The organism is Erythrobacter litoralis, assembly GCF_001719165.1.
GTDB classification, from domain to species: Bacteria; Pseudomonadota; Alphaproteobacteria; order Sphingomonadales; family Sphingomonadaceae; genus Erythrobacter; species Erythrobacter litoralis.
The window spans coordinates 561704-616272 of the sequence record NZ_CP017057.1 but is presented as its reverse complement, the minus strand read 5'-3'; the positions used below and the strand labels follow the sequence as shown (position 1 = coordinate 616272).

Sequence of the window (54569 nt, the reverse complement as noted above, 5' to 3'; positions counted from 1 at the left end):
GGCGGCCGGCACCCATTTCGTGCGCGGCGGACATCGTCACCGGGTCGTGATCGGCAAGGATACCCGCCTGTCGGGCTACATGATGGAAAGCGCGCTGGTGGCCGGTTTCACCAGCGTCGGCATGGACGTGATCATGACCGGTCCGCTGCCCACTCCCGCGATCGCCCTGCTCACCCGCGACATGCGCGCCGATCTTGGCGTGATGATCTCGGCCAGCCACAATCTCTTTCCCGATAACGGGATCAAGCTGTTCGGCCCAGACGGGTTCAAGCTGTCGGACGAGACCGAGGCCGAGATCGAACGGCTGATGGATGCCGAACCGCAGCTCGCGCCAGCCGAGAAGATCGGGCGCGCGCGCCGGATCGAGGATGCGCGCGGGCGCTATATCCACGCGGTCAAACGTTCGATCGGAAGCGACATCAGCTTCGACGGGCTCAAGGTCGTGGTCGATTGCGCCCATGGCGCGGGATACCAGGTGGCGCCTTCGGCGATCTGGGAATTGGGCGCCGAAGTGGTCGCCCTGGGCGTCTCTCCCGATGGGACCAACATCAATGATCGCGTCGGATCGACCGCGATAGAGGCGCTCCAGGCGAAAGTGGTCGAGGAAAGGGCCGATATCGGCATCGCATTGGACGGAGATGCCGACCGGCTGATCGTGGTCGATGAGAAAGGCCGCGCGGTCGATGGCGACCAGATCATGGCCCTGATCGCGACCCGGATGCAGGAAAAGGGCGCGCTTGCCGGAGGCGGCGTGGTCGCAACGGTAATGAGCAATCTCGGGCTCGAACGTTATCTCGCGGGGATCGGCCTCACCCTCGAACGCACCAAGGTTGGCGACCGCTATGTGCTCGAAAGGATGCGCGAAGGCGGCTTCAATGTCGGGGGCGAACAATCGGGCCACATGATCCTGCTCGACCATGCGACCACCGGCGATGGAACGGTCGCGGCGCTGCGCGTGCTCGCCAGCCTCGTGCGCGAGAACAAGCCGGCGAGCGAGATCCTGCACCTGTTCGATCCTGTCCCCCAGCTGCTCAGGAATGTCCGTTATGAGGGCGGCGCGCCGCTCGACGATGCGGGCGTCAAGGCCGCGATCGCGGACGCGGAACGGGTGCTAGAGGGTCATGGCCGCATCGTCATCCGCCCGTCCGGCACGGAACCGGTGATCCGGGTCATGGCCGAAGGCGACGATGCGGGCGAGGTCGAACAGGTCGTCGATTCGATCTGCGAAGCGGTCCGGCAGGCGGCCTGAGCCATGCTCGAGATGCGCCCCGATTGCGAACGCTGCGGGACCGAACTGCCCGCAGAGGCACCGGGCGCATTCATCTGTTCGTTCGAATGCACCTTTTGTGCTTCCTGTGCCGAGGAGCTCGACGACCTGTGCCCCAATTGCCGGGGAGAGCTGATGGACCGGCCGACCCGGGCAAAGGCGCTGCACGAAAAGCACACGCCCTCGACGCGGCCAACGTTCAGGAGCGATCGCTGAAGGCCCTCCCGAACCCCACTCGGACGTAAGACCCCGTAACGATGTCGAATGACGGAAGCTAAAGACGCTTTCATCGACACTGGCGAAATGTTCGTACTCGCCGCGTCCCTGATGCTGCTGCCCGCTGCCCTCGCTCCCATGCAGGAGCGGGAAGGCCATGCGCTCGCGCGGGGCGCGAACCCGATCGCGGTGGCGCAGGGCAGGCTCGCCGATCCGGTCGCCGGCGACGAGAACAAGGGGGGGCGCAGCCAGGATGGCGTCGTCCGAGGGTTCTTCACAACGGCGCGTTCAGCCGCGAGTCTCGAAGACCCGCTGCGCCTTCGTCACCTGCGGTGCCCGGTGCGAGATCAAGGGGTCGAGAGACGAACAGGGCGCACTGATCTACCGCATGCCCGGCAGCCCCGCCTACCGCCAGGCGCGCGCCGATAGGGTGTTCTGCAACACGGCCGAGGCAAAGGCGGCGGGATATCGCGAGGCCGAGCGGAGCTGAACGCGGCCCCCGCGCCGCCGCTTCAATCCGCCTTGCACGAATAGGGTCCCGGCCCGCACCCGGCCTTGCTATGGCACCGGGTCATGAGCGCCAACAGCACACCCCCCGCCCCTCCCCGCATCCTTTCCATCGCCGGTTCCGACAGTTCGGGCGGGGCCGGGATACAGGCCGATCTCAAGACCATTGCGATGCTCGGCGGTTACGGCATGACCGCGATCACCGCCGCGACCGCACAGAACAGCACCGGGGTGCAGGCGATCACGCCGCTCTCCGGCCCCTTCGTCGCGGAACAGATCCGCTCGTGCATCCGCGATATCGGGGTCGATGCGATCAAGATCGGGATGCTTCACGATGCCGACATCATCGCCCATGTCGCCGAGGCTCTGGAGGAGGTCGACAGCAACGTTCCGCTGGTGCTCGATCCGGTGATGATCGCGACTTCGGGCGCGGCGCTGATCGCGGAGGACGCGGTCGAGGCGATGAAGGAGCGCCTGTTCGCGCGCGCCATGCTGGTGACGCCGAACCTGCCGGAGCTGGAGCATCTCGCCGGCCGCAATCTCAGGACGACCGAGCTCGTCGAAGGCGCCGCGCGCGAGCTTGTCGCAGGGTTCGGCTGCGCAGTGCTGGCGAAGGGAGGCCACACCGATGATGCGCGGATCATCGACATCCTGATCCCGACCGAGGGACGATCGGTCCAGTTCGACCATGCGAGGATAGAGACGCGGCACACCCACGGAACGGGCTGCACCCTTTCCTCCGCCATCGCCACCCTGCTTGGTCACGGACAGAGCCTCGAACATGCGGTCCGGCTTGCGCGGCGTTTCGTGATCGAGGCGATAAGGCAGGCGCCGGGTTATGGCGCGGGAAGTGGGCCGCTCGGCCACCAGGCGGTGCGCAAGCTGGATTAGGCCAAGTGGTGTCGGCGCTGCCGAGGCGCCCGCGTCCTTGGTGCGTGCGGCTCCGGCGTCAGCCGGTCAAGGATCAGCGCCCCAATTCGTAGAATTCCGCGATGTGTTCCCACGCGTCCTCGGCCGTCTCGCACCAGTGAAACAGGTCGAGGTCGCGCTTCGAGATCGTGCCTTCCTCGGCCAGCGCTTCGAAGTCGATCACCCGGGTCCAGAAATCGTGCCCGAACAGAAGGATCGGGATCGGCTTCATCTTGCCGGTCTGGACCAGAGTAAGAAGCTCGAAGAATTCATCGAACGTCCCGAAGCCGCCCGGGAACACCGCGACCGCGCGGGCGCGCAGGAGGAAGTGCATCTTGCGAAGCGCGAAGTAGTGGAACTGGAAGCTGAGATAGGGCGTCACGAAGCTGTTGGGTGCCTGTTCGTGCGGCAGGACGATGTTGAGCCCGATCGATTCGCTGCCCGCATCCGACGCCCCGCGATTGCCCGCTTCCATGATCGACGGCCCCCCGCCCGTCGTCACCACGAATTGCCGCTGGCCGTCCTCGATGATCGCCTTTTCCGAAACCAGCCGGGCGAGGCGGTAGGCCTCGTCGTAATATTTCGCCTTTTCCGCGAGGCGCTGGGCGACCGTCTGCTCGAATTCGTCGCCTTCCTTCGCCGCTTCGAGCCGCGCTTCGACCTGCGAGGGCGAAGGGATGCGCGCCGAGCCGTACATCACCAGCGTCGAGCCTACACGCGCTTCGTCGAGCAGCATTTCCGGCTTCAGCAATTCGAGCTGGAATCGCACCGGGCGCAGTTCGTCGCGCAGCAGGAAATCGGTGTCGCGAAAGGCGAGCTTGTAGGCCGGGTGTTCGGTCTGCGGGGTGCGGTCCGGGTTCTCGTCGGCGAAGCGGCTTTCCTCGCCAGCGCGATAGAATCGGCGATCCTTGAGGTCGCGTTCGTGGGGCTTGTCGGTCATCGCCAAGCCCCTAGGGCGAAGCCCGCGCCCCGGCAAGCCGCCCTGCCTCCATCGCGCCGCGCAAGTTGATGAAAGTCATACGGGGTCGTCTTCGCGGGAAATTTTGCGTTGGAAACCCCCTTCGCCGATCCAACAACGCGAAACCCCTCCAACAAGAAAGGGGCCCCGCACGGACATGCGGAGCCCCAGTTTCATCCGTGGCAGAGAGATCATCGCGTCACGGGTTGGGATGACAGCAGGCCTCCGGTCAGAAACCGAAACCGAATTCGACGCCGTAGAGGCGGGGCGGCGACAGCGTCCCGAAATCCACGATCGAATTGGTAAGGCCGAAATTGATCTGTTCGTCGAACAGGTTCTCGACGAAGGCGGTGACGCGGAACAGGTCCCTGTCCGGCCCGCCGAAACTGATCGTCGCCGAGCTGTCCACCCGCCACAGCCCCTCGACGAGGCCGCGCGGCGAGTTGAAGAATTCCTGGAACCGCTCGCCGACATAGCGGGCATTGCCGTTCAATTGCAGTTCGCCAAAGCCGAGATCGGCGGTGTAGGTCGCAGCGAAGCTGCCCGTGATCTCGGGCGCGTTGCGCAGTTCCAGCGTCGACAGGTCGGCAAGGATCAGCGTGCCGGGCGGCTGCGGCGGGACCGAGATATAGGTCGAGGACGCGATGAATGCCTCGTAATCGGTGTATTCCGCATCGAGATAGCCGAGCGTCGCATCGAGCCTCAGCCCTTCGAAAGGCAGCGCGCTGACTTCGAGCTCCGCCCCGCGAATGCGCGCCTCGGCGACGTTGCGCACCGTGGTCGAGGTGAAGGTCGGCGGCGGGCCGGGCTCGATCGCCTCTTCCTGCTTGTCCTTGTATTCGTTCCAGAACAGCGCCGCGTTCACGCGCAGCTTGCGATCGAGAAGGTCAAGCTTGCCGCCCAGTTCGAAGGCGTCGATGATTTCCGGATCGAACGGGGTCGTGACGTCGCGCACCGTGCCCGCACGCGCGCTGAACCCGCCCGCATTGTAGCCGCGCGTGAACGAGGCGTAATAGAGCATGTCCGCGTCCGGCTCCCAGGTCAGCATCACCTTGGGAGTGAATTCGAACCAGTCCTCGCGCGCCGCGCCGGACGATGTCAGCGGGCGACCTTCGGGAATGCCGTCGGTTATCTGGTAGGGCGCGAAGGGCGGCAGGCCGGCATCGTAGAAGCGGGTGGCGATCTGTTTCTCGTCCCAGGTCGCGCGCCCGCCCAGCGTCAGGGTGAGCGTGTCGGTCATGGCCCAGTCGGCCTGCGCGAAAAGGGCGGTGGTGGTCGATTCGTGATCGTCCTCGTCTCCGGCCCCGTTCACGAACAGGGCCCCGGGCGGGACCGGCACGCCGACCAGCGACAGGTCGAGCTTGATCGCCTGCCTCAGGCTGTATTCCGAATGGAAGTGGAACGCGCCCGCGACGAAATTGACCGGCCCGTCGAACGAACTCGCAAGCCGGATCTCGCCGCTGTACTGGCTGTAATCCTGTTCGCGCACCACGTTGAAGGCGGTCGCGCTCGACCCGTCGAAATCGATGAACACTTCCTCACGCGAATCCCGCATCCCGAACACGGTCGACAGGGTCAGGGTGTCGGACAGGTAGATGTCGCCCGTCACCGTCAGCGCATCGAGCCGCGCGTCGAGGAAATGCGGGTCGGTCGAGGTCGAGACCGGGTTGACCGGATCATCGCAGATGTTCTGGATCAGGCAGAGCGCATCCGGCCCGAAAGCGGGCGTGACCGTGGCGGGCACGGGGAAGGTCGTCTGGATGAGATCGATCGGCAGCGGCTCGACCCCGGCAATGCCGCGCGGGACGTAAGGGGTGAGGTCCGAATTGTCCTCGGCATGGTCGTAGATGATGTCGAATGTCGCAACGCCGGGCGTGTCGATCCTGAGCACGGTGCCGAAGGACCAGCGATCCCTAGCCCCGCGCGAACCTCCGGCGGGGTTCGAGAAAAAGCCGTCATCGGTGAGATATTGCCCGCGCACCAGCATCGAGACGGTGTCGCCGATCAGCGGCGTGTTGATCTCGCCGCGGAAATCCAGCGTATCGAAATTGCCGACCGTGATCGTGCCGCGCGCGCCGAATTCGCCGGTCGGGCGGCGGCGGGTGGCGTTCAATGCGCCGCCGGTCGTGTTGCGGCCGAACAGCGTGCCCTGCGGCCCGCGCAGCACTTCGATCCTCTCGAGGTCGAACGTGTCGAGCAGGTTGAAGGCCGAGGTGCCGAGATAGATCCCGTCGAGAAAGGTGCCGACCGCCGGATCGAAGCTTTTTTCCGGATCCTGCGAATTCACCCCGCGGATGGAGACCTGCGCAAGGCTGGGCCCGATCGAGACTTCGGTGAGGACGAGGTTCGGCACCTGCCCGGTCAGCTCGGAAATGTCGCGGGCGTTGAAACGCTCGACCTCGGCCTGGTCGAAGGCGGTGATCGCGATCGGCACGTCCTGCTGCGCCTCGGCGCGGCGCTGGGCGGTGACGACGATCTGGCGCAGGCCCTGGTCGGCGGTCGCCTCTGCTCCCCCTTCCGATGCGTCCTGTGCCTGTGCGACAGCGGGCAGGACAAGACAGGCCGCCCCCACGGCAAGACCTGCACGCAAGCGTGTTCTGAATTGGCTCATTTTTCCTCTCCCCGTCGCCGTTCGCCCCGTGCCGCTACGGCATGGCGGCTTTCGGCGCACATAAACTTTTTGACAGGCTAGTAAGAAAAGTCAAGATTGGCACTATGGAGAGGTCAGGCATGGTTGAAGATGGCGCGCCCGCAGGGGGTCGGCGCGAGGTGCGGCTCGTGGTGGGCGGCATGGCGCACGATTTCGATTTCGTGCGGATGGAATTGCTCCGCGCGCTGGGCGAGGACGAACGCAACCGGGTGGCGGTGTCATCGACATTCGAAGAGTTCGGCGGCGATCCGCGGACGGCGCTGGTGAGCTATACCTGCAATGTCGAACCTTCGCCCGAAGCCGCGCTGCGTTTGCGCAGCTTCGTCGAGAACGGCGGGCGCTGGCTCGCGCTCCATGCGACCAATTCGCTGCTCGAATGGCGCGCTGACGGTGTCGCGGGGCGGCCCGCGACCGGCGATTTTCTCGAGACGCTCGGATCCTCCTTCCAGGCGCATCCGCCGATCGGTCCCTACGAGGTGCGGCCCGGCCCGGTCGCGGACCCGCTGACAGCCGGGATCGCGCCCTTCACGATCGAGGACGAGCTTTACCTGTCCGACTATGCGGACGAGGTCGAGGTCCTGCTGCATGCGCGGTTCGGCGGGGCGGCGCCCGGTTTCGTGCGGGACCGATGGCCGCAGGGCGAGCAGGCAGTGCTTTATCGCCGTTCTCTGGGCTCGGGCGAAGTGCTCTATTTCACCCCCGGCCATGCGCGCGGGCACTATGACGCGCCCCACCGCACGCCGTTCTATCCGCATGTCGAGCGCGGGGCGTGGCAAGAACCCGCCTTCCGCGAGGTGCTGAAGCGGTGCCTCGGATGGGTATGCCGCGAGCCGGTGATCGAAGGAGAAAAGGCATGACCGGACCCGGCCTTGCGCCGCTTGCCGACGGGGACATTCCCGAAAGCCTCGCGCAGGTGATCGAGGCGTGGCCCTACAAGCTGCACCGCACGCTCGCCCATTCGCCCGGGACACTGCTCAAATGGCTGCCTTTCGGCGAGCATATCCTGCGCGAGAACACGCTCCCCTTCCGCGAACGGGAGATCGCGATCCTGCGCGTCGGGTGGAATGCGGCTTGCGCCTATGAATGGGGAATGCATTCGATGGTCGCGCGGGGCGGCGGGTTCGAGGACGCTGATTTCGAGGCGCTGTGCGTGGGCGCGGGCAGCGAACATTGGGCTCAAGCGGAGGCGGCGATCGTGGCGGGGGTCGACGACATGCAGGCCCGCTGGACGATTTCGGAAGGCGTGTGGGCGCGGCTCTCCGAACATTACGCGCCCGACCAGTTGGTCGACCTCATCTGGCTGACGGGCAATTTCGCCACGATATCGCTTCAATTGAACGCGCTGCGCGTGCCGCTTGAGGACGGCCTGCCGCCGCTGCCGGAGGACCAGCCCCACTACACTCGCGCGAACAGGAGCTAGGCAATGGATCTTGAAATGAAGGGTACGAAGGCGATCATCACCGGGGCGACGCGCGGGATCGGCAACCGGATCGCCGAGCGGCTGCTCGAAGCGGGGGCGGACCTCGCCTTCTGCGCGCGCGACGGCGATGCGGTGGAGCAGTGCGAGAAGGAATGGACCGCCCGCGGTTTCCACGCAAAGGGCGCCGCGGTCGATGTCGGCGATGCAGAGGCCTATCGCGGATGGCTGGCCGAGGCCGCGCACTGGCTCGGCGGGTGCGATGCCTTCGTTCATAACGTGTCCGGCGGTGGCGGCGCGGGCGGCGACGAGAAATGGCGCGCCAATTTCGAGATCGACCTGATGGGCGCGGTGCGCGGGCTCGAAGCGCTCGAGGAGCATCTCGCGGCTGGCGGCGGTTCGGTCCTGTTCGTCTCCAGCACGGCGGGGCTCGAGACCTATCCCTTCGTCCAGCCCTACAACGTGATGAAGGCAGGGCTGATCGTCTATGCCAAGCAGATCAGCCAGGTGGTCGGCAAGAAGGGGGTGCGGGTGAACTGCATCTCGCCCGGCGCGACGATCTTTCCCGGCGGGAACTGGGAGAGGCACAAGGTGAACTATCCCGATTATTACGAGGCGACCGTGGCGGAAATCCCGTTCGGCCGGCTCGGCACGGCGGAAGAGGTCGCGGACGCCGCCGCGTTCCTGCTGTCGAAGCGCGCCTCGTGGATCACGGGGGTCAACCTGATCGTGGATGGCGGCCAGACGCGGCGCGTCTCGCTCTAACCGGCGATGCTCGCGCCGCCGTCGACGGGCAGGTCGATCCCGGTGATGAAGGCCGAATCCTCGCATGACAGGAACAGCACCGCCTTCGCCACGTCCTCGGGCAGCACGATCCGCCCCGTCGCCGCACCCAGCGGGTGGACCGCGACGCGGCGGGCGTAATTCGCCGCGCGCTCCCCTTCGCTCGCGCCGAGATTGGCCTCCATCATCGGCGTAAGCGTTGATCCCGGGTGGACCGCGTTCACGCGGACATATTCGCCTTTTTCCGCGAAGTGCAGCGCATAGGCTTTCGTCTGGGCGCGCAGCGACGCCTTGGCCGCGCTGTATGCGGGCAGCGCCGCGCTCGGCCTCAGCGCGAGGAGCGAGCCGACATTGACGATCGTTGCATGGCCCGATGCGCGCAGCAGGGGGGCCATGGCCTGCACCGAATGGAAGATGCTGTCGGCATTGATGCGCTGGAACCGCTCCCAGAATTCGGTGTCGATATGGTCGATGTCGCCCAGCCCCGAAATCCCGGCATTGTTGACCAGCACGTCGAGCCGTCCGTGGCGCCGCTCGATCGCCTCGGCCACCCGGTCCCAGTCGGTGCGTTCGCCCACGTCGAGCAGCGCCGCCCCGGCACTTTCGCCCAGTTCCCCGGCCAGTGCGAAGACGGCATCGCGCGAGACGTCGGCGCAGATCACCTGCGCGCCCTCGGCGACGAAGAGCCGCGCCACCGCCGCGCCGATCCCGCCCGCAGCGCCCGTCACGAGCGCGGTCCTCCCGGCAAGCTTCATGTCTCCCTCCGCAGGTCGCGATAGGGCCGGAACGCCGCCCACAGCAGGACGAAGGCGACCGGCGCCGCCACCGCGTTCACCCAGGCGAGCGAATAGCGCACGCCTTCGTGCCCGGTGAACAGCGCATCGTTGAACACCCCCACCACCAGCGGCCCCGCGCCCAGCCCGACGAGGTTGATGACCAGCATGTAAAGCGCGCTCACCTGCCCGCGCATCCGGTTCGGCGTCACCAGCTGGATCGCGGTCCCGGCCATCGGATAGGGCATGGTCGCCATCAGCATGGCGGGCGCGAACACCGCGAGCGCGAGTTCGCCCGTCGGCATCAGCGGGGCGAGCCCGCCGAACAGCGCGGTGCCGAGATAGCCCCAGGCCGCGACCTTCAGCGGTGCCTCCCGCACGCCGCGCGCGGTCATCCGGTCGCACAGCCAGCCCGCAAGCAGCGCCCCCGCAGGACCGAGCACGAGGTAGAGCGCGCCATAGGCGACCCCGATCTCGCCCGCCGACCAGCCATAGGCGCGGATGAACAGGGCCGGGGTCCACACTGTCGAGGCATAGCCCGACATGGTGATCATGCTGAACCCTGCGAAGACCAGCACCAGCGCGCGCCGTTGACCGGCAAGATGCGCTGCGACCTCGCGCATGGGGATCTTCGCCGCGTCCCGCCCGCCGCGCCGCTCCGGCTCCTTCAGCACCGTCATCAGCAGCACCGCGACCAACAGGCCGGGCGCGGCGACCAGCAGGAAGGTCCGCCGCCACGGCGCAAGCTCACCCAGGAACCCAGGCGCGTCCCACGCCGCCACCGCCGCGATCGCCACTCCGCCCGCGATATAGGCGAGCCCGATCCCGACGAAGGCAGTCATGGTGAAGACGCTCATCGCCCGCCCCAGGCGTTCGGGCGGGAACATGTCGGATATGATTGAATAGGCGGTCGGAACGACGCTCGCCTCGCCCGCGCCGACACCGATGCGGGCGACGAACATCTGGCCGAACGTGCGCGCAAGGCCCGAAGCGAGGGTGAACAGGCTGAAGACCGCAACGCCGATGGCGATGATCGGCTTTCGCGGGCCGTTGTCGACCAGCCGCCCGATGGGCAAGGCCATCGCGGTGTAGAACAGGCCGAAGGCGACGCCCTGCAACAGGCCGAACTGGGTGTCGTTGATCGCAAGGTCGCGCTGGATCGGCTCGACCAGCAGGTTGATCACGATCCGGTCGAGATAGGACAGGACATTGGCGAGCGCGAGGATCGCGAGCGCTGTCCATGCGAGCCGCTGTGCTGGCCATGGCCGAGCCTCGAGGAACCCGGCCTCGGCCTTCAAGCCGCGTCATCCTCTTGGCTCGCCCCGACCGCTTTGCGCAGCAGCGCGACGCCATCCTCGGTGCCGATCAGCAATTTCAGAAAACGCAGCATCGCGCCCACGCGCTCCTCGCGGTTGAAGGTGATGCCGTCCTGCTGCGCGACCCCTTCGAGAAGGAAGCGCACCACGTCGCGGCGCAGGTCGAATTCGACCTTGTCCGAAAGGTAGCGCGGGAACAGGCCCAAGGCCGCCTCGCGCCGGGCACGGTCGAAGGCGGCAAGAGCGGGCTCCATCAGCGCGCGCAATTCGGGATCGGTGCGCGAGGCCAGCGAAAGCTCGGTATAGGCCTCGAATTCGGGGGTCTGGAGCTGCTCCCAGGCGATATCGACCGCACGTTCGAGAAAGCCCTCGTCATGCGGCAGGCCCTCCATCGCGTTCGTGTACATGTCGATCCGGCGACGGGTAACGTGGCGGATGATCGCCTCGATCAGCTCGCTGCGCGATCCGAAATGGTAGAGCATGGCCGCGCGCGTGATCCCGGCCTCTTTCGCGACGCCGGTGGTCGACAGCTTCTTGTAACCGTCCCGCGCCAGCACGGCGACGCCCGCATCGAGGATTTTCAGCCGCGTGCGGCGCGACCGGTTGAATTCGCCCGAGGTCAGCGCGGCCGGGTCGGGCAGGCGGGTGATGTGGCCGTTTTCGGTTGTCTTCTTGTTGGTCATCGCTCGAATTCCAGGGGCAGTGAGGTCATGCCCCGTTGGTGGAAATTCGTGCGGAAGGGAAGGTCTTCCTCGGCGCAGGCGAGCCTGACCGAACGGTAGCGCGAGAGGATTTCGCCGAGCGCGACGCGCATTTCGAGCCGGGAAAGCGCCGCGCCGACACAGAAATGGATGCCATTGCCGAACGCCATGTGCGGCTTGGGCGGCCTGCGGTCGAGCTGCACGTCGCCCGCGCCCGCACCCCAGACGCGCGGGTCGCGATTGGCCGCGCCGAAACGGACGTGGAGCATGGTCCCGTCGGGTATGGTGTGCCCGCCCAATTGCTGGTCGCCCACCGCCTTGCGGAACTGGCCCTGGATCGGGCTGTCGAGGCGCAGGACCTCTTCAAGGAAGGGCGCGATCTTTTCTGGCTCGGCGCTCAGCCTTGCGTACAGCGCGGGATCGCGCGCGAGGCGCAGCAGTGCGAAGCCGAGGGTCGAAGTGGTGGTCTCGTTGCCCGCGACCATCAATTGGGTGAGGATCGAGAGAAGCTCGGGATTGCCCAGCCGCTCGCCATCGGGCCTTGTCGCATTGGCGAGAGCAGTGATGATGTCCTTGCCCTCCCCTCGGCGCCGCCCGTCGCACAGCGCGACCATGGCCCTGTGGCATTCGAGGGTGAGCTTCGCGATCTCGACCGCGCGTTCATCGCTGGTGAGGAAGCCGATCTCGTCGGCGAAAGCGTCGGACCAGCGTTTCACCGTGTCATCGCCAAGGTGCCGCATCCCGAGATATTCGCCGATCACCGAAACCGGCAGCGGAACCGCGAAATCGGGGAAGAAATCGCTGCGCCCGCCCTTATCATCAATCGCGTCCAGCAATTCCCCGATCCGCCCGGCGACGAAGGGCTCCATCAGTTTCAGGCGCCGCGGCAGGAAAAAGGGGCCGACGAGCTTGCGATAGTCGTCGTGATCGGGAGCATCGTTCTGGACCATTGTGAGAGCGAGCGGCCACCCCTGCGCCTTGATCTCCAGCACCTCCGCCGGAAGACCACCCTTTCGCATGGCGGCGCGGTCGGCGAAGCTGGAGAAACGCTGGTGATTGCGCATCACCTCTTCGGCGAGAGCGTAGTCGAGCACGAAGACGACGCCGGTTTCGGGTTCGGTCCATAGCGGCCCCGCCTCCTCGCGCATCGCGGCATAGGCTTCCCACGGCGCGCGCATGAAGCCCGCCGCGCGCGGTTTCATCTCGCCGGGGCGGGCTATGTCCTCAAGTGTTTCCAAGGCTCTTGTCCAGCTGCGCGTGGAAATGGCGGATGCGCGCTTCCTGATAGTCGCCCGTCACCGGCCCCTTGGTGCGCATCGTCTTCAGGCCCCGCTGGAGCGCGGCGAGATTGGCGGAATCCTCGTCGAACACGGTGCAGTATCCGCCAAGCTGGGGCGCTTCGTGAAGGCTCGCATCGGGTCCGACGACCTGCGGTTCGGGCACAGCCTCGGGGTCGCCGCCCGGGGCGACGAACATGATGTCCATGACGCTCATGTCAGGGTCCGTGCCGTGCGGGCGGAAGCGATAGACGAGATAGCTCCCCCAGCCCGCCCAGCACACGAGGTTGGGAAAGACGTGGTACTGGATCGTGTCGATCAGTTCGCAATCGGTCGCTTCGGCGGCATGGGGAACGCCCTGTTCCACCAGCGCCCTGCGCCGCGCCGCGCCGATCGCTTCGCGCGCGCTTTCGGCGCTGTCCGGCAGCGTCAGCGTGTCCGCCTCCTCTCCCAGCGCGGGGCGCATCCCGGCGCGGTAGACTTCCTCGTCGCTCATCGGCGCGATGTTCGGGCTGGCGAGCCCGCGCGGGGAGATCATCCGGGTGTGCGGCACGCCCTCCCACACATCGTATTGCGTGTTCGCATCGCCCAGATAGGGCGCGGCGCTCGAATGGGTTTCGGTGACGTGGAAGCTTTCGATGAACGCCTCCAATGCGATCTTCCAGTTGCAGCGATTGATCTTCTGGACGTGAACCACCTTGGTCCGCTCGGCGAGCGACCAGCCGCGCGTTTCATAGGCCGCGGCGACGGGGCCGAGAAAGTCCGCGAGGCTTTCATCGCACCCGTCCGGGCAGACAAAGACGAACCCGCCCCAGACGCCGACCTGTGCCTCGGGAAGCGCGAAATCGGCCTTGTCGACATGGGCGAAATCCCATTCGTTGACGATCCGCTTGCATGTCCCGTCTATGCCCCATGTGAAGCCGTGAAAGGGGCAGCGGAATTCGCTGGCCGTCCCGTCCGAATCGCGCAGTGCCCGGCCCCGGTGAAGGCAGGCGTTGAAGAAGGCCCTGACCGTGTTCCTGTCCGATCGGACCACGATCAGCGAGATGTCGGCGATCTCGTAGAGGATATAGTCGCCGATTTCGGGAATGTCCTCCAGCCGGCAGGCCATCTGCCATGTCCCGGGCCACAGGCGCGCATTTTCGAGCGCGGCGAAATCGGGATCGTAATAGCGCCGCCGGTCGATCGGCTTCGCCGGCACCGGGGCCTCGCCGCGCTCGGCGAGCACGGCGGGAACGGGGCGCTTCTCGCGCGCGAGCATCTGGTCGAGCGTCGGCTGCGGGGCCGTGGGCGAACGCTGGGGCATTTCAAACCTCTCCGCTCACCTTTTTACATACCTGTAAGAATCTTGCAAGACTCACAGGCGCACCCATACCTCCCCGTCCGCGATCCGAACCCGGTGCGTGCCGAGCGCCCGGCGCGTGGGCCCGGCCGTCGGAGCGCCGTCCGACAGGCGAAAGCGCGCGCCGTGAAAGGGGCAGGCAATCGCGCCGCCTCTCACCTGCCCCTGCGCGAGCGACTGGCCCGCATGGGGGCAGCGCGCATCCACGGCAAAGACATCCCCGCCCGAACGACACAGCAGCACCTCGCGCCCGCCCACCTCGACGGCGAGCGGGCGCGCGGACGAAATTTCCCCGACCCGCCCCGCGTGCTGCCAGCCCTCTTCGTCCATCGTGTCCCTTCGCCCCCTTGCCGCTCCCAAAAACGGGCATTTCGCAGCGATTGTGTCCGTGGGAACCTGCCTGCCCACCCGAGGCTCGACAAGCACCTTCCATTTTTTGATATGACTGTATAAAGTTTCGCCGCCAAGCAGGGATCACACGATATGCAGCTAGACCGCCCCACCCTCATCGAAGCCTATCGCCGGATGCGCCTCATCCGCGATTTCGAGGACAACGTGCAGGCCCAGTTCGAACAGGGCCGCATCCCGGGCTTCGTCCACCTTTATGCAGGGCAGGAAGCGAGCGCGGTGGGCGTGTGCCTCCACCTTTCGGACGAGGATTACATCGGATCGACCCATCGCGGCCACGGCCATTGCATCGCTAAGGGCTGCGACGTCACGGGCATGATGAAGGAGATCTTCGGGCGCGAGGGCGGGCTGTGCCGGGGCAAGGGCGGATCGATGCACATCGCCGATCTCGACAAGGGGATGCTGGGCGCGAACGCGATCGTCGGCGGCAATCCGCCGCTCGTCGTGGGCGCGGCGCTGACGGTCAAGACCAAGGGCCTGCCGCATGTCGCCGTGTCGTTCACCGGCGATGGCGGATCTAACCAGGGGACCACGTTCGAGGCGATGAACCTTGCCGTGGTGCTGAACCTGCCCGCGATCTTCGTGTTCGAAAACAACGGTTACGGCGAGGGGACGGGCGTTTCCTACGCGGTCGGCGCGGACAGCATCGCCGATCGCGCGGCGGGTTTCGGCATGCCGGCCAAGGCAGTCGACGGGCGCGATTTTTTCGCCGTGTTCGAAGCCGCGCGCGAGGCCATCGAACGCGCCCGCACCGGCGGCGGCCCCAGCGCGATCGAGGTCACCTGCATGCGCCAGCACGGCCATTTCATCGGCGACGCGCAGGCCTATCGCAGCCGCGAGGAACTCGAACGCGTGCGCGCCGACGATCCGCTGCGCCTGTTCCGCGAGCGCGTGACCGGCGAAGGCCGGCTCGACGCTCCCGATCTCGACGCGGTGGACGCCGAATGCGCCAAGGCCATCGCCGACGCCATCGAGGCCGCCGAAAGCGCCCCCGTCCCCTCAGAGGACGAACTCACCACCGACGTCTACGTCTCCTACTGAAAAGGCGAGGAAAGCAATGCCCCGCAAGACCTACCGCCAGGCGATCAACGAAGCGCTCGATTGCGAAATGGCGCGCGATGACACCGTCATCGTCATCGGCGAGGACATCGCCGGCGGCGCGGGCGGCAGCGGCGAGGACGATGCCTATGGCGGCGTGCTCGGCGTGACCAAGGGCCTCGTCGGCAAATACGGACGCGCGCGCGTGATCGACACGCCGATCACCGAAAGCGCGATCATGGGCGCCGCCGCAGGCGCCGCCTCGACCGGCCTTCGCCCGGTGGCCGAATTGATGTTCGTCGATTTCCTCGGCGTGTGCTTCGACCAGATCTTCAACCAGGCGGCGAAATTCCGCTACATGTTCGGCGGCAAGGCCAGAACGCCGCTCGTCATCCGCTCGATGATCGGTGCGGGGATGAGCGCGGCGGCGCAGCATTCGCAGGCGCTGCACCCGATCTTCACCCACATCCCGGGCCTCAAGGTGGTGATGCCGTCCAACGCCTATGACGCGAAGGGCCTGCTGATCCAGGCGATCCGCGACGACGACCCGGTGATCTTCCTCGAACACAAGGCGCTCTACGACACGCAGGCAGAAGTGCCGGACGAGGCCTACGCCATCCCCTTCGGCGAAGCGGAATTCGTGACCGAGGGGGACGATGTCACGATCGTCGCCTTTTCCGCCATGGTCGCGCGCGCGAAGGCGGTGGCCGAGGAACTCGAAAGGGACGGGATCGAAGTCGAACTGATCGACCCGCGCACGACCTCGCCGCTGGACGAGGAGGCGATCCTCGAATCGGTCGAACGCACCGGGAGGCTGGTGGTGGTCGACGAAGGCTCGCCCCGCTGCGGCATGGCCGCAGACATCGCCGCGCTGGTCGCCTCGAAGGGCTTCGCGCACCTCAAGGCGCCGGTCGCGATGGTCACCCCGCCGCACACGCCCGTCCCCTTCGCGCCCAATCTGGAAGCGGCCTATCTGCCGTCGAACGAGCGCATCGCCGCAGCCGTGCGCAGCGTTCTCGGCGAAACCGTCCCGGCGGAGTGACGCGCATGGCGGAACTCACCGCGCTCACCATGCCCAAATGGGGCCTGTCGATGGAGGAAGGCACGCTTGCCTCGTGGCACCTCGCCGAAGGCGACGCGGTGAGCGAGGGCGCGGAGATCGCGGACATCGAGACCTCGAAACTGCTCAACACGCTGGAAGCCCGGTCGCCGGGAACGCTGCTGCGGCTGGTCGCGCAGGAAGGCGAGACGCTGCCCTGCGGCGCGCTGATCGCGGTGCTGGGCGAGGCAGGAACGGACGCGGAGGCGGTCGAGGCCTTCATCGCCTCGTTCGAGGCGGTCGAACCCGATGCCACAGAAGCGGACGAGGCATCGGCCCCGGCCTTTCGCACGGCCGAGGTGGACGGGCTGACCCTGCGCTATGCCGAGGCCGGCGCGGGCGCGGAAACCGTGCTCCTGCTCCACGGCTTCGGCGGGGACAGCGGCAACTGGATGTTCGTGAGCGAGGACCTGGCGCGCGACCACCGCGTGATCGCGCTCGACCTGCCGGGCCATGGCGGCTCGGACAAGGCGCTTCCCGGCGACGGCAGCCTCGAGGACATCGCAGCGCTGGTGCGCGGCTTCATCGCGGGCGAAGGGCTGGGCGCGGTCCATCTCGTCGGCCATTCCGTCGGCGGCGCGGTGGCGGAACGGGTAGCGGCCTCGTGCGAAGCCCGCTCGCTCACGCTCATCGCCCCGCTCCTGCCCGGCTGCGCTCTGAACCGCGCATACATCGCTGATTTCACCGAGGCGAAGCGCAAGCGGGAACTGCGCGAAGTGCTCACCCGGCTCGTCGCCGACGCCGAGGCGATTTCGCGCGACATGGTCGAGGACGTGCTGCGCTACAAGCGGCTCGACGGGGTCGCCGAGGCGCTGGCAAGGCTGGGCGAGGTCGCCGGGGACATCGCGGACGCAGACCCGCGCGCGCCCGCGATGCCCGCTCTGGCGATCTGGGGCGAGGCCGACCGCATCATCCCTCCGCCCTCCGGCGGCAAGGTTGGCAAGGGCTCCACGGTGGAGATCGTCGCGGGCGCGGGCCACCTGCCGCATCTCGAACGGGCCGCCGAAACCGCGCGCCTCGTCCGCGCGAACATCGCGGGCGAGAGGCCTTAGGAGTACAGCGGCTTTCCCTAGCCGGACGGCGCAGGGAATTAAGGGGGCGTGGCCTATCACGCCATCGCGGCCGCCCGCTGCGGCTTGCCGGATGATGGACATGTAAGGAGCCCCCGCCTTGCCGGGCTTTGTTCCCGAGGAAACGCGGCGCGCTTGCCGTGAGAAGCACATTCATATCAATCCGGAGGTGCAATTCGGCTTCGGGCGGCCCAAGGCGATCCTGCTCGAAGCGCCGTGCGAGGTCCGCAAGGGCGCCTACGACATCGACGCCATCGGGGCTTATACCTATCTCGGCGGGAGGGCGACGCTGATGCGGCATGTCTCGGTCATCGGGCGGTTCTGCTCGATCGCCAGCAACATCGTGGCGGGACAGGTCGAGCACCCGACCGACCAGCTGACCACGGCGGGCGTGCTGACCCATCCGAAATGGAAATGGGGCTGGGGCCTCGAGCCCTTCCACGCCCGCAACCGCGCGATGATCGCAAGGGCGCTGGAGGCGGAGGAGCGATCGCTCGCGCACCGTTTGGGCAAGATCAGGATCCGCAACGACGTGTGGATCGGCGAAGGCGTCTTCATCCGCCGCGGGGTCACGATCGGCGACGGCGCGGTCGTGGCATCGCGCTCGGTCGTGACATCGGACGTGCCGCCCTACGCGATCGTCGGCGGCGCTCCTGCAAGGGTCATCCGCTACCGCTTCGACCCAGCCACGATCGAGAAGCTGCTCGAACTCCAGTGGTGGGCCTATGGCATCAACGCACTCGAGGGGGTGAACTTCACCGACATCGCGCAGGCGCTGGAGAGAATCGAGGAGAACATCGCGAACGGGGCCGCGCTCTACACGGGCTTCATGCATTCGATCGACGAGGACATGGCCGCGCGAGAAGTCGCGTTCGATCCGGCTTCGGGCGAGCTCTATTACGCCTGAGGACGCATCCCTAACCGCGTGGGTCGATCCGCGCGGGCCGAACCGCGCGAAACAGAGCGCAGGGACGGCTGGATGCCCCGTGAGGATTCGAACCTCAATTGACGGAGTCAGAGTCCGTAGTCTTACCATTAGACGACGGGGCATCATCGCGCCGCCCCGGTGACGGGCCGACGAACGAGCGCGCTCCCTAGTTTTGCGTGGCCGCAAGGTCAAGGGGGGACGGGCGAGGCAGGAGATGGTCCCTCCCGCGCCCCGGCGCAAGACCCCTCGCTTGCCCTGCCGCGCGACTTGGGTTAGCTCTGCAGGTAGGTTCCCGCAGCATTTGGCCGTGCGGGTGAGACAAGAAGAAGATCAAGACCATGGCGGATACCGTGCCGCCGGACGACGACAGGAGAGCTGGTAACCAAAGGGGCGCCAAGTCCGGCACTGTAGCCGATCCACGCTACGCCCGCTCCTTCCAGCCCGACGAGCGAACCGAGCGCCTCTCGCGGGGCCGCTTGGGTCAAGGTCGCAACCCCGACAGCAATGCGAACGATGCCGGTCCCTCCCGCCGGGGAAACGCCCCCGGCAGGTCAGCGCGACCCGACGCATTCGCGCGCGGGCCGGCCCGGGGCTCGCCGTTTCGCGGCGAGGCCTATGCCGCGCTCGATCTGGGCACCAACAATTGCCGCCTGCTCATCGCCCGCCCGTCGGGCCGGGATTTCACCGTGATCGACGCCTTCAGCCGGGTGGTGAAGCTGGGCGAAGGTCTTGCGACCACCGGTCGCCTGTCGGATCAGGCGATGGACCGGGCGCTCGGCGCGCTGTCGATCTGCGCCGACAAGCTGCGCCGCCGCAATGTCCGCCTCGCCCGATCGGTCGCGACGGAGGCCTGCCGCCGGGCGGAGAACGGGGCGGATTTCATCGAGCGCGTCCGGCGCGAAACCGGAATCGCGCTCGACATCATCAGCGCCGAGGAAGAGGCCCGGCTCGCCGTGCTGGGCTGCCACATCCTGCTCGAGGCCGGCGAAGGTCCGGCGATGATCTTCGATATCGGCGGCGGATCCACCGAGCTTGTCCTGCTCGAGGCGGGCGATGCCGAAGGGCGCCGGGTGCCGCGCATCCTCGACTGGCAATCGGTGCCCTGGGGCGTGGTCTCGCTGACCGACACGGTCGGGCACGATGACGGGCTGGAATGCGAGGCCGGCCGTGCCGCGCGGCTGGCACGATACCGGCGCATGCGCGAACTCGTAGGCGACAGCTTCGCAGATTTCGCCGAACGGATCGGGGAGGCCCCGCGCGCTTCCGACATTCGCCTGCTCGGCACAAGCGGAACGGTGACGACGCTCGCCAGCCTTCATCTCGAACTGCCGCATTACGACCGCAAGGCGGTGGACGGCCTGATCGTCTCCTCGCACGACATGCGCGCGATCAGCACGCGGCTTTCCGGCATGTCCCCGGCGGAGCGCAGCACGCTGCCGTGCATCGGCAATGACCGCGCCGATCTCGTCGTCGCGGGCTGCGCCATCCTCGAGACGATCCTCGACCTGTGGCCCGCCGCGCGGCTGGGCGTCGCCGACCGGGGTATCCGCGAGGGCATCCTGCGCAGCCTGATGGCGGCCGAACGGCAGGGCGAACGGGCGCTCAAGAAGCTGCGCGAAAGACCGCAAGGGTGAGCCGCTCGGGCCGCGATCCCGACCGCCGGGTGAAAACCGCGCGTGGGCGCAAGGTGTCCTCGACGCGGTGGCTCGAGCGGCAGCTGAACGACCCCTATGTCCAGAAGGCCAGGGCCGAAGGCTATCGCAGCCGCGCGGCCTACAAGCTGATCGAGCTCGACGAACGCTTTGCGCTGCTGAACGGCGTCAGACGCGTGGTCGATCTCGGCATCGCGCCGGGAGGATGGGCGCAGGTGGTTCGCAAGAAGGCGCCCAAGGCCGAGGTGGTCGGGATCGACCTGCTCCCGGTCGAGCCGATCGATGGCGTGACGATCTTCGAGATGGATTTCATGGCCGATGACGCGCCCGCAGCGCTCGCACAGGCGCTGGGCGGGCCGCCCGATCTCGTCCTGTCGGACATGGCGGCGAACACGGTAGGGCACAAGCAGACCGACCACCTGCGGACCATGGCGCTGGTCGAAGCGGGCGCATGGTTCGCGGTCGAGACGCTGGACAAGGGCGGCGCTTTCGTCGCCAAGGTGCTGGCAGGCGGAACCGACGCCGAATTGCTGGGTCTGCTCAAGCAGCATTTCAAGACGGTCAAGCACGCCAAGCCGCCCGCGAGCCGCAAGGGTTCGTCCGAGTGGTATGTCGTCGCGCAAGGCTTCAAGGGCCGCGGCTGATCCCTTCGGGGAGTTTCAAGCAGCGCGCCCGACAGCTCGCCCGGAAACAAAAAAGGGGCGCGAAATCCGCGCCCCTTCCATGAAATCGGTTCGTGGGAAAGATCAGCCTTCCGCCGTCTCCGCCGGAGCTTCGGCCTCGGTCCCTTCCTCGGTGGCAGCGCCTTCTTCCGCGCCCTCTTCAGCCGGAGCGGCCTCTTCCTCGGCCGGAGCCTCGGGTTCGGGCTTTGGCGGCGCGCCGCCATTCGCCGCGAGATAGGCCATCACGTTCGCGCGGTCCTCGATGCTGCCGAGACCGGCAAAGCTCATCGACGTGCCCGACGCGAAATTGCGCGGCGCGGCGAGCCATTCGCTCATGTTTTCCCACGTCCATTCGCCGCCCTTGTCCTTGAGCGCGGACGAATAGTTGAAGCCCGGAGCGTTCGAAGCGATCGGCTTGCCCATCACGCCGTGGAGATTGGGGCCGACGCCATTGGGGCCGCCCTGCTCGACATTGTGGCAGGACTGGCATTTCTGGAAGACCTTGGCGCCCGCCTCGGGGTCGGCGTCGACGAGAACCTGCGCGAGGGTCGGCCCGGCATCCGCCGCGCCTTCTTCCTCGACGCCCTCGACCACGTATCCCATCTGTTCGGTGGGCAGGTCTTCCGCGTCATAGCCGTGGAAATACTTGTCGCTGAGGACGGACAGGCCGAGGCCGACGATACCGGCGAACAGGACCCAGCCCGCCGCGGTGTTGAACAGGTCGCTTGAGCCCGATTCGGTCGTGCCCGAAGCCGCGCCCGTCGCCTGGTTGTTGGTGTTGTCTTGTGCCATTGCGCGCGTCCCTTACTGTTGCCCTCGTCCCCGCGCAAGGGCCATGGCGGCATCAAGACTTGCAGCTTTTGCAAGCAGGCTTGTGAGGCCTGTCAAGGGGGGCTAGCAGGGGCCTTGTCATGCACAGTTTCCCCGGACCCGCCATTGCCCTCGTCGATCGCCTGCGCGAAGCCGCCGGGGCCGATCCGGCGCGCGCGATCGCCTTTCAGGGTTCGCCCGGCGCCAATTCGCACCGCGCCGCCACGGAAGCCCGGCCCGAGGCCCTGCCGCTGCCATGCTTCAGCTTCGAGGACGCGCTCGAGGCGGTGAAGGACGGGCGCGCCGGGCAGGCGATCATCCCGATCGAGAATTCGCAGCACGGGCGCGTCGCCGACATCCATTTCCTGCTGCCCGAAAGCGGCCTGTCGATCGTCGGCGAATATTTCATGGAAATCCACCACGCGCTGATGGCGAAGGGCCCCGGCCCGTTCGAGGCCGCCTACAGCCACCCGCAGGCCCTCGGCCAGTCGCGCCTGTTCCTGCGGGAACGCGGGATCGTGCCGCTTTCCCATGCCGACACGGCCGGCGCGGCGGCATTTGTCGCGGAAAGGAACGATCCCAAGATCGCTGCCATCGCCCCCGCAATCGCGGCGGAGCTTTACGGGCTCGACATCATCGAGGAGCGGGTCGAGGACAGCGCGGACAACATGACCCGCTTCGTCGTGCTCGCCGCCGATCCGCTCGATCCGGCCGATCTCGTCGGCACGGAAGCGATCACGACCTTCGTCTTCGAGGTCCGTAACATCCCCGCCGCGCTCTACAAGACGCTGGGCGGGTTCGCCACGAACGGCGTCAACATGACCAAGCTGGAATCCTACCAGAAGGGCGCTAGCTTTTCGGCGACCATGTTCTACGCCGATATCCACGGCGCGCCGGGCGATCCGGCGGTCGATCGCGCGCTCGAGGAATGCGCCTATTTTTCCAAGGAATTGCGCATTCTCGGAACCTACCGCCAGGGCCGCAAGCGGGGCTGAGGCGGGCCTTCGGCAAAACTCGCAGCAACAATTGTTGCCTTGGGTTCGCCTGCATGCCACCAATCCGCAGGCATGATCGGCGCGGCGCAGACGTTTCCCTCTTCGGCACAGGATACGGGTGGGGCCGCCGGCCCCGCCGGGACCGTGACCGATCCTGACGCCGTCGCCCCGGAAGGCTGGGAGAAGCTGCGCGAGGCCGGCGATATTCAGTTCGCCCCGGTGGACATCCCCGACATCCCCCCGCCCGAGCCGACCTGGTTCAGCCGCGCGATCGACGCGCTGCTCCAATTTCTCGGGACGATCCTCCAGCCGGTCGCAGGGTTCATCGCCAATTTCTGGTGGCTGTTCGCCATCGCGGCTGCCGCGCTGGCGCTCTATTTCCTCGCCCGGCTCTACGGCCCGCTCGCCCGCACCGCGCGCGCTTCGGCGGCGACGGGAGCGATTGCGGACGCGCCCGACTGGCGCCCGGACGAGAGCGAGAGCCTCGCCCTGCTCGAGGATGCCGACCGCCTCGCCGCCGAGGGCCGTTTCGACGAGGCGACGCACCTCCTGCTGATGCGCAGCGTCGGCCAGATCGCCGCCGCGCGGCCCGACTGGGTCGAACCCTCCTCGACCGCGCGCGAACTCGCCGCCCTGCCGGCCCTGCCCGACGCCGCCCGCGCCGCCTTCCGCGTTGTCGCCGACCGGGTCGAGCGCAGCCTGTTCGCGCTGAGATCGCTCGATCGCGCTGACTGGGAAGCGGCGCGCGCGGCCTATGCCGAATTCGCGCTCGCGAAGCTCGATGGAAGGCATGCGGCATGACCGGGCCCGCGATCACCGCGCCCGGACCGTCGGGCCGAGCTTCCTCGCCCTTCGGCAAGGGCACGGTCTTCGCGGTGCTGGTGACCGGCTTCGTCGCCTTCCTCGCCCTGCTCTGGTTCATCTCGGCGGGGGACACCGGAGGCGACCGGGAGAATGACCGCGCGGCGCATGCCGCCTCGGTCGGTCTGAACGGCTATGCCGGGCTTGTCCTCCTGCTCGAGGCGGAAGGCCACGAGGTCGAGCTGTCGCGCAGCCCGTCCGATCTCCAGACGTTCGACCTCCTCGTCATTGCTCCTTCGCCCTATGCCGACCCAGAGGAGATCGGCGCGCTGCTCGAAGCGCGGCAGGACACCGGGCCGACCCTGGTCCTGCTGCCGAAATGGCAGGCGAACACGGTGCCCGACCGGGCACCGGAGAAGATCCGCAAGCTTTTCAGGGAAGGCTGGGTCGCGCTCGGCATGGCGATGGAGACGACCTGGACCGACGACCTTCCCGCGCCCTACACTTTCGAAACCGCGCTCGACCGGCTTGAAGACGGGGATAGCGCCGCCTGGCAAGGCTTCGGCTACGAGGGCGAACTGCCCGCCCGCACGGTCAAGCATGCGATGCAGAAGGACACGATCGAGCCGCTCGTCACCGATGCGGCCGGTCATGTGCTCGCCTTCAACGTGCTGGGCGAGGAAGGCAGCGATTTCTACGAGGACGCGCACTGGACCGTCGTCGTGGCCGAACCCGACCTCGTCAACAATTGGGGCCTTGCGGACCCGGCGCGCGCGGCGGCGGCGCTCGCACTGGTGCGCGAGGCGGGCTATGGCGAGGACACGCGGGTGGTGTTCGACCTCACGCTCAACGGTTTCAGCGGGGCGCAGAACCTTCTTTCGCTCGCCTTCCGGCCGCCTTTCCTCGCCGCGACATTGTGCCTGATACTCGCGCTCGTCATCGTCGGCTGGCGCGCCTTCATGCGCTTCGGCGCGGCCGCCGCGAATGCGCCCGAGATCGGTTTCGGCAAGCAGCGGCTGGTCAGGAACGGTGCGGGTCTGATCGTGCGGGCGAAACGGATGCGGCTGCTGGCGGCGCCCTATGCCGCGCTCGCCCGGCGCCGCGTCGCCCGCGCGCTCGGTCTGAAGCGCGCCGACGATGCGGCGATCGATGCCGCGCTTGCCCTTCGCCTGCCGGACGAGCCGTCCTTTTCCGCCCGCGCCGACACCCTGCGCGCCGCCGAGGCCCCCGACGACATCCTGCGCGCCGCAAGGGCGCTCGACGAACTTGCAAGGAAGCTGACCAAATGAGCATGACTCTCGAAGAACTGCGCGGCCTCGCCGATGCGATCCGCGCCGAAGTCGCCAAGGCGATCGTCGGGCAGGACGACATGGTGGACCGCCTGCTCGAAGCGCTGGTGGCGCAGGGGCACGTATTGCTCGAAGGGCCTCCCGGCACGGCCAAGACATTCCTCGCGCAGAGCTTCGCAACCGCGCTTGGCCTCGATTTCGGGCGCATCCAGTTCACGCCAGACCTTTTGCCGGGCGACATTCTGGGTTCCAACCTGTTCAATTTCCAGACCAGCCAGTTCACGCTCACGCGCGGGCCGATCTTCTGCGACCTCCTGCTCGCCGACGAGATCAACCGCACCCCGCCCAAGACGCAGGCCGCCCTGCTCGAGGCGATGCAGGAACGCCGCGTGACGCTGGACGGAGAGACGCACGGCCTCGCCGATCATTTCATGGTGGTCGCAACCCAGAACCCGATCGAGAACCAGGGCGTCTATCCCCTGCCCGAAGCGCAGCTCGACCGGTTCCTGTTCAAGCTGCTCGTGCCCTATCCGGACGAGGCGGAGGAAGCGCGGATCGTGATGGATTACGGCAAACGGCAGGGTCCGCAGCGGCCCGCCGATCTCGGGGTGGCCGCCGTCGCCGATCCCGCGCGCCTCGCGCAGCTTTCCTCCGCCCTCGACCATGTCATCGTGGCCGAGGAGATCACCCATTACGTCGTCCGGCTGGTGCGCGCAACGCGGGACCATGCCGAACTGTCGGTCGGAGCGTCGCCGCGGGCCGCGGTGATGCTAGCCCATGCCGCCCGCGCCCGCGCCGCGCTGCAGGGCCGGGCCTATGTCATTCCCGACGACGTCAAGGCCTTGGCCGTCCCGGTCCTGCGCCACCGGCTGACCCTGTCGCCCGCAGCCGAGATCGAGGGGCGCGAGATGGAAACGCTGGTCGCCGAACTGGTCGAGGCCACCGAGGCACCGCGTTGAGCAGATGAGCCGCATCCGCGCATTCCTGGCCCGCCTTTTCGGCTGGCTCCCGGCCCTGCCGATCGTGCCCACGGTGCGGGCGGCATGGGTCATTGCGGGGCTCGCGCCGGTCGCGCTGCTGATCGCTTCGGCGTCTCCCGGCGCATGGGTGATCGCACCCGCCGCCGCGCTCGCGCTCATCGTACTGGTCGTGCTCGACGGACTGGTCGCGGGCGCCTGCGCCCGGCATGAGGTCACGGCGCCCGCGGACACCGAGGTCGGCCGGCCCTGCGTGATCGAGGTTCACGCGATGCTGCGCCGCAATGCGGGGCGGCCCGAGGCGGCGCTCGAATTCGATCCCCGGCTCGGCCTTTCCGGGCGGGCCGAACTCGCGCTCCTGCGGGGCCAGCAGGGCGGCGTGTTCTCGGGCGCGCTCGAAACCGTGCCCGAGCGGCGCGGCACGGCTGCCGTCAATCGCCTGTGGCTGCGCTGGAGCGGGCCGCTCGGCCTCGGCGCGCGGCAGGTCTCGCAACCCCTCGAAACCGAAATCCGGATCTGGCCCGACCTCTCGCCCGTCCGGTCGAAGGAGTTCCAGACATTCCTGCGCGATGAACGCAGCGGCCTCATCGCCCGGCGCATCCGCGGCGAGGGGACCCAGTTCGAAGCATTGAGCGAATACGAAGCGGGCATGGACCGCCGCCGGATCGACTGGAAGGCGAGCGCGCGGCACAACCACCTGTATGCCCGCGAGAACGAGAGCGAGCGCAACAACCAGATCGTCTTCGCCTTCGATTGCGGGCAGGCCATGTGCGAGCCGGTCGACGGCCTGCCGCGGATCGACCGGGCGGTCTCCGCCGCGCTCACCTGCGCCTATGTCGCGCTCAAGGGCGGCGATCGCACGGCACTGTTCGGTTTCGCCCGCAGCCCGCAGCTGATGACCCCCTTCGTGAACGATTCGCGCGGTTTCACCCGGCTGCAGAGCGCTGCAGCCGCGCTCGACTACGAACCGGTCGAACCCAACTTCACCCTCGCCCTAGCCACGCTGACCGCCAAACTGCAGCGCCGGTCGCTGATCGTGCTGTTTTCCGATTTCACCGATCCGACCGCGGCCGAACTGATGGTGGAGAGCATTTCGCGGCTCGTGAGGAAGCACCTCGTCCTGTTCGTCACCTTCGCCGACAGCGAGCTTGACGCCTTCATCGGGCAGGAGCCGGGCGACATCGACACTCTTGCCCGCTCGGTCACCGCCGACACGCTCGCGCGCCAGCGCAGCCTTGTCCTCGAGCGCCTGCGCCGGATGGGCGTCGACGTGATCGAAGCGCCGTGGGAGACGATCGGCTTCGATCTCATCGACCGCTACCTCGCGATCCGCGGACGGGAGGCGATCGGATGAAGGCGCCGGAGCTGGGATCGTGGTTCTCCCGAAAGGAGGTCGAGGCGCCCGCCGACATCGCCAGCGCGACGCTGCGCTCGGACCGTTTCCGGCTCGAGCGCGAAGGCGACTGGCGACGGCTCGAGGCGATCGTCGCACGGATGGAAAAGGGCGGTCTGAAGCGCGTCGATGACGAAGACCTGCTCGCTCTGCCGACGCTCTACCGGACCGCCGCCTCCTCGCTCTCGGTCGCGCGCGAGACCTCGCTCGATGCCGCGACGCTGACCTATCTCGAAAGCCTCGTCCAGCGCGCCTGGTTCCAGGTCTACGGGCCGAGGCTGGGCCTGTTCTCCTGGCTGCGCGAATTCCTCATGGGCGGATGGAGCCGCGCGGTGCGCGAAATCTGGCTCGACCTGTCGATCGCGCTGTTCGTCATGGTCTCGGGCGCGATCGTCGGCTGGCTTCTGGTCGCGCAGGATACCGAATGGTTCTACCGCCTCGTTCCCACCGGCCTCGCCGACAATCGCCGCCCGGGCGCAAGCCGCGAGGAATTGATGGATACACTGGGCATAAAGGACGGGGGCGAGGGGCTGTCGACCTTCGCCGCCTTCCTTTTCAGCAACAATGCCGGCGTGTGCATCCTCGCCTTCGCTTTGGGGTTTGCCTTCGGCATCCCATCGCTGATGCTGCTGGTGCACAACATGGCCATGCTCGGCGCATTCCTGTGGCTGTTCGCGAGCGCGGGGCTGGGCGTCGAATTCGCGGCCTGGCTTTCGGTCCATGGCACGACGGAGCTGTTCGGCATTCTCCTTGCGGGTGCTGCGGGGCTGCATATCGGGCGCTCGATGGCGTTTCCGGGGACGCGCAGCCTGCTCGCCGCCGCGTCGCAGAGCGGGCGGCGCGCGGCAGTGGTGATGGTCGGCGTCGTCATCATGATGATCGTCGCGGCCTTCCTCGAAGCCTTCCCGCGCCAGCTCGTGGGCAGCAGCGCAGGACGCTTCGCGATCGGCGGGATCTTCCTCGCCTTCTGGCTCGCCTATTTCTTCCTGTTTCGCCGCGATGGCGGCGCTGAGGCCGAACCATGAGCGCCGCAGCCGTCGACATGCACGCCGGTCCCGAAGCGAAACGCCGCCGCACCATGATCACGCCCGAAGGGCTGGCTCTGCCGATCACGGTCGCCTCGCGCGGAAGCCGGGTGGGCGCGCTGGTGCTCGATTTCATCATCGTCATCACCGCGATTTTCGCCATCCAGCTGGTCTTCGGCCTGCTCTTGTGGGCGGTGCTGGGCGCGGGTTTCGACGGCACGGAAGGGTCGATCCCGGCAGCGGGCGAATTCGTGCTCATCCTCGCGATCCTGCTGATCTTCGCCGCGCGTTACGGCTATTTCCTCGCCTTCGAACTGTCCCCTCGCGGCGCCACGCCGGGCAAGCGCGCGGTCGGCATCCGCGTCGCGGCGAGAGGCGGCGGCAGGCTCACCCCCGAAGCGGTGATCGCGCGCAACCTGATCCGCGACATCGAACTGTTCATGCCTATCCTCTTCCTGCTGCTTGCGCCGTCGGGCGAACAGGGCAATGCGGGGATCGCAGGCCTTGTATGGTTCGGGATCTTCATGGCCTTCCCCTTCTTCAACAAGGACGCGCTTCGTGCGGGCGACGTGATCGCGGGGACCTGGGTGGTCGAAGCGCCGCGCACCCGGCTCGCCGGGACGCTGTCCACGCAGGGCGCGGCGGCGAGCGAGGGGACCAGCACGCTTACCGGCGCGCGCTACCAGTTCGGGGAAGAGGAATTGTCGGTCTACGGCGAGCGGGAATTGCAGACCCTCGAACGCATCCTGCGCGAGGACCAGGGCGAAGCGCTTTCGGCGGTCCACGCGACGATCTGCCGCAAGATCGGCTGGGATCCGGGTGCGGGCGACGAGCGCGCCTTTCTCGAAGCCTTCTATGCCCAGTTGCGCGCGAAGCTCGAAAGCGACATGAGATTCGGCAAACGCAAGGCGGACAAGTTCTCATGACCTGCTTCGCGATCGCCCGCGACGACCTGACTAGCCCGGATGTGCTGGACCTCCTGCGGCTGCACCTCGACGAGATGCATAGCTGGTCGCCCGCCTGCAAGGTCCACGCGCTCCCGCCCGAAAAGCTGCGCGCGCCGGACGTGACCTTCTACGCGCTGCGCGATGGCGACCGGCTGGCCGCGGTCGGGGCGCTGAAGGTGCTGGGAGAGGGCCGCGGCGAATTGAAGTCGATGCGCGCCGCCCCTGACTATCGCGGGCGCGGGGCGGGCCGGGCGCTGCTCGAACACCTGATCGCCGAGGCGCGGACGCGCGGCCTCATCTGGCTCGGGCTGGAGACCGGACGGACCGTCCCCTTCCTCCCCGCACTCAGGCTTTACGAAAGCCACGGTTTCGCCGAAAGCACCGGCTTCGGGGATTATGTCCCGGACGAATTCAGCCTGTGCATGGAGCTCCATCTGTGACGATCGATCGACGGTTCTTCATCGGCGGGGCGGCTGCCTTGGGGCTTTCGGCCTGCGTTCCGCCCGACCAGAGCCCGCTGGGGCGGATGCAGGCGACCTTGCGCCTGATCGAGGCGAAAGCGGGCGGGACGCTGGGCGTCGACATCTACGACACGCAGACGGGCGTATCGGTCGGCCTCAACCGCGACCGGCGGTTCGGCCATTGCTCCTCGTTCAAGCTGTCGCTGGCGGCGATGGTGCTGGCGCTCGACGCGGCGGATGAGATCGACGCGAGCCGCCGCGTGACGTGGACGAAGGACGATCTCATGTTCGTCTCGCCCTTCACCGAAAAGCGGCTGGCCGAAGGCGCGAGCCTGCTTGAACTGGCCGAATACACCCAGAAATATTCGGACAACACGGCGGCCAACGTGCTGCTGCGCGAACTGGGCGGGCCGGCGGCGCTGACCGGATTCTGGCGGAGCATCGGGGACGGGGTCAGCCGGCTCGACCGGACAGAGCCCGAACTGAACAACCAGCCCGTCACCGAATATCGCGACACCACGACGCCCGCCGCCATGGCCCGCACCGTAGCGAAGCTGCTCTATGGCGACGTCCTGCCCGAGCCGAGCGAGGCGCTGCTGCGGCAATGGATGATCGACACGCCCACTGGCGCGCGGCGCGTGCGTGCGGGCCTGCCCGAAGGCTGGGTCGCAGGGGACAAGACGGGCACCTCGATCTGGCCGGGCATGGGCTCGCTCTATGTCGACATCGGCTTCGCCCGCCCGCCCGAGCATCCGCCGATCACGTTTGCGACCTATTACCGGGCGCGCGAAACGCATGACGGGATGGACCCGGCCAGCGAAGCCGCGCTCGCCAGCGTCGGCGAGGTGATCGAGGATTTCGCGGAGCGCGGGCAGAGCATCCTGCCGTTCTGATGCATTCTCAGTGATCGGGCGTGTTCGACGCGCCTGCTTCTACGTCCCCGCCGAAGATCGCGACCTCGCTCATGCCGGTGCTGTCTGCGCGGCCGCGATACATTCCGGTGGTGTTGAAGCTGAACAGCGCGTGGCCTTCGGGCGTGACGAGGATCACCCCGCCATCGCCGCCGAGCTGCTTGACCTCGGCCATGACTGCGTCGGAGATACCCTGCGCATAATCCTGCTGATCGAGCCATTCGCGATGCTGTCCTCCGCTTGCGAAAGCCGCCTGCGCCTTCAGCATCCGCAGCCGCGTGCAAATCTCCTGCGCCACGCCGACACGGATGAAGTACTCCCCCCACCCCGTCGCCGAGACCGCGCACGAGCGATTGTCCGCATAGGTCCCCGCGCCGATCACCGGCGCGTCGCCGATCCGGCCCCAGCGCTTGCCGGTCATGCCCCCGGTCGAAGTGCCCGCGGCGAGGTTGCCCTCCATGTCGAGCGCCACCGCGCCGACGGTTCCGAACTTCGTATCGACATCGAGCGCGGAGAGCGCCTCGGCCTTCATCCGCTCGAGCGATTCGCGGCGGGCCGGGGTCGCGAAATATTCGGGCGGAGCGGTCTCGATATCCTGTGTCGCCGCGAATTGCTCAGCGCCCTCGCCCATCAGAAAAACGTGTTCGCTTTCGGTGCGCACCGCGTCGGCGAGGAGGATCGGGTTCTTTATGGTCGTAACGCCCGTCACCGCGCCAGCGCTGCGGTCGCGGCCGTCCATGATCGAGGCGTCGAGCTCGTTCTTGCCTTCCCAGGTGAACACCGCGCCCTTGCCGGCATTGAACAGCGGCGAATCCTCCATCGGAATGATCGCGGCCTTCACCGCGTCCATCGCGCTGCCGCCGCTCGCGAGCACCTTCGCCCCCGCAGCGAGCGCCTGCTGGAGCGCGGCCTCGTATTCGGCGCGGCGTTCAGGCGTCATCATCGTGGGATCGAGCGTCCCTGCACCGCCATGGATCGCGATCGACCATTCCGGTTTATCGTGGTTCTCCGCAGCGAGCGGCGCGGAGAGAGCGAAAAGCGCGGCGAGCGCTGCAAACATGGCCTTTTTCATGGGTTGCACGCCTAGCCCAAAGCTGCGCATCAAGCCAAGGCGCGAATTGGGGAGGAACCGCGATGGCCTACGACAGGAATACGACCACCGACGAGGTACTGGAGGGCACGGACCTGTCGGGCCGGACCTATTTCGTCACCGGGGGCAATTCGGGGCTGGGCCGGGAATCGGGCCGCGCGCTCGCCGCGAAGGGCGCGCATGTCGTCCTTGCCGGGCGCAACCCTGCAAAACTGGGCGATGCGGCGGATGCGATCCGCTCGGCCACGGGCAGCGATCGGGTCGAGACGATTGCCTGCGACCTCGCCGACCTTGAGAGCGTGCGCGCCTGCGCCGAGGAAGCGCGCGAGCGGTTCGAGGCGATCGACGCGCTCATCAACAATGCGGCGGTCATGGCCTGCCCGTTCGAACACACATCTGACGGGTTCGAAATGCAGTTCGGGACCAACCATCTCGGCCATTTCGCGCTCACCGCCGGGCTGATGCCGCTGATTGAGTCCGCGGCGGGCCGACCCGGCAGCGGGCGCATCGTTAATTTGTCGAGCCGCGCGCACCAGATGACCGGGGGCGATCTGGACGATCCGCATTTCGAGCGGCGCGAATACGAGCCATGGGCAAGCTACGGCCAGTCCAAGACCGCCAACGTCCTGTTCACGGTCGAACTCGAAAACCGCTACGCGGGCCGGGGCATCCATGCCTATGCGGTCCATCCCGGCGGGATCGACACCAATCTCGGGCGGCACCTGACCGAGGAAATGGCCCAGGGTCTGATGCAATATCTGAGCGAGAGCGACCCCGACTATTCGTGGAAGTCTATCCCGCAGGGCGCGGCCACGAGCGTCTGGGCGGCGACCAGCGATGCACTCGAGGGGCGCGGCGGGTTCTATTGCGAGGATTGCGGCGAGGCCGAGATCGACGCCGAGGCGACCGATCACGGCGTGCGCCCCTATGCGCTCGACCCGCAGTCGGCCGCGCGGCTGTGGGAGATGAGCGAGCGCATGACGGGCGTGAGCTACCCGGTCTAGCTTTCGAGAAAGTCCTTCATCAGGCCGAACACGTCCTTCGCCTCGCGCGTCGGCGTGATCGCCATGAAGACATGCGGCGCACCCTCGTATTCGTAGAGCTTCGAGTCCACGCCCGCATCGCGCAACTTGCCTGCGAAAGTGCGCGAATCGACAATGAAGAGGTCGTGCCGCCCGGTCCAGATGCGGGTCGGGGGAAGCTGCGCGAGCTGGTCGGCAGGCGTGTAGAGCGGGCTGCATTCCGGGCTCGCCGGGTCGCGGCCATCCGCATAGATCTCGCCCGTCGCGCGCAGCGTGCCGATCTTGAGCATGACGTCATGCGGCTCGACCGCGCGCATCGCCTCGTCGCGCATGGTGAGGTCGAGCCACGGCGCGAACAGCGCTAGCCGGCCCGGCTGCGGCCCTCCGGCACGCGCCAGCCTCAGCGCCAGGGCGAGCGCCATGTGCCCGCCCGCGCTGTCGCCCGACAGCACGATCCGCTCGGGCGCGTGGGTCATCGCAAGCTCGGCGAAACAGGCATCGGCGAGCGCGTCCTGCACGCTTGCCGAGGCTTCGGGCACGACCTTGTACAGTGGCAGGGTGATCGACAGGGAGCAGGTCTCGACCAGCGCCGCGGCGAGCGGCCAGTGCACGTCGAACATCGGCAGCACGAAGCCGCCGCCGTGAAAATAGAGCATGTGCCATTCGCCCGGCCCGCTTTTCGGATGGAGCGTCACGACCTCCTGCCCTTCAAGAGTGCGCCGTTCGACGATGAAGCGCTGTTCGAACTTGGCGGGCATCGGCGCGTCGCGCGGGCAATCGCGCTGGCTGAGCTTTTCGCGGAAACCTTCGGGGCTGTGCGGGAATACGGGCTTCCTGCGCTTCATCAGCCAGACCACCGCCCGCATGAGGAAACTCGCGCGCGCTCTGCGCAGTTCGGCCGTCAATCCCTCAAGCATGGCATGTCTCCCTTTTCCGCAGGCAAGCCGGACGCGGACGAGGTGTCAAGCCGGAGGGTCGCCGCTCGTCCCAATGTCATTGCCCCGCAACGCTCAGGTGATTATATCACGCCCATGTCTGTAAGACCCTGGCGCGATATCGAGCGGCGTGAATGCCGGCAGATCATGGTGGGCAACGTGCCCGTGGGCGGCGATGCGCCGATCACGGTGCAGACCATGACGAACACCCCGACCGAGGACGTGAAGGCGACGATCGACCAGATCCGCCGCTGCGAGGATGTCGGCTGCGACATCATCCGCGTCTCCTGCCCGACCGAGGAATCGACCCGCAATTTCCGGCAGATCACGCGCGCCGCGCATATCCCGGTCGTCGCCGACATCCATTTCCATTACAAGCGCGCATTGGAAGCCGCCGATGCGGGCGCGGCCTGCCTGCGGATCAATCCGGGCAATATCGGTTCAGCCGACCGTGTCGCCGAAGTGGTCCGCGCGGCCAAGGCAAACGGCTGCGCGATCCGCATCGGCGTGAATGCCGGCAGTCTTGAGAAGGACCTGCTCGAGAAATACGGCGAGCCCTGCCCCGAGGCGCTGATTGAAAGCGCGCTCGACCACATCAAGCTGCTGCAGGACCACGATTTCCACGAATTCAAGGTCGCGGTGAAGGCGTCGGACGTCTTCCTCGCGGTCGCGGCCTATCACGGGCTTGCCGACGCGGTCGATTGCCCCCTGCATCTCGGCATCACCGAGGCGGGCGGGCTGATCGGCGGGACGGTGAAATCCTCGATCGGCATCGGCTCGCTGCTGTGGGCCGGGATCGGCGACACGATCCGCGTCTCGCTTTCAGCCGAGCCCGAGGAAGAGGTCAAGGTCGGCTACGAGATGCTGAAGGCGCTGGGCCTGCGCACCCGGGGCGTGCGCGTCGTCTCGTGCCCGTCCTGCTCGCGCCAGGGTTTCGACGTGATCCGCACGGTCGAAACGCTCGAAAAACGGCTCGAACACATCAAGACGCCGATGAGCCTTTCGGTCCTCGGCTGCGTCGTCAATGGACCGGGCGAAGCGCGCGAGACCGATATCGGCCTCACCGGCGGCGGCAATGGCAAGCACATGGTCTACCTGTCCGGCGTCAAGGCGCATGCGATCGACGACGAGGCGATGCTCGACCATATCGTGCGTCTTGTCGAGGAAAAGGCCGCCGCGATCGAGGCGGGCGAGGCCGTCGCCTTCGACCCGCATACCGCGCCCCAGAAGACACCCGAAGCCGCAGAGTAATTTGGCGAAGCGCCTCGCTCTTTCCCCGCCCCGCGCGGTTCGATCCGCCTCGGCGGGTGCCGTCTCCGGCGGAGCCGGCGCGATCGGCGCGTTGGCCATCGGAGCGCTAGCCGTGGGAGCGGTCGCGATCGGAACAATCGCCGTCGGCCGCCTTGCGGTGAACCGCCTGCGTATCCGCGATGCGAAAGTCGACGTGCTGCGCATCGGACAATTGCAGATCGAGGACCAGCGCGGGTGATCCGCCTGTTTGCCGGGCTTCCCGCGGCTCTCGCGCTCGCCGCCTGCGCGACTGCGCCGCCCGCCCCGACATATCCCGAGGCCGCATCCTACGACGTGTCCGAAAACGCGATGGCGGATGTCGACGCCGCTCTCGCCCGCGCCGGCGCGTCGGGCAAGCGGGTGCTGCTGGTGATGGGCGCGAACTGGTGCCATGACAGCCGCGCGCTCGCCGGATGGCTGGAAAGCGCGCGCATCGCCGCACTGGTCGAGCGCGAATACGAACTGGTCTTCGTCAATATCGGGATGCCGCAGACCGGCGACGGGCATAACCTCGCCGTGGCGCACCGTTTCGGGCTCAAGGAGCTGCCCGGCACGCCCAACCTGCTGGTGCTGACGGCGGACGGAACACTCGTAAACCCCGACACCGCGACCACCTGGCGCAACGCGGCGAGCCGTAGCGAGGCGGCGATTTTCGCCGAACTGGAACGGCTCGCCGACCAGCCCGTTTGAGCGGGGCGCATGCTTCACGTCGTCCACCACGCCGATTACATGGCCCCGCGCCCGGAGCGCGGGACGTTCAAGTTCGACAAGTATTACCTCGTCATGGAGGAACTGCGGGCGAGCGGCGCGGCCATGACAGAACACGCGCCCGAGCCTGCCCCGCGCGAATGGCTCGAGGCGGTGCACGACCCGCATTATGTCGAGGAGGTCTTCACCGTCTCGGTGCCCCGCGAAAAGGAACGGCGCATCGGCTTTCCGGTGACGGAGCGCATCCGCGACCGGGTGCGGCACACCAATGGCGGGACGTGGCTCGCTGCGCATCTTGCCATGGAACACGGTTATGCCGCCAACAGCGCGGCGGGGAGCCATCATGCGCTTGCGAATACGGGCGCGGGCTATTGCGTGTTCAACGACCTCGCCGTGGCCTCCAACCGCTTGATCGCGGAGGGATCGGCGCGGCGCATCCTGATCGTCGATCTCGACGTCCACCAGGGCGATGGGACCGCGAGCCTCACCGCCCTGAGGGACGACATCTTCACCCTCTCGCTCCATGCCGAAAAGAACTTCCCGGTAAGGAAGGCGCGCTCGAACTGCGATGTGCCGCTGCCCGACGGGCTGGACGATCACGGCTACATGGAGGCGCTGGAGGCGCACCTGCCGGCCATCATGGACACATTCGCGCCCGATCTCGTGCTCTACCAGGCGGGGGTCGATCCGCATGTGAACGATAAGCTCGGACGGCTCGCGCTGAGCGATGAGGGGCTGGAGCGGCGCGACCGCTTCGTGGTGCGCGAGGCGCGGCGGCGCGGCCTGCCGGTCGCCTCTGCGCTGGGCGGCGGTTATGGCGAAGACCAGCGCGAGGTCGCCCGCCGCCACGCCCGCTCGATGCTCGCCATGGCCTCCGAAAACGCCAACTTCGCGAACGGCCTGCCGATGAAAAGACACGGTTGAGCCATCGAATGCCCCCGATATGCGCCAAGCCGCAATTAAAGGCTCACGCAAGGGCAAGCTTTCGCGCTATATGTTGTGGGCATATGAAGCGTCGCGATCTCATCAAGGGCACTCTGGCTACCGGGGCCTTGCTCGCCCTGCCGCCGGTGCGCCTCGCCGCCCAGCCGATCAAGGGCTCGGCCCGCGACCGCGCGCTCTTCGCCATCGCCCGGCGCGAGCTTGACCGGGCGGGCGAGGCGATCTGGAAGCGCGACATTGTCGGCATCGCCGATTACGGTGTCCATTCGGCCGAGCGGCGGTTTCACTTCGTCAATCTCGACCTTCAGGAAGTGCACTCCTACCACGTCAGTCACGGCCAGGGTTCGGACCCCGAACATGACGGCGTGCTCAATCGCTATTCCAATGTCGAAGGCTCGAACGCGACCAGTCGCGGGGCCTATGTCACGTGGGAGTGGTACAAGGGCCGCTACGGCACGAGCGTCCGCCTCGGCGGGCTCGACGAGACGAACGACAACGCGCTCAACCGCTACATCGTCATGCACCGCGCCGATTATGCCGAACCATCGCATATCGATCGCTGGGGCCGGCTCGGCCGGTCGAACGGCTGCTTTGCCATGGGCGAGGAACAGTTCCGCATCGCGCTGATGAACCTGTCGGGCGGGCGGCTGCTGTTCGCCGACAGCCTTGGCCTGCAGGCGGACGGGACATTCCGTTCGGCCAATCTCGAACCAATGCGGCCGACGCAGCCGAGCGACCTCCAGCGCTACGTCACCGGCGCGTTCTGAGGGGATGAGCCACGCCCCCTCTCCCGAGGCCCGGGCGATTGCGGCGGCAAGCATCAAGTCGGCACCGATCGGCGCCGCGATCATCGTCCTCCTGTTTTTCGGGGCTCCCTTGCTCGGCGAAGTTTCGCTCGATCAGCTCTTCGTCTCATTGTGGATGATCGGCCTCGCTTGGGCCATCGCGACATTCATCGGAATGATCGCCACAGGCCTCTGCCTGCTGCTTTTTGGGAGCGTGATCGCGCGGGTATCGCGAGCCTTCCTCGCGACCTCGGGGGGCCTTGCCCTCGCCGTGAGCAGTTCGCTGGGCGCAGTGCTGCTGATCGGCGCGATCCCCGGCTGGGCGAGCGGCGACTGGCAGATGGTTCTGCTCCTGTGCCTGCCGTATGCCCTATCCGCCGCGATCCTCTATCGCCGAGAATCCTCCTCGAAAGCGCGTTCGCCTGACGCTCCTCAGCCCTCGTCGCGCGGATCGTTCTCGATCACGATCACCTCGTCGTCGATTTTGTTGCTGCGATCCCGCACCCGCGGCTTGTCGAGGCTCGCCAGGACCGGCGCGTCGCGGTCGTAGATGTCCTCGAACTCGGTCATCTCGCCTTGGACATTCGTGCCGTAGGTGAAATAGGTGATGTAGGCGGGAATCTGCCGCTCGATCATGACCTTGGTGTATTCGCCCGAAGTCGAGATCTCCACCGCCTCATCGCGGCTCGCGCCCTTGCCGAGAATCGCCAGCGTCATGCCCAGTTCGAGCGCGCGCTCGGTGCGGATGCAGCCATGCGACAGCGCGCGGTCGTCCTGCGCGAACAGGTGGCGCGAAGGCGTGTCGTGGAAGAAGATCGCGTGGGGGTTGGGCATTTCCAGCTTCACCCGGCCCAGCGAATTGGTCGGCCCGGGCTGCTGCACCACCGAGATGTAGCCGTTCGCCCCGCGAGTCGCGACATAGCCCTTGGACCGGGCCCAGGAAGGGTTGGCAAGAACGCGCGCGCCCAGCCCCTCGCCCTTGACGATCGATTGCGGCACCGTCCAGGTCGGGTTGAAGACGACGCCTTCCACCATTTCGGCGAGCTGCGGGGTCGCGGTTCGCCCGGGCTTTCCGACGATCGTGCGATAGGTCTTCATCGCCTTGTCGTCGACCGTCAGGCGAAGCTGGAATTCGGGAACATTGGTGATGAGATAGAGCTTGCCCAGATCGCGCGGAAGCCAGCGCCAGCGGTCCATGTTGGCGCGGATCAGCTTGCGGCGTTCGGTGTCCTCCTGCGGTGTCGCGGCGAGTTCGTCGCGCAGGCGGGCATAATCGGGATAGCTCGGATTGAGGCTCTTCAGAGTGCCCGCGATGTCCCCGCTCGCGATTGCCTTTTCCATGAGGTCGCCGGTGCGGAAAAGGTCGCGGTCGGGATCGACGACGAACCATTGCTTGCGCGCTTCCATCGGCGTGCGCCCGTCGCGCAGGTCCTCGACCAGCCAGACGAAATTGCGCGAGGCGAGCGTGTCGAGCTCATCCGAGGGAGCAGAGGCGAGCGCGGTCTTGAGCGCCTGCAGATCGTAATCATCCGGGTCGAGCCCCTCGGCCGCGATGCCTTCGATGAAGGCGACAAGCTTTCGGGCATTGGCGAGCGACCACGATTGCACCAGCGGTCCGGGCTCCTCGAGATCGCCCTGCACCACCGGATCGGAGATCATGCGCGGAAAGGCCTCGTCGAAGCGCGCATCCTTGTCCGGTCCCTCCGCAGCCTCATCTTCCTGTTCGCCGGCAAGCAGGTTCTCGGCCCCGCTCCCGCGCTCCTGCGCACCCGCGGCGCCCGCAAGGCCGAGCGCAAGCGCGGCGGCAAGGCCGCTCGCCAGCAGGTTCACGCGATATTTCATGTGTCGTTCCACCGTCCTGCGCCGCATTGGTCGCGCGGCTGTGTTGTTATGCTCGCCAGTATACTCCGGCCTCTGCCCCCCTATCAATGGCCATGGCTTTCGCTGGGCTGAATCCGCGCCTTTCGCCGCGCGCTCGGGACGAAACGGACAGTGACGGCGGCGCGCGCGAGGATTAGAGGCGATGGCAGCCATGCCTGATGCGGTCCCTTCCCCTTCGCGCCTAGCGCCGTTTGCCGCCGCCTTTGCCGGTGTGGGGTTCCTCGCGCTGATGGATGCCTTCATGAAAGGCGCCGCGCTCGCCACCGGGGCCTACAGCGCGACGGTGCTGCGATCGTTCATCGGGGCGGCGCTGATCGCGCCCTTCTGGCTCGCCCGGGGTCCGGCTTGGCCGCGAGGGGCGGTGATGAAGCTGCATCTCGAACGCGGCGTCATCTCGGCCTTCATGGCCCTGTCCTTCTTCTACGCGCTGACCAAGCTGCCGCTGGCCGAGGCAATCGCGCTGTCCTTCATCGCCCCGCTGCTTGCCCTGTATTTCGCTCACCTGCTGCTCGGTGAGACGATCCGGCGCGAGGCGATACTGGCGAGCCTGCTTGGCATTGCCGGCACGCTGGTGATCGTCGGCGGGCGCATCGGCGAGGGCGAATTCGATGCCGATACCGCGCTAGGCCTTGCTGCCCTCGCTTTTTCCGCGGTACTCTACGCCTACAATTTCATCGTCATCCGCCGCCAGAGCCAGCTTGCCGGGCCGGTCGAGATCGCGACCTTCCATGCCGGGATCGGCGGCCTGGTGCTGCTGATCTTCGCACCCTTCGCATGGGAGACGCCGCAGGTGGAGGTGATGGGCGGTATCGCGGCGGCGGGGGTGCTGACGGTCGCGGGATCGATGGCGATCGCCTGGGCCTATGCCCGAGAAGAGGCGCAGGCGCTGGTGCCGATCGAATATTCGGGATTTCTCTGGGCGAGCCTTCTGGGCTGGCTGTTCTTCCGCGAGGAAGTGACCCTGCCGACCCTTGCAGGCGCCGCGCTGATCGTCGCAGGCTGCTGGCTCGTCACCCGGCGCGCTCCGCCGCCTGCCCCGGTCGATCCGACGCAAGCCTGATTCCGCCCGGTTTCAGGGCGGCTTGCCCTTGACCTTAGCCCCAAGGTCCAGCAATTGCGCAGCCGAGAATTCACCCGGGAAGCGCAGGCGCCCGGCCCCCTTTTCCCGAAAGCGGAAAAGGGCACAGCCAGAAGGATGGGATACGACATGACCGATACCGGCAAGGACACGCTGGGCACCCGCTCGACGCTGAACGTGGGCGGCAAGGAATACGCCTATTATTCGCTCGCCAAGGCGGCCGAGAAGCTGGGCGACGTGTCGCGGCTCCCCATCTCGATGAAGGTGCTGCTCGAAAACATGCTGCGCTTCGAGGATGAAGGCTTCACCGTCGGCGAGGATGACATCCAGGCGATCATCGACTGGCAGAAGGATCCTTCGACCGGCAACGAAATCCAGTATCGGCCGGCGCGCGTGCTGCTGCAGGATTTCACCGGCGTTCCCTGCGTGGTCGACCTCGCCGCGATGCGCGATGCGATCAAGAAGCTCGGCGGCGACACCGCCAAGATCAACCCGCTGGTCCCGGTCAATCTCGTGATCGACCATTCGGTCATGGTCGACGAATTCGGCCATCCCAAGGCGATGGAAGCGAACATGGCGCTCGAATACGAGCGCAATGCCGAACGCTACGACTTCCTCAAATGGGGTTCGAAAAGCTTCGAGAACTTCTCTGCCGTGCCCCCGGGCACCGGCATCTGCCACCAGGTCAACCTTGAACACATCGCGCGCGGCGTGTGGTCGTCCGAAGGCCCGGACGGGCAGATGGTCGCCTATCCCGACACCTGCGTCGGCACGGACAGCCACACGACGATGATCAACGGCCTCGGCGTGCTCGGCTGGGGCGTCGGCGGGATCGAGGCCGAGGCAGCGATGCTCGGCCAGCCCATTTCGATGCTGATCCCCGAAGTCGTCGGCTTCCGCCTCGAGGGCCGCATGGCCGAGGGCGTGACTGCGACCGACCTCGTGCTGACCTGCGTCCAGATGCTGCGCGAAGTCGGCGTCGTCGGGCGCTTCGTCGAATTCTACGGACCCGGCGTCGCCAACCTGACGCTCGCCGACCGCGCGACGATCGCCAACATGGCGCCCGAATACGGCGCGACCTGCGGCTTCTTCGGCATCGACGATGCGACGCTCGAATACATGCGCCTCACCGGCCGCTCGGAAGAGACGATCGCTCTCGTCGAAGCCTATTCGAAGGAGCAGGGCATGTGGTTCGATCCCGAGGCCGAGCCCGTCTTCACCAAGACGCTCGAGCTCGACATGGCAGCGGTGGTCCCCAGCCTCGCCGGGCCCAAGCGTCCGCAGGACAAGGTCATCCTTCCCGAGGTCGACGAGCTGTTCAACCGCGACCTCAAGGAGGTCTACAAGAAGGACGCACCCTTGCGCGTCGGGGTCGAGGGCGCCAACCACGACATCGGCGACGGCGATGTGGTGATCGCCGCGATCACCAGCTGCACCAACACCTCGAACCCCGACGTTCTGATCGCCGCCGGTCTCGTCGCCAAGAAGGCGAACGAGAAGGGCCTCAAGCCCAAGCCGTGGGTCAAGACCAGCCTGGCGCCCGGATCGCAGGTGGTGACCGACTATCTCGTGAAATCGGGCCTGCAGGAGCATCTCGACGCGATCGGCTTCGACCTCGTCGGCTATGGCTGCACCACCTGCATCGGCAATTCCGGTCCGCTTGCCCCGCCGATCAGCGAGGCGATCAACGGCAATGACATCGTCGCCGCCTCCGTCCTCTCGGGCAACCGCAATTTCGAGGGCCGGGTCAGCCCGGACGTGCGCGCGAACTTCCTCGCTTCGCCGCCGCTCGTTGTCGCCTATGCGCTCAAAGGCACGGTGACCGAGGACATCACCACGACCCCGATCGGTCAGGACCAGGACGGCAACGACGTCATGCTGGCGGACCTGTGGCCTACCAATGCCGAGATCGCGAAAAACCGCGCGGCCAATATCGACCGCTCGATGTTCGAATCGCGCTATGCCAATGTCTATGACGGCGACGAACACTGGCAGGCGATCACGGTCGAACCGTCCGACACCTACAAATGGCGCGCCGGATCGACCTATGTCGCCAACCCGCCCTATTTCGACGGGATGGAAATGACGCCCGCCCCCGTCACCGACATCACCGATGCGAAGCCGCTCGCGATCCTCGGCGACAGCGTCACCACCGACCACATCTCGCCCGCAGGGTCGATCAAGGAGGATTCGCCGGCAGGCTCCTACCTGATCTCGAACCAGGTCGCGAAGAAGGACTTCAACTCCTACGGCTCGCGCCGCGGGAACCACGAGGTGATGATGCGCGGCACCTTCGCCAATATCCGCATCAAGAACGAAATGGTGCCCGGGGTCGAGGGTGGCTACACCACCTATAACGGCGAACAGATGCCGATCTACGACGCGGCGATGAAGCACAAGGCGGACGGCACGCCCCTGGTCGTCGTGGCGGGCAAGGAATACGGCACCGGGTCGTCGCGCGACTGGGCGGCGAAGGGGACCATCCTGCTCGGCGTGCGCGCGGTCATCGTCGAAAGCTTCGAGCGCATCCACCGCTCGAACCTCGTCGGGATGGGCGTGCTTCCGCTCCAGTTCAAGGAAGGCGACACGCGCGAGACGCTCGGCCTCACCGCCGACGACACCTTCAGCATCAAGGGCCTCGCCGACCTCAAGCCGGCGCAGGACGTGGATATCGAGGTCACCCGCGCGGACGGGACGAAGTTCGCCTTCAGCGCGCTCTGCCGGATCGATACCGCGAACGAAATGGAATATTACCGCAATGGCGGGATCCTCCATTACGTGCTGCGCAAGCTGGCTGCCTGAGAGGGCTCGAGACGGACGGAGACACCCATGCGTAGCGTGCTTTTCCTGCCTCTCGTCGCGCTGGCCGCCTGTGCGCCGTCGGCCGAAGAAGGCGAGGGAAAGCGCGCGCCCGCATCGCCCTTCGGCTTTGAACTCGCCGCGGCGCAGGATGGCCCCGCGACGCCCGTCTCCCCGGTCATCGATCTTGCCCCGGCCGAATTGCGCGAACGGCTCGGTGCCGGCGCGGTGCGGCTGATCGACGTGCGCACTGACGAGGAAGTCGCCCGGGGCATGATCCCGGGGGCCGAACATATCGCGCTCACCGATTTCGATCCCGCAGCGCTCGACCTTTCAGCGGAGGAGACGGTGGTGATCTATTGCCGTTCGGGCCGCAGGTCGGCGAAAGCGGCCGAGATGCTCGCTGCTCATAGCGGCGAGCCGGCGCGCCACCTCGAAGGCGGCATCCTCGCGTGGCAGAAGGCAGGTGGCGAAGTGACCGCGGCCGATTAGGTCCGGTTTTTCGAAAAGAAGTACGGCTTTTGCCCCCGACGTCCCCGCGCAGGCGCGCGCCCCCTGGACGATCAGGCGTCGCGCGTTTTCCGCTTGCCCTTGGCCCCCTTGCGGCGACGCAGGATCGCCGCTGCTGCGAGGCCGAACAGTCCCACCATCGGCGGCGCGGGCACTTCGACCCCGCTGCTGCTTCCGCTCGTGCTGCTCGATGTCGAAGAGGAGGTGCTGGACGAAGTGGAGCTGGAGGTCGAGGTCGAGGTCGAAGAGGAACTCGAAGTGGACGACGAGCTCGATGTCGAACTCGACGACGAGGTCGACGAGGTGATGTCGCCCGAGGTGCTCGACACGCTGCCCGTGCTTGTCGACACGCCGCCGGTGCTCGACGACACGCTGCCGGTCGAGGAGGAGACGCTGCCAGTGCTGGTCGAGACGGCACCGGTGCTGCTGGAAACCGCGCCCGTGCTGCTCGAGACAGCGCCCGTGCTGCTGGAAACCGCGCCCGTGCTGCTAGAGACATTGCCCGAAGAGGTCGATGTGCTGGTCGAGACGCCCCCCGTGCTCGACGACACCGCGCCGGTCGAGGTGCTGGTCGACACCTGACCGGTCGAGGACGAGATCGAGCCGGTCGAGGAAGTCGATGTCACGGTCCCCGACGACGATGTGGTCGAGGTCGAATTGTCGATGTCGATATCGATCACGATCCCGTCCGACCCGCCGGTGCTGGTCGTGCCCCCCGAGCTGACATCGCCCGAAGTCGATCCGCCCGAAGTCGATGTGGTGGTCGACACCGACACGTCGCCCGAGGATGAGCCGCCGCCGCCTCCGCCGAAGAAACCGCCGAAGAAGCCCCCTCCGAAACCGCCGCCGAAGCCGCCGAGCCCGCCGCCGATGATGGCAGGGGCCGCACCGCCTCCGCCGATCGGCGGGAGCGGCGGGAGCGGGGCCGGCGCGTAGGCGACCTGCTGGATCGGCGGGCATTCGGCGGGATCGAAATAGGCCTGGGTCGCGCCCTGCGGCAGGCTTGAGGCGACGCTGCCAGGCGCACCTGCATAAGGCTCGCACTCGATCGTGCGCTCGACGATCCGGCGGCGCCGCGGCTCGGGCTCAGGGATCGCGCGCTGGCGGGTCTCGATGTATTTCGGTTCTGCGGTCTGCGGCGCGGTCTTGACGTATTTGCCTTGCCGCTCGGTTTCGACGAGGCGGCCGTCGAGGTCCGTGGTGTATTCAGGCTCCTCGGTCGTCATCGGCTCGGCCGTGCGCACCGCGCCGCCCTGCTGGGCGACCTGCAGCGCGCCGCCGGTCATCAGAGCGACGCCCGCGGCGGTGGCGGAAAGCTTTGCGGCTGCCAGTTTGAGCGACATGGACTCACCTCGAAAATGCGATTCATCGGCGCAGGTCGCCGGACAGCGAACCTGCTCCGGCGCGAATGTGCACTTGTCCTTGTGGTGGCGAAGGCGCTGCGGGGGCAACGCCGTTAACCACCTTGGGAAACCAAGAATGGCCGGAATCGCGCGGGAATCACTGCTTTTGAGCGGGCCTGTCCCATTCCGGCACCGAAAGAGCCGAGAAATCAGCCGCGTGACACGGATCGGTTAACGGGCGAGCGCCCTCATTTACCATCCCCGAACATGCCGATCTGGCTTTCGGTCGGTCCGCTGGGCGGCGTCATGCCGAGATGCTCCCAGCCCGCATCGTTGAGCACGCGCCCGCGCGCGGTCCGCGCCAGCAGGCCCAGCTGGATGAGATAGGGCTCGACCACCTCCTCGACCGTGTCGCGCGGCTCGGCGAGCCCTGCGGCGAGGGTTTCCACCCCCACGGGTCCGCCCTTGTAGGTGGTCGCGATCATGGTGAGATACTTGCGGTCCATCGCATCGAGGCCGAGCCGGTCGATCTCCAGCCGGGTGAGCGCGTCGTCGGCCATCGCCTTCGTCACCGTGCCCTCGCCCGCGACATGGGCGAAGTCGCGCACCCGGCGCAGCAGCCGCCCGGCAACGCGCGGCGTGCCGCGCGAACGGCGAGCGATCTCGCGCGCGCCTTCGGCTTCGATCGCGAGCCCGAGAAGCCGCGCGCCGCGGGTGACGACGAGATCGAGTTCGTCATGGGTGTAGAAATTGAGCCGCACCGGAATGCCGAAACGGTCGCGCAGCGGCGTCGTCAGCAGGCCCTGCCGCGTGGTCGCGCCTACAAGAGTGAAGGGCGGCAGGTCGATCCGCACGCTGCGCGCCGATGGCCCCTCCCCGATGATGAGGTCGAGCGCGCGGTCCTCCATCGCAGGGTAGAGCACTTCCTCGACCACCGGGTTCAGGCGATGGATTTCGTCGATGAAGAGGACGTCGTGCGGCTCAAGATTGGTGAGCAGCGCGGCAAGATCGCCCGCCTTCGCGATGACGGGGCCGGATGTGGCGCGAAAGCCCACGCCGAGCTCGCCAGCGATGATCTGTGCCAGCGTCGTCTTGCCGAGACCGGGCGGGCCGAAGAAGAGAGTGTGATCCATCGCCTCGCCCCGGCCCTTGGCGCTCTCGATGAAGACGCGCAGGTTATCGCGCGCGGCCTCCTGCCCGATGAACTCGGCGAGCGATTTGGGACGCAGCGCGGCGTCGGGGTCGCCGGGTTGCGGCGCGGGGGAATGGAGGGGGGCGGGGTCGGTCATTGGAGAAGATCGCACACTGGATAGTTCTCCATCACGAAAGTCGATTGTCCTGCCGCATCTAGGCGGAATAATTCCGGCTCGTTTTCGATTTTCCCGGTCCACAGAGCGAGAAAAATTATCTTTCGCTCTGGCAGCATCAGCACGTGAGACGATGCTAAGTTCTTTAGGTCTCCGACCCACGATCTCAGCAACGCAACATCAAATTCCGACATTTTTCCCGCCGCAACTCGCTTAATCGTAGGCGCGTGAAGGAGGTCTCCGCAAAGCCCGTAGACCCGCGAAATAGATTGAAAGCTTATCGGCCGCGAGATTGGATCAATGTTGTGCTGACCCATACCATTCTTGTGGAGTTCCACTTTCACAGGCATGGGGAGTGGATGTTCGCTTAGGTCCTTAAGCTGCGCATATGCATTGACCGGCCTCCATTTCGTTTCAGACAGGTCCGCCCCTGCGTCTTCAAGGTGCGCCATTTGAGCACCCAACATTATCAATTCGCATATCAAGCGAATTTGCAGAGTTGCCAGTTCGCAGCCTGCCAAGGCGAACGGATCGTCCGGTTTATCTGCTAGTTCATCCAACACTTTCTCGGCAGTTAGCAGGCGCATAGCCATGGCCCTGAGGACGGCCGCATATGTCGAGTGGACTTGTTCTTCAGGCATGATCACAAAGCCATCAAAACGGGTTCACCGTATAGCCGCGCTGCTGCAGCACCGCGTGGGCCGTCATCGCCGAAAGCGACATCTCGACGCCGGGAATGAGTTCCTCCGGCGCGATGCCATAGGCCACTGCGCTCTGGCCGCATAGGACGAAGCGCACGTCCTCGGCGAGGAGTGCCTCGACCAGCGCGCCCGAGGGGTTGTCATCCGCATCCAGCAGTTCCCGCGAGGCCTTGCCGTGCACCACGACGACGAGGCGGATGTTCTCCTCGGGCACGCCGTGCGCGACATGCATGTTGAGAAAGCGCGCCGCCGCCATGAAACCGCGATTGGGGCTGCCCTCGGCGGCGGGCGTGCTCACGTCGAAGGCGACCGCGAATTCGGCGTCCGCGGGAAGCTGCTGAACGCCGGGGACGGGTGCGTGTGGGCCGAACTCCTCCAGCACCGGGCCGGTCTCGAACGCGCTCATGTCCTGCGCCGCCGCCGGGGCGGCCATCGAAAACGCCAGCGCCGCGATTGCTGCTCTCATGCTCATGCCTGTCTCTCCCTTTATCCCGCTGCCTTCTTGAGCGCGACCCGGATCAGCTCGCTCTCGCCCGCACCCTCGCCCAGTTCGGCCTGCGCGCGGGCGACGGCCTGGGCGGCGACGGCAGGCTTGAAGCCGAGATTTTCGAGCGCGCTCACCGCATCGGCGCTGGCCGAGCCCGCCGGGGCGACCTTCGCCGTCCCCGCGCCGCTGCCGGAGCCGCCGGGCAAGGCTCCCGCCCTGTCCTTCAATTCGTTGACGATCCGCCCCGCGAGCTTGGGGCCGACGCCATTGGCCCGCGCCACGCTCGCCGCATCGCCCGCAGCGCAGGCATCGCGCAATTCGCCGGTCGAGAGGGCCGAAAGGATCGCAAGGCCGACCTTGCTGCCCACCCCCTGCACGCCGGTCAGCAGGCGGAACCAGTCGCGCTCGCTCGCTTCTGCGAAGCCCAGCAGGCGCATGTCGTTCTCGCTCACCTGGAGGTCGGTGTGGACGGTGCAGGCCCCGCCCACCTCGCCCAGCGCGGACAGGGTCCGGGCCGAGCAATGGACAAGATAGCCGACGCCGCCGACATCGACGATCGCCCAGTCCTCGCCCGTTTCGTCGAGGCGGCCTTTCAGCTTCGCAATCATGGTTCTTTTCTGCGCTACCGCTTCGCTGCTTGAGCGCATCCTTGTCGCTCAAACCCGGGCGGATTGCCAGACGGGCGCGCGCGTTATCGTCGGCGCGCAGGCCTTCGCAGTTGCGGAATATCGACATGTCCGGCGAATCCGCTAAGGCTCCGCCCCATGAGCTTCAACACTTTCGGGCGCGTGCTGCGCTTTTCGACATGGGGGGAAAGCCACGGGCCTGCGCTGGGGGCGGTGGTCGACGGCTGCCCGCCGGGCCTGACCCTGCGCGAAAAGGACATCCAGCCCTTCCTCGATGCGCGCCGCCCGGGCCAGAGCCGCTACACCACGCAGCGCAAGGAGGCCGATCAGGTCCGCATCCTTTCGGGCGTGTTCGAGGAAAGAACCACCGGCACGCCGATCCACCTTATGATCGAGAACACCGACCAGCGTTCGAAGGATTATTCCGAAATCGCCCGCTCCTATCGCCCGGGCCATGCCGATTACGCCTATGACGCCAAATACGGGCACCGCGACTATCGCGGCGGCGGGCGCAGTTCCGCGCGCGAGACGGCGGCGAGGGTCGCGGCCGGAGCGGTCGCGCGGGCGATCATTCCCGAAGTCACGATCCATGCCTATGTCTGCGAACTGGGCGGCGATGCGATCGAGCGCGAGGCGATCGATTACGACCAGATCACCCGCAACCCCTTCTTCTGCCCTGACAGCTGGGCGGCGAAGCGATGGGAGGAGAAGGTCGAGAAAGCGCGCAAGGACGGCTCGTCGCTCGGCGCGGTGGTCGAATGCGTCGCGCTCGGCGTTCCGGCGGGCTGGGGCGCGCCGGTCTATGCCAAGCTCGACGCCGACCTTGCGAGCGCGATGATGAGCATCAACGCGGTCAAGGGGGTCGAGATCGGCGACGGTTTCGAGGCGGCGCGGCTGACGGGCGAGCAGAATGCCGACGCGATGTCTCCCGGGCCGGACGGCAAGCCGGTCTTTGCGAGCAATCATGCAGGCGGCACGGCAGGTGGGATCTCGACCGGGCAGCCGGTGGTGTGCCGGGTCGCGTTCAAACCGACCAGCTCGATCCTCACTCCGGTCCCCTCGATCAATTCGGATGGCGATGCAGTCGACGTGATGACCAAGGGCCGCCACGACCCCTGCGTCGGCATTCGCGGCGCGCCGGTGGTGGCGGCGATGATGGCGCTGGTGCTGGCAGACCACAAGATGCTGCACCGCGCTCAAGTAGCGTAAGCGATAGCGCGACAAGAAAACGCTCAAGTAGCGTAAGCGATAGCGCGACAGGGCCTCGCTCAGGCAGCGCAGGCGGTAGCGGAGCAAAAGAGAGCCTTCGTCCGGCTGCATCGCCCTTTCGCAGAGCCATTGCTTGTCGCAAGTCGATGCTGCGGATACCGCGCCGCGCATGATCCGCAGCCTGTTCCGATCAGCCCTTGCAGCAAGCTCGACCGCAATCGCGCTTGCCGTCGTCGTGCCCACCGCGCCCGTGACTGCGCAGAGCGCTGCGCAGGCGCCATACGAAGACAGCCTTTCCGCAGCCGAGGCGCGCGCCGATATCGCCGCTCTCTACGACACCATGCAGGCCGAGCACGTCGACCTCTTTGCCCGCCGGACCCGCGCGGAATACGACGCGAAGATCGGCGAAATCGCGGCGCGGATCGATGGGCCGATCGCGCGCTCAGCATTCCACCGCATGGTGCAGGAAGCGCTCGCCTTCGGCCGGGTCGGCCACGCGAAGAGCGATGCGCCGTTTCTCGATGTCATGACGCATGTTCAGGAGGGCGGCACGATCATCCCGCTTTCGGTCACCTATCGCGGCGAGGCCATGCTGACCGACCAGTGGGCGAGCGAGGGCGATGCCATGCCCCCCGGCTCGCGCGTCATGCGGCTTGACGGGCTGACCCTCGCCGAATTCGAGCGGCGCGCGCGCAAGCTTGTCTCGGCGGACACCGATCGGCTGCCGCGCGCCCAGATCGAGCTGGGTCTGCCTGCCTATCTCTTCCTGGTCTTCGGTCCGCGCGACACGCTCGAAATCGAGTTCATCGCCCCCGATGGCCGGCAGGAAAGCCGCGCCATTCCGGCCCGGGGTTTCGGCGAGATGTACGCCCTGCAGGCCGCGCGCCCGGTGCCGAACGCATCGCGGCATGCCTCGATGCGGGCCTTCGAGGATGTCGGGGGAGGGGTTTTCTACATCAAGCCCGGCCCATTCTTCGCGACCGAGGAAGAACGCGGCGAAGGCGGCGAAACCTATGCCATCGAACCCTACCGTGCCTTCGTGCGCGAGGCCTTCGCCGCGCTCGCGGACAGCGCGGCGAAGGACCTCGTCATCGACCTGCGCGGCAATCCGGGCGGGGATGCGAGCTTTTCCGATCTCGTCGTCGGGCGCGTCGCCGACCGACCCTTCGCCCAGTCCTCGCGCTACGAGTTGCGCGCCGGACCCAACACCAAGGCGGCCTGGGCGCAGCGCGAGCCTAAAGGCGACGGCCTCGGTGCACGCATTGCTGACGCGCTGGCGCGGGCCGAGCCGGGCGAGAGGATCGCGATCGAGGTGCCCGAAGCGCCGCCGATCGCCGACAATGCCTTTTCCGGCCGGGTCTTCGTGCTCGTCGATCGCCATTCCTATTCGAACGCTGCGGTCGTCGCGGCGATGATGCAGGATCTGGGCCTTGCTACGATCATGGGCGAGGAAACCGCCGACCTTGCAACCACGTACGGCGCGACCGAGACGTTCACACTGCCTGCATCCGGGGTCAAAGTGATCTATCCCAAGGCATTCATGGTGCGCCCCTCCGGTTCGCTCGCGGTGCGCGGGGTGGTGCCCGATTTCGCGATCCAGCCTAATCCGGTGGGCGCGGCCGAGGACCGGATGCTGGATACCGCGCTCACCCAGATCCGTCTCACGCGCTGAGCCTGTCAAGAGCTCTTGTCAGGCGGCGAATCGCCGCGAGCAGGAGATGCGCGTCGGTGGAAAACCGCCTGAAACAGCACCGCGAGGCGCATGGCTGGAGCCAGGGTGAACTTGCCCGGCGGCTCGGCGTGTCGCGGCAGACCATCAACGCGGTCGAAACCGACAAGTACGACCCCTCGCTGCCACTGGCGCTGCGCATGGCAAAGCTGTTCGCGGTCGCCGTGCCCGACCTGTTCATCGACCACTGGGAGCCCGCTGATGATGAGTGACGTGAAAAGCCCCGCGCAGGGAAAGCTCGTGCGCAAGGTCGTGATCCCCGCCCTCGCCGGCGGCGCTGTCGGCTTCGGCACGGCCTGGGGCGTCGGCGAATTGATCGATGGCGGCTTCGCCTCGGGCCTGACGCTGTCGGCCGAAATCGCGCTTGTGGCCGGTGCGCTCTACCTCGTCATGGCGCTAGGCGTGCTCATCGGCGCGCTGCGGCCCGGCTTCGGGGCGCGCTATCTCAATGTCGAGGATGCCGACGAACTGCGCGAAACCCGCGCAATGCTGGTCAATTCCTGCATCGCCATGGCGCTGTGGGGCGGCGGGCTCGCCGCGCTTGCGCTTGCCGCGCCCGGCCCGCTTGCGGCATCGACGGCGCTGGCGGCAGGCCTTGCCGGCTTCGCGCTCGGCGCGGTGTTCGCCTGGCGTTCGTGGCAGGCCTCGGACGAACTGATGACCTCCGTCACGCGCGAGGCCAATTCATTGACGGCGCTGCTCGCCTTCGCCCTGCTAGGCGGCTGGGGCGCGCTCGCCCATGCCGGTTACCTTCCCGCGCCCGCGCCGCTCGACCTGCTGACGACGTTCTTCGCGCTCGGGCTGGTGGCGACCTTCGTCGTCGTCGGACGGCGCGGGATGATGCGGCTCGACTAGCCCTCGCGCGCGCCCGGCGCTGCACCTGCGAAGCGGAAACTGAGCCGGCTTCGGCTGCGGCCGGAACTCTCTCGCGTGGTTCCCGTTCTGACGATTGAAAAAATCGATTGTTGCAATCGCACATTCCCGCTTTTGTGCATCGCAGCAGCCCTTATGTGGGGCAGGCAAGTTCAAACCGCCGTTTCAACCTTTCAATCTCAATCTTCCAGACAAGGGGAATACAGCAATGGGTATCATCGGTTCGACCATCCAGCCGTTCAAGGCGACCGCCTTCCAGGCCGGCAAGGACTTCTTCGACGTCACGAACGAGGACATCGCCGGCAAGTGGGCCGTGTTCTTCTTCTATCCGGCCGACTGGACCTTCGTCTGCCCGACCGAGCTCGAGGACCTGGGCGAGAAGTACGAGATGCTCCAGAAGATGGGCGTCGAAGTCTTCGCCGTCTCGACCGACACGCATTTCAGCCACAAGGCGTGGCACGACAATTCCGAAAAGATCAACAAGATCAAGTACGCCTTCCTCGGTGACCAGCTGCACACCCTGTCGAAGCAGTTCGGTGTGCTGCGCGAGGAAATGGGCCTTGCCGATCGCGCGACCTTCGTGGTCGATCCCGATGGCGTGATCCAGATCATGGAAATCACCTGCGAAGGCGTCGGCCGCAACGCGAACGAACTCGTCCGCAAGATCAAGGCCGCGCAGTATGTCCGCGAGAACCCGGGCCAGGTCTGCCCGGCGGCGTGGGAAGAGGGCAGCGACACGCTGGCTCCCTCGCTCGACCTCGTCGGCAAGATCTAAGGGGCGATATCCGACCCCGAACGCCCGGCGGCACCGCGTCGCCAGGCACGCATACGGCACGGCGCGCCCGCCCTCCCCCCTCCGGCGGGGCGCCGAAGCCGCAAGAGCCCGAGCCGCTTTCGTCAACGCGAAGCCCTCGGGTCGCAGAAGGGACCGGGAGGCCATCCGCCTCCACACCCTCCCCCCCCACGCGGGGCGGACGGTCTTCCGGTCCCATGCCTGCCCAGCCCGCACCAACAAGGGCACGCCGCGAATTGATCCGGCTCAAGGAAAGGCGCGAGGGGGCAAGTAGATTTACCGTCAACCGCGACCTTGACATGCAGACGCGCACCCCGCGATCCTGCGTCAAGCCGTGGCAGCGAAAGGCAACACACCATGCTCGACCAGAACATGAAGGCCCAGCTTGGGCAGTATCTTGCAAACCTGCGCCAGCCGATCGAGCTGGTCGCCACTCTCGACGATGGCGAGAAGAGCGCGCAGACCCGCGAGTTGCTCGAAGAAATCGCCGCGCTCCACGACCTCGTCACCGCGCGTTTCGACGGCACCGAGGGCCGCGTGCCGAGCTTCCTCATCCGCCGCGCCGATGACCACGCCTCCGCGGTGCGGTTCGCCGGCCTGCCGATGGGCCATGAATTCACCAGCCTCGTGCTCGCCCTGCTGTGGGCCGGCGGCCACCCGCCCAAGGTCGATGCCGACCTGATCGAACAGGTGCGCGGCCTCGAAGGGCAGTTCGATTTCGAGATGTTCTTCTCGCTCACCTGCCACAACTGCCCCGACGTGGTGCAGGCGCTGACGCTGATGGCGCTCGAGAACCCGAACGTCACCGCAACCCTGGTCGAAGGCGGCACGTTCAAGGACGAGGTCGAAGAACGCGACATCCTCGCGGTGCCGGCGACCTTTCTCAACGGAGAGGTCTTCTACAACGGCAAGATGGAACTCGCCGAAATCCTGTCCAAAGTCGACACCGGCGCCGATGCCAAGGCGGCGGCCAAGCTTTCGGCGAAGGACCCGTTCGAGGTCCTGATCGTCGGCGGCGGCCCGGCGGGCGCGGCGGCGGCGGTCTATACCGCGCGCAAGGGTTTCCGTACCGGGATCGCGGCCGAACGTTTCGGCGGACAGCTGATGGACACGCTCGGGATCGAGAACCTGCCCGGCACGACCTACACCGAAGGCCCCAAGCTGACCGACAACCTGCGCGCGCAGGTCGGCGAATACGACATTGACGTGATGGACCTCGCGCAGGCCAAGTCGCTCCGCCCGGCGGCGGAAAAGGGCGGCATGCACGCGCTCGAACTGACCAATGGCGCCGTGCTCAAGGGCCGCGCGCTGATTCTCGCCACGGGTGCACGCTGGCGCAACCTGGGCGTTCCGGGCGAAGCCGAATACCGCAACAAGGGCGTTGCCTATTGCCCCCACTGCGACGGCCCGCTGTTCAAGGGCAAGCGGATCGCGGTGATCGGCGGCGGCAATTCGGGCGTCGAAGCGGCGATCGACCTTGCCAACATCGTCGGCCACGTCACCCTGATCGAATTCGACACCAAGCTGCGCGCCGACGAGGTCCTGCAGAAGAAACTGCGCTCGATGGACAATGTCGAAATCATCGTGAACGGCCAGACGACCGAGATCACCGGTGACGGAAAGCGCGTCAACGGCCTCGTCCTCAAGGACCGCGAGAGCGGCGAGGACCGCACGATCGAACTCGAGGGCGTGTTCATCCAGATCGGCCTCGTGCCCAATACCGAATGGTTGAAGGACACGGGGATCGAACTGTCGAAATACGGCGAGATCGTCGTCGACGAACATGGCTCTACCAGCCTGCCCGGCATCTATGCCGCAGGCGATGCGACGATCATCAAGGACAAACAGATCGTCGTCGCCATGGGCACCGGTGCGACCG

Annotated in this window: 55 protein-coding genes and 1 tRNA gene (2 of these 56 running past the window's edge); 39 read left to right on the top strand and 17 right to left on the bottom strand. The window is 66.9% G+C overall.

Features of this window, described 5'->3' with window-relative positions; translation table 11 throughout:
- From glmM to thiD, 4 genes are all read left to right on the top strand, one after another.
- On the top strand, positions 1-1249 hold the 3' portion of the coding sequence (glmM, locus tag Ga0102493_RS02930) for a phosphoglucosamine mutase (RefSeq protein WP_034905488.1). The gene continues 89 nt to the left of window position 1, outside the view; only the last 1249 of its 1338 coding nucleotides appear in the window; the start codon falls outside the window, past its left edge; the stop codon is at positions 1247-1249.
- A 3-nt stretch (positions 1250-1252) separates the two neighbouring features.
- Positions 1253-1483: a DUF1272 domain-containing protein gene (locus tag Ga0102493_RS02925; RefSeq protein ID WP_034905486.1), complete on the top strand. Its 231-nt coding sequence runs from the start codon at positions 1253-1255 to the stop codon at positions 1481-1483.
- 253 nt (positions 1484-1736) lie between these two features.
- Positions 1737-1973 (top strand): sunset domain-containing protein, encoded by a 237-nt coding sequence (locus Ga0102493_RS02920; RefSeq protein ID WP_069297442.1) that lies wholly within the window; start codon positions 1737-1739, stop codon positions 1971-1973.
- A gap of 83 nt (positions 1974-2056) precedes the next feature.
- Positions 2057-2881, top strand: coding sequence for a bifunctional hydroxymethylpyrimidine kinase/phosphomethylpyrimidine kinase (thiD, locus tag Ga0102493_RS02915; protein ID WP_034905482.1), 825 nt, complete (start codon positions 2057-2059; stop codon positions 2879-2881).
- Between the two features lie 73 nt (positions 2882-2954).
- Here thiD and Ga0102493_RS02910 read toward each other — a convergent pair whose 3' ends face one another.
- Together Ga0102493_RS02910 and Ga0102493_RS02905 are read right to left on the bottom strand one after the other, a co-directional pair.
- Positions 2955-3839, bottom strand: coding sequence for an LOG family protein (locus tag Ga0102493_RS02910; RefSeq protein ID WP_034905480.1), 885 nt, complete (start codon positions 3837-3839; stop codon positions 2955-2957).
- Positions 3840-4086: 247 nt separating this feature from the next.
- Positions 4087-6468, bottom strand: coding sequence for a TonB-dependent receptor (locus Ga0102493_RS02905; protein ID WP_081845725.1), 2382 nt, complete (start codon positions 6466-6468; stop codon positions 4087-4089).
- A gap of 119 nt (positions 6469-6587) precedes the next feature.
- On the opposite strand from Ga0102493_RS02905, the gene Ga0102493_RS02900 reads away from it, so the two are divergent.
- The 3 genes from Ga0102493_RS02900 to Ga0102493_RS02890 are packed head-to-tail and all read left to right on the top strand — an operon-like array spanning position 6588 to position 8689.
- Positions 6588-7364, top strand: a complete 777-nt coding sequence (locus Ga0102493_RS02900) for a ThuA domain-containing protein (RefSeq protein WP_051698266.1) — start codon at positions 6588-6590, stop codon at positions 7362-7364.
- A complete protein-coding gene (locus tag Ga0102493_RS02895; RefSeq protein ID WP_034905476.1) occupies positions 7361-7927 on the top strand; it encodes a carboxymuconolactone decarboxylase family protein in 567 nt (188 codons plus the stop codon). Before Ga0102493_RS02900 ends, Ga0102493_RS02895 begins: the two co-directional genes overlap by 4 nt.
- A gap of 15 nt (positions 7928-7942) precedes the next feature.
- Positions 7943-8689 (top strand): SDR family NAD(P)-dependent oxidoreductase, encoded by a 747-nt coding sequence (locus Ga0102493_RS02890; RefSeq protein ID WP_161490035.1) that lies wholly within the window; start codon positions 7943-7945, stop codon positions 8687-8689.
- Here the strand turns inward: Ga0102493_RS02890 and Ga0102493_RS02885 are convergent.
- Genes Ga0102493_RS02885 through Ga0102493_RS02860 form a run of 6 tightly spaced genes read right to left on the bottom strand, consistent with a single transcriptional unit; the run spans position 8686 to position 14446 of the window.
- A complete protein-coding gene (locus tag Ga0102493_RS02885) occupies positions 8686-9462 on the bottom strand; it encodes an SDR family NAD(P)-dependent oxidoreductase (RefSeq protein WP_034905472.1) in 777 nt (258 codons plus the stop codon). The genes Ga0102493_RS02890 and Ga0102493_RS02885 overlap by 4 nt on opposite strands.
- Positions 9459-10778, bottom strand: a complete 1320-nt coding sequence (locus Ga0102493_RS02880; protein ID WP_051698264.1) for a spinster family MFS transporter — start codon at positions 10776-10778, stop codon at positions 9459-9461. Before Ga0102493_RS02880 ends, Ga0102493_RS02885 begins: the two co-directional genes overlap by 4 nt.
- Positions 10775-11479: a TetR/AcrR family transcriptional regulator gene (locus Ga0102493_RS02875; RefSeq protein WP_034905470.1), complete on the bottom strand. Its 705-nt coding sequence runs from the start codon at positions 11477-11479 to the stop codon at positions 10775-10777. The genes Ga0102493_RS02880 and Ga0102493_RS02875 overlap by 4 nt, the downstream gene beginning before the upstream one ends.
- On the bottom strand, positions 11476-12735 hold the full coding sequence (locus Ga0102493_RS02870) for a cytochrome P450 (protein ID WP_150132404.1): 1260 nt from the start codon (positions 12733-12735) through the stop codon (positions 11476-11478). Before Ga0102493_RS02870 ends, Ga0102493_RS02875 begins: the two co-directional genes overlap by 4 nt.
- Positions 12722-14080 (bottom strand): aromatic ring-hydroxylating oxygenase subunit alpha, encoded by a 1359-nt coding sequence (locus Ga0102493_RS02865; protein WP_034905468.1) that lies wholly within the window; start codon positions 14078-14080, stop codon positions 12722-12724. Before Ga0102493_RS02865 ends, Ga0102493_RS02870 begins: the two co-directional genes overlap by 14 nt.
- A gap of 51 nt (positions 14081-14131) precedes the next feature.
- A complete protein-coding gene (locus tag Ga0102493_RS02860; protein WP_034905466.1) occupies positions 14132-14446 on the bottom strand; it encodes a Rieske (2Fe-2S) protein in 315 nt (104 codons plus the stop codon).
- A 153-nt stretch (positions 14447-14599) separates the two neighbouring features.
- Here Ga0102493_RS02860 and Ga0102493_RS02855 point away from each other — a divergent pair, with 153 nt between their 5' ends.
- The 4 genes from Ga0102493_RS02855 (at position 14600) to Ga0102493_RS16505 (ending at position 18638) form a co-directional block, all read left to right on the top strand.
- Positions 14600-15565 (top strand): thiamine pyrophosphate-dependent dehydrogenase E1 component subunit alpha, encoded by a 966-nt coding sequence (locus Ga0102493_RS02855; protein ID WP_034905464.1) that lies wholly within the window; start codon positions 14600-14602, stop codon positions 15563-15565.
- A gap of 16 nt (positions 15566-15581) precedes the next feature.
- Positions 15582-16604 (top strand): alpha-ketoacid dehydrogenase subunit beta, encoded by a 1023-nt coding sequence (locus Ga0102493_RS02850; protein WP_034905462.1) that lies wholly within the window; start codon positions 15582-15584, stop codon positions 16602-16604.
- A 5-nt stretch (positions 16605-16609) separates the two neighbouring features.
- Positions 16610-17713, top strand: coding sequence for an acetoin dehydrogenase dihydrolipoyllysine-residue acetyltransferase subunit (locus tag Ga0102493_RS02845; RefSeq protein WP_034905460.1), 1104 nt, complete (start codon positions 16610-16612; stop codon positions 17711-17713).
- Between the two features lie 118 nt (positions 17714-17831).
- Positions 17832-18638, top strand: a complete 807-nt coding sequence (locus Ga0102493_RS16505) for a CatB-related O-acetyltransferase (RefSeq protein ID WP_051698259.1) — start codon at positions 17832-17834, stop codon at positions 18636-18638.
- 69 nt (positions 18639-18707) lie between these two features.
- Here Ga0102493_RS16505 and Ga0102493_RS02835 read toward each other — a convergent pair.
- Positions 18708-18781, bottom strand: a tRNA-Gln gene (locus Ga0102493_RS02835).
- A gap of 216 nt (positions 18782-18997) precedes the next feature.
- Here Ga0102493_RS02835 and Ga0102493_RS02830 point away from each other — a divergent pair.
- Together Ga0102493_RS02830 and Ga0102493_RS02825 are read left to right on the top strand one after the other, a co-directional pair.
- The gene (locus Ga0102493_RS02830) at positions 18998-20293 is read left to right on the top strand and encodes a Ppx/GppA phosphatase family protein (protein ID WP_034905458.1); all 1296 of its coding nucleotides are present in this window, start codon (positions 18998-19000) and stop codon (positions 20291-20293) included.
- On the top strand, positions 20290-20955 hold the full coding sequence (locus Ga0102493_RS02825) for an RlmE family RNA methyltransferase (RefSeq protein WP_034905456.1): 666 nt from the start codon (positions 20290-20292) through the stop codon (positions 20953-20955). The genes Ga0102493_RS02830 and Ga0102493_RS02825 overlap by 4 nt, the downstream gene beginning before the upstream one ends.
- 102 nt (positions 20956-21057) lie before the next feature.
- Here Ga0102493_RS02825 and Ga0102493_RS02820 read toward each other — a convergent pair whose 3' ends face one another.
- Positions 21058-21765, bottom strand: coding sequence for a c-type cytochrome (locus Ga0102493_RS02820; RefSeq protein WP_081845723.1), 708 nt, complete (start codon positions 21763-21765; stop codon positions 21058-21060).
- Positions 21766-21884: 119 nt separating this feature from the next.
- Between Ga0102493_RS02820 and Ga0102493_RS02815 the strand changes: the two genes are divergently transcribed.
- Genes Ga0102493_RS02815 through bla form a run of 9 tightly spaced genes read left to right on the top strand, consistent with a single transcriptional unit; the run spans position 21885 to position 30564 of the window.
- Positions 21885-22778 (top strand): prephenate dehydratase, encoded by an 894-nt coding sequence (locus tag Ga0102493_RS02815; protein WP_034905454.1) that lies wholly within the window; start codon positions 21885-21887, stop codon positions 22776-22778.
- Positions 22779-22817: 39 nt separating this feature from the next.
- Entirely contained in the window at positions 22818-23579 is a 762-nt protein-coding gene (locus Ga0102493_RS02810) for a hypothetical protein (protein ID WP_236922281.1), read from the top strand.
- Positions 23576-24868, top strand: coding sequence for a DUF4350 domain-containing protein (locus Ga0102493_RS02805; protein WP_051698257.1), 1293 nt, complete (start codon positions 23576-23578; stop codon positions 24866-24868). The genes Ga0102493_RS02810 and Ga0102493_RS02805 overlap by 4 nt, the downstream gene beginning before the upstream one ends.
- Positions 24869-24870: 2 nt before the next feature.
- Complete coding sequence (locus tag Ga0102493_RS02800; protein ID WP_034905561.1) at positions 24871-25827, top strand: AAA family ATPase; 957 nt, start codon at positions 24871-24873, stop codon at positions 25825-25827.
- Positions 25828-25831: 4 nt separating this feature from the next.
- The gene (locus Ga0102493_RS02795) at positions 25832-27199 is read left to right on the top strand and encodes a DUF58 domain-containing protein (protein ID WP_051698254.1); all 1368 of its coding nucleotides are present in this window, start codon (positions 25832-25834) and stop codon (positions 27197-27199) included.
- Complete coding sequence (locus Ga0102493_RS02790; protein ID WP_034905452.1) at positions 27196-28263, top strand: stage II sporulation protein M; 1068 nt, start codon at positions 27196-27198, stop codon at positions 28261-28263. The genes Ga0102493_RS02795 and Ga0102493_RS02790 overlap by 4 nt, the downstream gene beginning before the upstream one ends.
- Positions 28260-29189, top strand: a complete 930-nt coding sequence (locus tag Ga0102493_RS02785; protein WP_034905450.1) for an RDD family protein — start codon at positions 28260-28262, stop codon at positions 29187-29189. The genes Ga0102493_RS02790 and Ga0102493_RS02785 overlap by 4 nt, the downstream gene beginning before the upstream one ends.
- Positions 29186-29650, top strand: coding sequence for a GNAT family N-acetyltransferase (locus Ga0102493_RS02780; RefSeq protein WP_034905448.1), 465 nt, complete (start codon positions 29186-29188; stop codon positions 29648-29650). The genes Ga0102493_RS02785 and Ga0102493_RS02780 overlap by 4 nt, the downstream gene beginning before the upstream one ends.
- A complete protein-coding gene (gene bla / locus Ga0102493_RS02775; RefSeq protein ID WP_034905446.1) occupies positions 29647-30564 on the top strand; it encodes a class A beta-lactamase in 918 nt (305 codons plus the stop codon). The genes Ga0102493_RS02780 and bla overlap by 4 nt, the downstream gene beginning before the upstream one ends.
- A 7-nt stretch (positions 30565-30571) precedes the next feature.
- Here the strand turns inward: bla and Ga0102493_RS02770 are convergent, their stop codons facing one another.
- Positions 30572-31654: an isoaspartyl peptidase/L-asparaginase family protein gene (locus Ga0102493_RS02770; protein ID WP_081845722.1), complete on the bottom strand. Its 1083-nt coding sequence runs from the start codon at positions 31652-31654 to the stop codon at positions 30572-30574.
- A gap of 62 nt (positions 31655-31716) precedes the next feature.
- Between Ga0102493_RS02770 and Ga0102493_RS02765 the strand changes: the two genes are divergently transcribed.
- Positions 31717-32676 (top strand): SDR family NAD(P)-dependent oxidoreductase, encoded by a 960-nt coding sequence (locus Ga0102493_RS02765; RefSeq protein WP_034905445.1) that lies wholly within the window; start codon positions 31717-31719, stop codon positions 32674-32676.
- Here the strand turns inward: Ga0102493_RS02765 and Ga0102493_RS02760 are convergent.
- Positions 32673-33611 carry an alpha/beta hydrolase fold domain-containing protein gene (locus Ga0102493_RS02760; protein WP_034905443.1) on the bottom strand — a complete coding sequence of 313 codons (939 nt, stop codon included), beginning with the start codon at positions 33609-33611 and terminating at the stop codon, positions 32673-32675. The genes Ga0102493_RS02765 and Ga0102493_RS02760 overlap by 4 nt on opposite strands.
- Positions 33612-33725: 114 nt before the next feature.
- Here Ga0102493_RS02760 and ispG point away from each other — a divergent pair, with 114 nt between their 5' ends.
- The 5 genes from ispG to Ga0102493_RS02735 all read left to right on the top strand — a co-directional run bounded on the left by ispG (position 33726) and on the right by Ga0102493_RS02735 (position 37336).
- Complete coding sequence (ispG, locus tag Ga0102493_RS02755) at positions 33726-34880, top strand: flavodoxin-dependent (E)-4-hydroxy-3-methylbut-2-enyl-diphosphate synthase (RefSeq protein ID WP_034905441.1); 1155 nt, start codon at positions 33726-33728, stop codon at positions 34878-34880.
- Position 34881: 1 nt separating this feature from the next.
- Positions 34882-35118 (top strand): hypothetical protein, encoded by a 237-nt coding sequence (locus Ga0102493_RS02750; protein WP_034905440.1) that lies wholly within the window; start codon positions 34882-34884, stop codon positions 35116-35118.
- Positions 35115-35609: a thioredoxin family protein gene (locus tag Ga0102493_RS02745; protein ID WP_034905439.1), complete on the top strand. Its 495-nt coding sequence runs from the start codon at positions 35115-35117 to the stop codon at positions 35607-35609. Before Ga0102493_RS02750 ends, Ga0102493_RS02745 begins: the two co-directional genes overlap by 4 nt.
- A gap of 9 nt (positions 35610-35618) precedes the next feature.
- Positions 35619-36551, top strand: coding sequence for a histone deacetylase family protein (locus Ga0102493_RS02740; RefSeq protein ID WP_034905437.1), 933 nt, complete (start codon positions 35619-35621; stop codon positions 36549-36551).
- 83 nt (positions 36552-36634) lie between these two features.
- The gene (locus Ga0102493_RS02735; RefSeq protein ID WP_034905435.1) at positions 36635-37336 is read left to right on the top strand and encodes a murein L,D-transpeptidase catalytic domain-containing protein; all 702 of its coding nucleotides are present in this window, start codon (positions 36635-36637) and stop codon (positions 37334-37336) included.
- Between the two features lie 450 nt (positions 37337-37786).
- Here Ga0102493_RS02735 and Ga0102493_RS02730 read toward each other — a convergent pair whose 3' ends face one another.
- Positions 37787-39196, bottom strand: coding sequence for a L,D-transpeptidase family protein (locus tag Ga0102493_RS02730; protein WP_034905433.1), 1410 nt, complete (start codon positions 39194-39196; stop codon positions 37787-37789).
- A gap of 181 nt (positions 39197-39377) precedes the next feature.
- Here Ga0102493_RS02730 and Ga0102493_RS02725 point away from each other — a divergent pair, with 181 nt between their 5' ends.
- From Ga0102493_RS02725 to Ga0102493_RS16095, 5 genes are all read left to right on the top strand, one after another.
- Positions 39378-40295, top strand: coding sequence for a DMT family transporter (locus Ga0102493_RS02725; protein ID WP_236922280.1), 918 nt, complete (start codon positions 39378-39380; stop codon positions 40293-40295).
- A gap of 147 nt (positions 40296-40442) precedes the next feature.
- The gene (gene acnA, locus Ga0102493_RS02720) at positions 40443-43115 is read left to right on the top strand and encodes an aconitate hydratase AcnA (protein ID WP_034905554.1); all 2673 of its coding nucleotides are present in this window, start codon (positions 40443-40445) and stop codon (positions 43113-43115) included.
- 27 nt (positions 43116-43142) lie between these two features.
- Complete coding sequence (locus Ga0102493_RS02715; RefSeq protein ID WP_051698252.1) at positions 43143-43604, top strand: rhodanese-like domain-containing protein; 462 nt, start codon at positions 43143-43145, stop codon at positions 43602-43604.
- 108 nt (positions 43605-43712) lie between these two features.
- A complete protein-coding gene (locus tag Ga0102493_RS16255; protein ID WP_051698249.1) occupies positions 43713-44204 on the top strand; it encodes a hypothetical protein in 492 nt (163 codons plus the stop codon).
- Positions 44205-44285: 81 nt separating this feature from the next.
- Positions 44286-44558, top strand: a complete 273-nt coding sequence (locus Ga0102493_RS16095) for a hypothetical protein (protein WP_161490034.1) — start codon at positions 44286-44288, stop codon at positions 44556-44558.
- 655 nt (positions 44559-45213) lie between these two features.
- Here the strand turns inward: Ga0102493_RS16095 and ruvB are convergent.
- The 4 genes from ruvB to ruvA are packed head-to-tail and all read right to left on the bottom strand — an operon-like array spanning position 45214 to position 48068.
- On the bottom strand, positions 45214-46254 hold the full coding sequence (gene ruvB / locus Ga0102493_RS02695) for a Holliday junction branch migration DNA helicase RuvB (RefSeq protein WP_034905429.1): 1041 nt from the start codon (positions 46252-46254) through the stop codon (positions 45214-45216).
- Entirely contained in the window at positions 46251-46913 is a 663-nt protein-coding gene (locus tag Ga0102493_RS02690) for a hypothetical protein (RefSeq protein WP_034905427.1), read from the bottom strand. The genes ruvB and Ga0102493_RS02690 overlap by 4 nt, the downstream gene beginning before the upstream one ends.
- Positions 46914-46926: 13 nt before the next feature.
- Positions 46927-47445 carry a DsrE family protein gene (locus Ga0102493_RS02685; protein ID WP_335660721.1) on the bottom strand — a complete coding sequence of 173 codons (519 nt, stop codon included), beginning with the start codon at positions 47443-47445 and terminating at the stop codon, positions 46927-46929.
- Between the two features lie 14 nt (positions 47446-47459).
- The gene (ruvA, locus tag Ga0102493_RS02680; protein WP_034905425.1) at positions 47460-48068 is read right to left on the bottom strand and encodes a Holliday junction branch migration protein RuvA; all 609 of its coding nucleotides are present in this window, start codon (positions 48066-48068) and stop codon (positions 47460-47462) included.
- A gap of 156 nt (positions 48069-48224) precedes the next feature.
- Between ruvA and aroC the strand changes: the two genes are divergently transcribed.
- The 6 genes from aroC to ahpF all read left to right on the top strand — a co-directional run.
- The gene (aroC, locus tag Ga0102493_RS02675; RefSeq protein ID WP_034905423.1) at positions 48225-49295 is read left to right on the top strand and encodes a chorismate synthase; all 1071 of its coding nucleotides are present in this window, start codon (positions 48225-48227) and stop codon (positions 49293-49295) included.
- Positions 49296-49464: 169 nt separating this feature from the next.
- Positions 49465-50967: a S41 family peptidase gene (locus Ga0102493_RS02670; RefSeq protein WP_069297439.1), complete on the top strand. Its 1503-nt coding sequence runs from the start codon at positions 49465-49467 to the stop codon at positions 50965-50967.
- Positions 50968-51023: 56 nt separating this feature from the next.
- Entirely contained in the window at positions 51024-51236 is a 213-nt protein-coding gene (locus Ga0102493_RS02665; RefSeq protein ID WP_034905420.1) for a helix-turn-helix transcriptional regulator, read from the top strand.
- Entirely contained in the window at positions 51226-51879 is a 654-nt protein-coding gene (locus tag Ga0102493_RS02660) for a hypothetical protein (RefSeq protein WP_150132403.1), read from the top strand. The genes Ga0102493_RS02665 and Ga0102493_RS02660 overlap by 11 nt, the downstream gene beginning before the upstream one ends.
- Positions 51880-52105: 226 nt before the next feature.
- Complete coding sequence (ahpC, locus tag Ga0102493_RS02655) at positions 52106-52672, top strand: alkyl hydroperoxide reductase subunit C (protein WP_034905417.1); 567 nt, start codon at positions 52106-52108, stop codon at positions 52670-52672.
- A gap of 375 nt (positions 52673-53047) precedes the next feature.
- Positions 53048-54569: the 5' portion of an alkyl hydroperoxide reductase subunit F gene (gene ahpF, locus Ga0102493_RS02650; RefSeq protein ID WP_034905415.1), read on the top strand. Its footprint extends 68 nt past the window's final position; the window shows 1522 of its 1590 coding nt (coding positions 1-1522); its start codon is at positions 53048-53050; its stop codon lies off the right edge, out of view.

What these genes read in the sequence shown, in the direction of transcription:
- Ga0102493_RS02925 (WP_034905486.1), top strand. Translation starts at nt 1,253, where the DNA reads ATGCTCGAGATGCGCCCCGATTGCGAACGCTGCGGGACCGAACTGCCC.
- Ga0102493_RS02920 (WP_069297442.1), top strand. Translation starts at nt 1,737, where the DNA reads ATGGCGTCGTCCGAGGGTTCTTCACAACGGCGCGTTCAGCCGCGAGTC.
- thiD (WP_034905482.1), top strand. Translation starts at nt 2,057, where the DNA reads ATGAGCGCCAACAGCACACCCCCCGCCCCTCCCCGCATCCTTTCCATC.
- Ga0102493_RS02910 (WP_034905480.1), bottom strand. Translation starts at nt 3,839, where the DNA reads ATGACCGACAAGCCCCACGAACGCGACCTCAAGGATCGCCGATTCTAT.
- Ga0102493_RS02905 (WP_081845725.1), bottom strand. Translation starts at nt 6,468, where the DNA reads ATGAGCCAATTCAGAACACGCTTGCGTGCAGGTCTTGCCGTGGGGGCG.
- Ga0102493_RS02900 (WP_051698266.1), top strand. Translation starts at nt 6,588, where the DNA reads ATGGTTGAAGATGGCGCGCCCGCAGGGGGTCGGCGCGAGGTGCGGCTC.
- Ga0102493_RS02895 (WP_034905476.1), top strand. Translation starts at nt 7,361, where the DNA reads ATGACCGGACCCGGCCTTGCGCCGCTTGCCGACGGGGACATTCCCGAA.
- Ga0102493_RS02890 (WP_161490035.1), top strand. Translation starts at nt 7,943, where the DNA reads ATGAAGGGTACGAAGGCGATCATCACCGGGGCGACGCGCGGGATCGGC.
- Ga0102493_RS02885 (WP_034905472.1), bottom strand. Translation starts at nt 9,462, where the DNA reads ATGAAGCTTGCCGGGAGGACCGCGCTCGTGACGGGCGCTGCGGGCGGG.
- Ga0102493_RS02875 (WP_034905470.1), bottom strand. Translation starts at nt 11,479, where the DNA reads ATGACCAACAAGAAGACAACCGAAAACGGCCACATCACCCGCCTGCCC.
- Ga0102493_RS02865 (WP_034905468.1), bottom strand. Translation starts at nt 14,080, where the DNA reads ATGCCCCAGCGTTCGCCCACGGCCCCGCAGCCGACGCTCGACCAGATG.
- Ga0102493_RS02860 (WP_034905466.1), bottom strand. Translation starts at nt 14,446, where the DNA reads ATGGACGAAGAGGGCTGGCAGCACGCGGGGCGGGTCGGGGAAATTTCG.
- Ga0102493_RS02855 (WP_034905464.1), top strand. Translation starts at nt 14,600, where the DNA reads ATGCAGCTAGACCGCCCCACCCTCATCGAAGCCTATCGCCGGATGCGC.
- Ga0102493_RS02850 (WP_034905462.1), top strand. Translation starts at nt 15,582, where the DNA reads ATGCCCCGCAAGACCTACCGCCAGGCGATCAACGAAGCGCTCGATTGC.
- Ga0102493_RS02845 (WP_034905460.1), top strand. Translation starts at nt 16,610, where the DNA reads ATGGCGGAACTCACCGCGCTCACCATGCCCAAATGGGGCCTGTCGATG.
- Ga0102493_RS02830 (WP_034905458.1), top strand. Translation starts at nt 18,998, where the DNA reads ATGGCGGATACCGTGCCGCCGGACGACGACAGGAGAGCTGGTAACCAA.
- Ga0102493_RS02820 (WP_081845723.1), bottom strand. Translation starts at nt 21,765, where the DNA reads ATGGCACAAGACAACACCAACAACCAGGCGACGGGCGCGGCTTCGGGC.
- Ga0102493_RS02815 (WP_034905454.1), top strand. Translation starts at nt 21,885, where the DNA reads ATGCACAGTTTCCCCGGACCCGCCATTGCCCTCGTCGATCGCCTGCGC.
- Ga0102493_RS02805 (WP_051698257.1), top strand. Translation starts at nt 23,576, where the DNA reads ATGACCGGGCCCGCGATCACCGCGCCCGGACCGTCGGGCCGAGCTTCC.
- Ga0102493_RS02800 (WP_034905561.1), top strand. Translation starts at nt 24,871, where the DNA reads ATGACTCTCGAAGAACTGCGCGGCCTCGCCGATGCGATCCGCGCCGAA.
- Ga0102493_RS02795 (WP_051698254.1), top strand. Translation starts at nt 25,832, where the DNA reads ATGAGCCGCATCCGCGCATTCCTGGCCCGCCTTTTCGGCTGGCTCCCG.
- Ga0102493_RS02790 (WP_034905452.1), top strand. Translation starts at nt 27,196, where the DNA reads ATGAAGGCGCCGGAGCTGGGATCGTGGTTCTCCCGAAAGGAGGTCGAG.
- Ga0102493_RS02785 (WP_034905450.1), top strand. Translation starts at nt 28,260, where the DNA reads ATGAGCGCCGCAGCCGTCGACATGCACGCCGGTCCCGAAGCGAAACGC.
- Ga0102493_RS02780 (WP_034905448.1), top strand. Translation starts at nt 29,186, where the DNA reads ATGACCTGCTTCGCGATCGCCCGCGACGACCTGACTAGCCCGGATGTG.
- Ga0102493_RS02770 (WP_081845722.1), bottom strand. Translation starts at nt 31,654, where the DNA reads ATGAAAAAGGCCATGTTTGCAGCGCTCGCCGCGCTTTTCGCTCTCTCC.
- Ga0102493_RS02765 (WP_034905445.1), top strand. Translation starts at nt 31,717, where the DNA reads ATGGCCTACGACAGGAATACGACCACCGACGAGGTACTGGAGGGCACG.
- Ga0102493_RS02760 (WP_034905443.1), bottom strand. Translation starts at nt 33,611, where the DNA reads ATGCTTGAGGGATTGACGGCCGAACTGCGCAGAGCGCGCGCGAGTTTC.
- ispG (WP_034905441.1), top strand. Translation starts at nt 33,726, where the DNA reads ATGTCTGTAAGACCCTGGCGCGATATCGAGCGGCGTGAATGCCGGCAG.
- Ga0102493_RS02740 (WP_034905437.1), top strand. Translation starts at nt 35,619, where the DNA reads ATGCTTCACGTCGTCCACCACGCCGATTACATGGCCCCGCGCCCGGAG.
- Ga0102493_RS02735 (WP_034905435.1), top strand. Translation starts at nt 36,635, where the DNA reads ATGAAGCGTCGCGATCTCATCAAGGGCACTCTGGCTACCGGGGCCTTG.
- Ga0102493_RS02730 (WP_034905433.1), bottom strand. Translation starts at nt 39,196, where the DNA reads ATGAAATATCGCGTGAACCTGCTGGCGAGCGGCCTTGCCGCCGCGCTT.
- Ga0102493_RS02725 (WP_236922280.1), top strand. Translation starts at nt 39,378, where the DNA reads ATGGCAGCCATGCCTGATGCGGTCCCTTCCCCTTCGCGCCTAGCGCCG.
- acnA (WP_034905554.1), top strand. Translation starts at nt 40,443, where the DNA reads ATGACCGATACCGGCAAGGACACGCTGGGCACCCGCTCGACGCTGAAC.
- Ga0102493_RS02715 (WP_051698252.1), top strand. Translation starts at nt 43,143, where the DNA reads ATGCGTAGCGTGCTTTTCCTGCCTCTCGTCGCGCTGGCCGCCTGTGCG.
- Ga0102493_RS16095 (WP_161490034.1), top strand. Translation starts at nt 44,286, where the DNA reads ATGTCGATATCGATCACGATCCCGTCCGACCCGCCGGTGCTGGTCGTG.
- ruvB (WP_034905429.1), bottom strand. Translation starts at nt 46,254, where the DNA reads ATGACCGACCCCGCCCCCCTCCATTCCCCCGCGCCGCAACCCGGCGAC.
- Ga0102493_RS02690 (WP_034905427.1), bottom strand. Translation starts at nt 46,913, where the DNA reads ATGCCTGAAGAACAAGTCCACTCGACATATGCGGCCGTCCTCAGGGCC.
- Ga0102493_RS02685 (WP_335660721.1), bottom strand. Translation starts at nt 47,445, where the DNA reads ATGAGCATGAGAGCAGCAATCGCGGCGCTGGCGTTTTCGATGGCCGCC.
- ruvA (WP_034905425.1), bottom strand. Translation starts at nt 48,068, where the DNA reads ATGATTGCGAAGCTGAAAGGCCGCCTCGACGAAACGGGCGAGGACTGG.
- aroC (WP_034905423.1), top strand. Translation starts at nt 48,225, where the DNA reads ATGAGCTTCAACACTTTCGGGCGCGTGCTGCGCTTTTCGACATGGGGG.
- Ga0102493_RS02670 (WP_069297439.1), top strand. Translation starts at nt 49,465, where the DNA reads ATGATCCGCAGCCTGTTCCGATCAGCCCTTGCAGCAAGCTCGACCGCA.
- Ga0102493_RS02660 (WP_150132403.1), top strand. Translation starts at nt 51,226, where the DNA reads ATGATGAGTGACGTGAAAAGCCCCGCGCAGGGAAAGCTCGTGCGCAAG.
- ahpC (WP_034905417.1), top strand. Translation starts at nt 52,106, where the DNA reads ATGGGTATCATCGGTTCGACCATCCAGCCGTTCAAGGCGACCGCCTTC.